The following is a 57,549-nucleotide window of genomic DNA, read 5'->3' as shown; positions in this document are numbered from 1 at the left end:
CGGTGGCGTCCATAAGGATCGGTCGGAAGGCCCTGAACGCAAGTGCATCGCCACGGGCGAGGTTCAGCCCAAATATGGCTTGATCCGCTTTGTAACGGGGCCCGACGGTCAGGTCTTTCCCGATGTCGCGGCGAAATTGCCGGGGCGTGGGGTTTACGTGGCGGCGGATCGTGCGGCGCTGAACAAGGCGGTGAACAAGAAACTGTTCTCGCGCGGGTTTAAGGCGCAGGTGAGTGCCGCCAAGGACCTGACCGATGAGGTCGAGAAACAGGTGGCGCGTCGTGTGATCGAGCTGATCAGTCTGGCGCGCAAGTCCGGTGACGCGGTCGCCGGGTATGAAAAGGTCAAGTCGTGGCTGGACCGGGAAGAGGCCCAGGTGCTGATTCAGGCCTCAGACGGATCGGGGCGCGGCAAGTCGAAACTCAGCACGCCGCACTTCGGGAAATACATCGGCTGGCTGACCGCAGACGAGCTTGGGGCGGCATTTGGGCGCCAAACCGTGATTCATGCGGCCTTGGCCTCTGGCGGACTCGCCAAACGTGTTGTAGAGGAAGCGCAGCGCCTGCGTGGCTTGCGCGAAAAGGATGACGGCGGCAAGGGCCGCTCGGAAGGGTAAGAAGCTTTATGAGCGATAGTGACGGCAAAAAGACATTGGGTCTTCGTGGCGGGGCACGCCCCGGAAATGTGAAACAGAGTTTCAGCCACGGACGCACCAAGAATGTCGTGGTGGAGACCAAACGCAAACGCGTGGTCGTTCCCAAGCCGGGCGCGACCAAACCAAGTGGTGGTGCGACACCTTCGGGTGATCCTTCGCGTCGCCCAGCGGGTATTTCCGATGCGGAAATGGCGCGTCGTATGAAGGCGTTGCAAGCCGCCAAGGCACGTGAGGCTGAAGAGGCCGCTGCCCGTGAGGCGCAGGAAAAGGCGCGCGAAGAAGAACGCGCACGCCGCCGGGCCGAACAAGAGGCCAAGGAACGCGAGCAGCGTGAAGCTGAAGAGCGTGCCCGTGCCAAGGCCGAAGAGGAAGAACGCAAGCGTAAAGAGGCCGAGGAAGCAGCCCAGCGTGCTGCCGCAGCCCCGGCACCCGCCGAGCCCAAGGCAGCACGCAGCCCATCCAGCAAGCCTGCACCTGCTGCGGCACCGCGCAAGCAGGATCGCGAGCGTGAGCAGCGTGGCCGTGGCAAGGGCCGTGACGACAACCGCCGCTCGGGCAAGCTGACACTTGGTCAGGCCACTGGCGGCGAAGGCAATCGCCAACGCTCAATGGCCGCGATGAAGCGCAAGCAGGAGCGTGCGCGCCAGAAGGCCATGGGCGGCACGGTCGAGCGGGAAAAGGTGATCCGCGACGTTCAGCTGCCCGAGGCGATCATGGTCTCGGAACTGGCCAACCGTATGGCCGAGCGCGTCGCTGACGTTGTCAAATCGCTGATGCAGATGGGCATGATGGTCACGCAGAACCAGACCATCGACGCTGACACGGCTGAACTGATCATTGAAGAATTTGGCCACAAGGTCACGCGTGTATCCGATTCGGACGTTGAAGACGTCATCAAAGAGGTCGAAGACAGCGATGACGATCTGCAGCCGCGTCCGCCGGTCATCACCATCATGGGTCACGTTGACCACGGCAAAACCTCGTTGCTGGATGCGATCCGCGACGCGCGTGTTGTTGCCGGCGAAGCTGGTGGCATCACCCAGCATATCGGCGCCTATCAGGTGAAAACCGATGGTGGCACCACGCTGACCTTCCTGGATACACCGGGACACGCGGCCTTTACCTCAATGCGCTCGCGCGGGGCTCAGGTCACGGATATCGTGGTTCTTGTTGTTGCCGCCGACGACGCGGTGATGCCGCAGACGATCGAGGCGATCAACCACGCCAAAGCGGCCGAAGTGCCAATGATCGTGGCGATCAACAAGATCGACAAGCCCGACGCGAACCCCGACAAAGTCCGCACTGACTTGTTGCAGCACGAAGTGATCGTCGAGAAGATGTCGGGTGAGGTTCAGGACGTTGAGGTCTCGGCCATGACTGGTCAGGGTCTGGACGAATTGCTGGAAGCCATTGCGCTGCAGGCCGAGATTCTGGAACTGAAAGCCAACCCAGATCGCGCCGCCCAAGGTGCCGTGATTGAGGCGCAGCTGGATGTGGGCCGTGGCCCCGTCGCTACCGTTCTGGTTCAGAACGGCACGCTGCGTCAGGGCGATATCTTTGTCGTGGGTGAGCAGTACGGTAAGGTGCGTGCGCTGATCAACGACAAGGGCGACCGCGTCAAAGAAGCTGGCCCCTCAGTTCCGGTTGAGGTTCTGGGGCTCAACGGCACGCCCGAAGCAGGTGACGTTCTGAACGTGACCGAGACCGAAGCGCAGGCCCGTGAGATCGCTGCTTATCGTGAGCAAGCCGCCAAGGACAAACGCGCCGCCGCCGGTGCCGCGACCACCCTTGAACAGCTGATGCAGAAGGCGAAGGAAGACGAAAACGTCACCGAGCTGCCTATTCTGATGAAAGCGGATGTGCAGGGCTCTGCCGAAGCCATCGTTCAGGCGATGGAGAAGATCGGCAACGACGAAGTGCGCGTACGCGTTCTGCACTCGGGTGTTGGTGCGATCACCGAGACGGATGTCGGCCTGGCCGAAGCCTCTGGTGCACCGATCTTTGGCTTCAACGTGCGTGCGAACGCATCGGCGCGGAACACTGCGAACCAGAAGGGCGTCGAGATCCGGTATTACTCGGTGATCTACGATCTGGTTGATGACGTGAAAGCAGCCGCATCGGGCCTGCTGAGCGCCGAGATTCGCGAAAAGTTCATCGGTTACGCCGAGATCAAAGAGGTCTTCAAGGTTACCGGTGTTGGCAAAGTTGCCGGCTGTCTGGTCACCGAAGGTGTTGCCCGCCGCTCGGCTGGCGTACGCCTGCTGCGCGACAACGTGGTGATCCACGAAGGTACGCTGAAGACCCTCAAGCGCTTCAAGGATGAAGTGGCCGAAGTTCAGTCGGGTCAGGAATGCGGTATGGCGTTCGAGAACTACGACGATATTCGCGCCGGCGACGTGATCGAGATTTTCGAACGCGAAGAGGTCACGCGTACGCTGGACTGATCCGGTTCAGAGAAGAAACTTGAAGCAGCGGCCCCACGAGGCCGCTGTTTTCTTTTGCCGGTTACTCGCCGCGCGACGACAGAAACGTGCCCGATGGCATGATGATGTCGAAGTGGTGTTTACCCTTCTGCAGATCAAAACTGACCGAATGCCCGGCCTTGCGCAGTAATTCCGCGTAGTCACGGCTTTGGCGGATGAACTCGGGCGTATCCCGCTCGGCGACGGTTACCCTGTAACGCGGTCCCGGTGCGGGCAGGTTGAGGCAGGGTGAGAGATCGTGAACCTCGACCTTGGTCAGTTGCAGCGGATCATTCACCGAGGTCAGGCTGATCGGAACAAGGTCATAGATCCCGCTAATCAGGATCACATTGCGCACCCGCAGGCCAGCCTGCGCAAATGCCTTTGAAGACGTCGCCATGACCATCGCGACCAGATGGGCGCCTGCACTATGGCCTGAAAGTGTGATGTTTGATGGATCAAAACCCAGTGTTTCGGCCTGTGACGCGAGCCACAACAAGGCTGTACGGCATTCTTCGACCATCTGCCCCAATCTGGCATCGGGGGCGAGCGTATAATTCAGTGTGGCAAAGGCTTGCCCGTTCTCATGCAATACCGGTGCCATAGGGGCCGACTCACGCTGGCTAAGCGCCTGCCAATAGCCACCATGAATAAAGACATGCAAAGGCGCGTTGGCGCCAGGTGCGGGGAAGAAATCCAGAACTTGCGTCGGGCTGTCGCCATAGGAACGGTTTTCCTGCATCCTAATTTCAGACCGTGCCTGTGCGCTGAGGGCAGAATAGCTGGCTAGATATGGCGTCAGATCACCGCCAATCATTGAGCTAGGGGAATACTCCTGCTCAAGCTCTTCTTGGGTGAATCCGCGATACAGCATGGCCTATTCCCCAGTATACATCAGTTCGGTTCGCACGTCGTAGAGGTCGTGGAAGAACCGCAACTCCAGCGCCTTGCGCAGGAAGGCCACGCCGCTAGATCCACCCGTTCCGGGCTGCATTCCGATCACGCGCTCAACCGCGGTTGCATGATCGAATCGCCACCTCTGGAACAGAGATTCCACATCCATCAGTTTTTCGGCCAGCGCGTAAAGATCCCAGTATTGTTCCGTGTTGCGGAACACTTCGACCCAGATTTTGACGATACGCGGATCGCCGGAATAGGGCTTTGCGTAATCCCGCTCGATCAGCTCATGCGGCACGTCAAACCCTTGCCGGGCCAGAATCCGCAGCACTTCGTCATAGAGCGAGGGTTTGGTAAGAGCCGCGTTCAGCATCTCCATCACTTCTGGGTCATGCGCATGCACTTTCAGGGTCGCGGGATCTTTGTTGCCCAGAATGAACTCGATTTGGCGATAGCCATAGCTTTGAAAGCCTGACGAACTACCTAATGCGTCCCGAAACGTCATGTAGTCCGCGGGAGTCATAGTCAGTAGCGTCTCCCACGCGGCGATCAACTGCCGTTGGATCGCTTTGATCCGGTCGAGGTTCTTCATCGCGGGACCGAAATCGTCCTGCTGCAGGAACCGGTGGACTTCGACAAGTTGATGGTGCATCAGTTTCAGCCACAGTTCGCTGACCTGATGAATGATGATGAACAACATCTCATCAGGTTGGGCCGGGTCCTGAAAGGTCTTTTGCAGGTTCAGCAGAGTCTTAAGTTGCAGAAAATCCCCATAGCTTTTGCGGTGAGTTTCTGTGAAATCGGTGACCAGAGACTCTTCGATTCCCCGTTCTGTATACCTGTCTTTGTCGCCCATGTGCTCCTCCAGACGCGCGGATTTATCCATGTTTAGGGACAAAACCCGCACGGTTCCAGAGCGTTAGGTCCAGTCCAGAACCACCTTGCCTGATTGCCCGGATTTCATGGCCTTGAATCCCTGAGTAAAGTCATCGACTGCGAACTGGTGGGTGATTACGCGGCTGACATCCAGCCCGTTCTGCAACATGGCGATCATCTTGTACCAGGTCTCGAACATCTCGCGCCCATAGACACCCTTGATGGTGATCGCCTTGAACACGATACGCGACCAGTCCACCGGAGATTTTCCGGGCGGAATCCCCAACAGTGCGATCTTGCCGCCCATCACCAGTGCTTCGACCATCTGGTCCAGCGCGGCTTGCGAGCCCGACATTTCAAGCCCGACATCAAAGCCCTGAGTCATGCCCAGTTCCGCGATGACATCCTGCAGATCCTCTTTGGACACATCAACTGTGCGTACCGTTGGTACCACGTGTTCGGCCAGTTTCAGGCGGTCGGGGTTGATATCGGTGATCACTACATGCCGGGCACCGGCATGACGGGCAACGGCGGCGGCCATGATGCCGATAGGGCCTGCGCCAGTAATCAATACGTCCTCGCCCAGCAGATCGAAGCTGAGTGCAGTGTGCACGGCATTGCCCAGCGGGTCGAGGATCGCCCCGATCTCATCCGGTACGTCGTCAGGCAGGGGCACCACGTTAAAGGCAGGCAGTTTCAGGTATTGCGCAAAGGCACCCTGTTCATTCACACCGATACCGCGCGTGCCGGGATCAAGGTGGAACTTGCCCGCACGGCTCTGGCGGCTGTCAGGGGTGATCAGATGCCCCTCGCCTGAACAGCGCTGGCCGACCGTCATCCCTGTCACGTTGCGACCCAATTCAACAATTTCACCCGCGAACTCGTGGCCGGTGATCATCGGGATCGGCACGGTGGCCGCAGCCCATTCATCCCAGTTCCAGATATGAATATCCGTGCCGCAAATCCCGGTCTTGTTGATGCGGATCAGAACCTCGTCGGGGCCGATCTCGGGTACTGGGGCCTGCACCATCCACAGACCTTCCTCGGGCTTGGATTTCTCAAGGGCTTTCATCGTGTTGGCCCGCATCAGATTATCCCCAATTCTTTGCCGACCCTGCCAAATGCCGCGAGCGCCCGGTCTAATTCGTCGCGTGTTAGAGCCGCATTCATCTGCGTTCTGATTCGGGCCTGACCACGCGGCACGACAGGGAAGAAAAAGCCCGAAACATAGACGCCTTCGTCAAACAATCGCGATGCCATATCCTGCGCCAGGGTCGCTTCACCCAGCATGACCGGGATGATCGGGTGTTCGCCCGGAAGTAGGTCGAAGCCCAGATTCTCTAACCCGGCGCGCCAGTACTTGGCGTTGCCGAACAATTGGGCGCGCAGCATGTCACCTTCTTCAACCAGACGGATTGCCTCAAGCCCTGCGGCAACGATGGACGGCGGCAGCGAGTTTGAGAACAGATAGGGCCGCGCCCGCTGCCGCAGCAGGTCGATCACTGGCTGCGGCCCGGCGATATAACCGCCGATTGCCCCCCCAAGTGCCTTGCCCAAAGTTCCCGTCAGAATATCCACGTCGACGCCGAAGTGGTCCGGCGTGCCCGCTCCGTTTGGCCCCATAAAGCCGGTGGCGTGGCAGTCATCGACCATCACGATGGCGTCGTATTTGTTGGCCAGCTCGCGAATCTTCGGCAGATTGGCCAGATAGCCATCCATTGAGAACACGCCATCGGTTGCGATCATGATATGCCGCGCCCCGTCCTCGCGCGCTTGTTTCAGCCACGCTTCGAGGTCATTCATGTCGTTGTTCATGTAGCGATAGCGTTTTGCCTTACACAGCCGTACCCCGTCGATGATCGAGGCATGATTTAGACTGTCAGAGATAATGGCGTCTTCGGGCCCTAACAAAGGCTCAAACAACCCGCCATTGGCGTCGAAGCAGGCAGCGAACAGAATTGAATCGTCCTTGTTCAGGAACTTTGCCAGCTTCTGCTCAAGTTCACGATGAATGTCCTGCGTACCGCAGATGAACCGGACCGAGGCCATGCCGAACCCCTTGGGCTCCATTGCGCCTTTGGCGGCGTTGATCAGCGCAGGGTGATCGGCCAAACCCAGATAGTTGTTGGCGCACAAGTTGATCACCTGCTTGTCGCCCACTGTAATCTCACCGCCCTGAGGCGAGGTGATCATTCGTTCGCGCTTGTACAGACCCTCTGCCTCAATCTGCGCGAGTGTATCCGAAATATGGGACAGGAATGCATCAGCCATGGCGACCTCCGTTAATCTGAGTCGCACGTCTAACATAGCGGATGAAATTCCCAAATAGGAGAATTACAGTATTTGGGAAAAATATCCGTGAAGGCGGAATCTTGCCCGTTCAGGCGTTTTTTACGATCAGGAAAACGCGGGCCGGGTTTTCAGCGCTTATCGAATGCGTAATATCGGCGGCATACCGGGCGGTATCCCCTTGTTTCAGATCGCTGGATGCCGTTCCCGAAGTGACACGGACGGCGCCTTCCAGCACAGTCAGTTGCTCTCGTGCGCCGCGCGCATGAGGCTGGCTGTTCAGGCTCCCATTGGCCTGAAACTGAATATCATAGACCTCGTGTCCTCCGGCCTCTTCGGGGGGAGAGAGGATGCGAATCCGGCATTTCTCGCCCATATTGTCGATACTGGGCACTTCTGCTTGACGCAGCACTTCGATCTGGTCGGTCGTTTTGGCGTCTTCCAACAGTCCGGCGAAATCCACCTGCAGAGCGCGCGTCAGGTTCCACAGAGTCGAAATTGTGGGGCTGCTTTCACCACGCTCGATCTGGCTGACCATGGAACGCGAGACGCCGCTGAGGTTGGCGACCGCCTCAAGCGACAGGCCTTTGGCGCGGCGCGCCTCTTTCAATCGGGCGGGCAGGCGCGTCAGAATATCGTCTGTGTTTTCCGTCATGACGGAATCCATGGGTGTTGCGCAACGTAATGTCAATTCCGGCGTGACAGTGAGTCTAATATGAAGATCATGCTGCAGGTGCATAATGGGCGCGAGACTTGGAGGAGAAAACATGACGGACATAGTAATACTGGACGGTGCGCGCACAGCCATCGGGACCTTTGGCGGTGCGTTGGCCTCGACCGCTCCGATCGATCTGGCGACCGTGGCGACCGAGGCGGCAATGGAGCGTTCGGGCGTTGAAGGCGCGCAGATTGATCATGTTGTCTTTGGTCATGTGATCAACACCGAACCGCGCGACATGTATCTGTCGCGAGTCGCCGCAATGCAGGCGGGTATTCCGAACGGGACTCCGGCGATGAACGTGAACCGGCTGTGCGGTTCGGGGGCGCAGGCAGTAGTGTCGGCGGTGCAGGCGCTGATGCTAGGCGATGCAGAGTTTGCCGTGGCGGGCGGTGCTGAAAGCATGTCGCGCAGCCCTTATGTCGTGCCGCAGGCCCGTTGGGGGGCGAAGATGGGCGATGTCAAATCGCTCGACATGATGCTGGGCGCGCTGAACTGCCCGTTCGGCACCGGGCATATGGGGGTGACCGCCGAGAATGTGGCGGATGAACACCAAATCAGCCGCGAACAGATGGACGCGTTTGCGCTGACCAGCCAGACCCGTGCGGCTGCGGCGATTGAGGCCGGGTATTTCGACAGCCAGATCGCGCCGGTGCAGGTCAAGGTCAAGCGCGACATGGTCGACTTCAAGGTCGATGAACATCCCAAGGCCACCACTGCCGAGGCGCTGGCCGGATTGCGCCCGGTATTCCAGAAAGATGGGCGGGTGACGGCGGGCAACGCCTCGGGCATCAATGACGGCGCGGCGGCGATGGTGTTGGCGACAGCGGATGCTGCAGAAAAGGCGGGCTTGAAACCCAAAGCGCGCGTGACTGGCTATGCCCATGCCGGCGTGCGACCCGAGGTGATGGGCATCGGCCCGGTTCCCGCAGTGCAGAACCTGTTCGCAAAGACGGGTTTGTCTGCGGATGATTTCGACGTGATCGAAAGCAACGAGGCGTTTGCGGCGCAAGCTTTGGCCGTCAATCAGGAATTGGGTCTGGACGCTGCAAAGGTGAATCCGAACGGTGGGGCTATTGCACTGGGCCATCCGGTGGGCGCCACAGGGGCGATTATCACGCTTAAGGCGTTGTATGAGTTGGAGCGTATTGGCGGATCGAAAGGTCTGATCACCATGTGCATCGGCGGAGGGCAGGGGATTGCCCTCGCCATCGAGCGGCTCTGAGTTGGGTCGGGGCAAGGGGGGCTGTCTGCCCCCCATCGCGCCGGGGCGCGATTCCCCCCGAAGGTATTTTTAGCCAGATGAAGCGGTAGGGTTGGTTTAGCTGAGTGCGAAGATCACCAGCGTCGCGGCTATGCCTGCGGCCGCGCCGATCGTTGCTGGCAGAAGGTTTGCGATCAAACCCGGGGTCTTTGGGTCGTCTTTTTGAGTCTGGGCAATAAGGGCATTTTCCACCAGACCGGGCAAGCGGGGGCCGAAACGGGCAAGCACCAGGGCGGTTTTGCCGAAATCGCGCAGGGCGGCGCGGGGGCCGATCGATTGTTTGATGTAATCCTCGACCACCGGTCGGGCGACCTCCCAGATGTTCATGTGATCATCAAGCGAGCGGGCGACGCCTTCGACCACCACCATGGTGCGTTGCAGCAGGATCAGCTCGGTGCGGGTTTCCATGCCAAAGCGTTCAGTGACTTCGAACAGGTAGCTCAGCAGCCGACCCATCGAGATATGGGTGGCGTCCATGCCGAAGATCGGCTCACCTACCGCGCGCAAGGCGCGGGCGAATTCGTCGACGTCCTGATTGGCAGGCACATAGCCTGCTTCGAAATGGACTTCAGCCACGCGTTTATAGTCGCGGCGGATGAAACCAAAGAGAATCTCGGCATATACCCGGCGAGTATATTCATCGATATGACCCATGATGCCGTAGTCATAGGCGATAATGTCCCCGTTCGCAGCGACCTTGAGGTTGCCTTGGTGCATGTCGGCGTGAAAATAGCCGTCGCGAAGCGCGTGCAACAGGAACAGGCGGAGCACGCGCTCAGCCAGATCGCGGCGATTATGTCCGGCAGCGTCCAGCGCGTTGTTGTCTCCCAAGGGAATGCCATCAGCCCAGCTGAGCGTCATGACGCGGCGGGCGGATAGCGACCAGACCACCGGGGGCAGCCAGAATCCGGCATCATCCTTGGTATTGGCAGCGTATTCCGAGGCGGCGGCACTTTCCAGACGCAGGTCCAACTCGCCGCGTACTACGCCGTCGAAATGCTCGATCACTTCCATCGGGCGTAGGCGGCGCGCTCCGGGGGCGCAAAGTTGCACCATACGCGCGGCGAAATAGAACGCGTCTACATCCTTGCGGAAGGCGCGCTCGATACCCGGTCTCAGGACTTTGACAGCAACGTCTTCGCCTGTGCTGGTCAGCTTGGCCTTGTGAACCTGAGCAATCGAGGCAGCGGCGATAGGTTCACTGAACTCGCTGAATATCTCTGACGTCGGTTGGCCTAACTCTTTCTCGACCTCTGCCTTTGCTTCAGCTTTGGAAAAGGGCGGCAGCTTGTCTTGCAGAACACGCAATTGCTCGGCCAGCTCATTTCCCACCACGTCGGGGCGGGTCGAAAGCACCTGCCCGAATTTGATGTAAGCCGGACCCAATGCGGTCAGGGCACGGGTGGCGGGCGGCATCTCGGGGTCGCCCTTGTAGCCCAGCCATTGGAACGGTTTGCCAAGGGTATGCGCCAGAATACGTACGGCACGCGGTGCCTCGAATGCATCCAGCACGACGTTCATGGCACCGGTACGTTCAAGCGTTGCGCCTGTGCGGATCAGGCGGATGATGTTGTGAGGGCCGCGCATCTAGATCTTCCAGCCAGAATGCAGTGCGGCAATGCCCATGCTCAGGTTGCGGTATTTGGCGTTTTCGAACCCGGCGGTGCAGACCATGTTCAGGAATGTCTCCTGGTCCGGGAACTTGCGGATTGATTCCACAAGGTACTGATAGCTGTCGTAGTCGTTGGCGATCAGCTTGCCCATACGCGGGATGACATTGAAACTGTAGAGGTCGTAAAGCTTCTGCAGCCCGTCATTGGGTAACTGGCTGAACTCAAGCACCATCAGACGACCACCGGGCTTCAGAACGCGATAGGCCTCGTTCAGCGCCTCTTGCGGGCGGGTGACGTTCCGGATGCCGAAGGAGATGGTGTAGACGTCGAAGGTGTTATCCTCGAAGGGCAGCGCCATCGCATCGCCCACCACCCAATTCAGGCTGTCGGACATCTGGTCGGCCTCGGCGCGCTGGCGGCCCTCGACCAGCATCGGCTCGGTCAGGTCCAGCACGGTAGCATGGCCGTGGCCTGCGCGCTTCAGAAAGCGGAACGAGATATCGCCGGTGCCGCCCGCCACATCCAGAAGCCGCTGACCGGCGCGCGGGGCAAGCCAGTCCATCATCGCGTCTTTCCAGACCCGGTGGATGCCCATCGACATCACGTCGTTCATCACGTCGTATTTCGAGGCGACCGAATTGAACACGCCCTGTACGCGACCGGCTTTTTCAGCCTCGCGCACTGTTTCGAACCCGAAATGGGTGGTCTTGTCGTTGGTGTCGGACATTTGCCTTGCCGTTTGTCGAATTTCGCCTCTGTTATAGGGCGATAAGAGGCGGGCACAATGCGGCCCTTTGGAATAGGAGCCCTGTAATGCCCGAATTGCCCGAGGTCGAGACAGTAAGACGCGGCCTGAGCCCCGCAATGGAGGGCGCAGTGATCGAAAGGGCGGATGTGAATCGCCCCGATTTGCGTTGGCCTTTCCCGGCTCGGATGGCCGAGCGGCTGACGGGGCAACGGGTGGATGGGCTGCGGCGACGGTCGAAGTACATTCTGGCGGATCTCAGCAGTGGCGAGACGTTGTTGATCCATCTGGGCATGTCGGGGCGGATGACGGTCTCTGGCGATCCGCTCGGACAGTATGCGCATGAGCATCCGATGGCGCAGAAACATGATCACGTGGTGTTTCATATGGCCAATGGCGCACGCATCACCTTCAACGATCCGCGCCGGTTCGGGGCGATGGACCTGCTGCCGACGGCAACGGCGGAGCAGCACAAGCTGCTATCGGTTCTGGGACCTGAACCATTGGGTAATGATTTTCACGAACAGCACCTGATAGACGCCTTCAAAGGCAAGAACAGCCCGGTCAAATCGGCGTTGTTGGATCAGGGAATCGTTGCCGGTTTGGGTAATATTTACGTCTGCGAAGCGCTTTATCGCGGCAAGGTGTCGCCACGTCGCAAAGCGGGACAGATTTCTGCGCCACGCGTTGCGGCCCTTGTGCCGATCATCAGAAAAGTGTTGCAGGACGCGATTGAAGCGGGCGGCTCATCGCTGCGTGATTTCCGCCAAGCCGATGGAGAACTTGGATATTTTCAACACAGCTTCGACGTCTACGGTCGCGAAGGAGAGCCTTGTCGAACCGAGGGTTGTGGCGCTGAAATCAAGAGAATCACCCAGTCCGGTCGCTCATCCTTCTATTGCGCGCAATGCCAAAGATAACTTGATCCAGCGAAATCGCGTGATAAGGAATCGTACCTGAACGGAACAACCGGAAGCTTACACCTCATGGCTTTTGAGACGATCATCGTCGAAATCGAAGACCACGTCGCCCTTATCAAGCTCAACCGCCCCGATGCGATGAACGCGCTGAACACCCAGTTGCTGGGTGAGCTGTGCGAGGCGCTGGAAGATGCGGATAGCAATGACAAGGTGCGCTGCATCGTCATCACCGGCTCGGACAAGGCCTTTGCCGCCGGTGCGGACATTAAGGAAATGTCCGAGATGAGTTTTGTCGATGTATTCGACGTCAATCTGTTTGCAGACGCTAACGATAGGGTTTCCGCGATCCGTAAACCTATCATCGCTGCCGTTGCCGGTTACGCGCTGGGCGGCGGGTGTGAACTGGCGATGCTGTGCGATTTCATCATCGCTGCCGACACCGCCAAGTTCGGCCAGCCCGAGATCAATCTGGGCGTCATCGCGGGGCTTGGTGGCAGTCAGCGTCTGACCCGCTTCGTTGGTAAGTCCAAATCGATGGACATGAACCTGACAGGCCGCTTCATGGACGCTGAAGAGGCCGAGCGCGCGGGATTGGTCAGTCGTGTCGTGCCCGCCAAAAAGCTGATCGAAGAGGCAACCGGTGCGGCGCAGAAGATTGCAGAGAAATCGCAGATCACGGCCATCGCGGCCAAAGAGGCTGTGAACCGCAGCTATGAGCTGCCGCTGAGCGAAGGCATGCTGTTTGAGCGTCGGGTGTTCCATTCGATGTTCGCGACAGAGGACCAGAAAGAAGGCATGGCCGCGTTTCTGGAAAAACGTGCGGCTCAGTTCCGCGACAAGTGATCATAATCGTCGCTTAGTGATATTAGGCGGGCAGACCCCGCCTTTTTCCCTCATCACATACTGGCAGAATCAGCTTGGCAAACCTGCCAAACTTGGTTAGAGACCGCCGTCATACATGCGCGTGCGGCCCGCTTGGCCCGACTCACACTCGTGATTTCTGATCCGGTGCGGATATGTCCGTGGCGCGCAACCCAAGATAACCGTACCGAACAAAAGGTCAGAGATACATGGCAAATTCGCCCCAGGCAAAGAAACGCGCCCGTCAGAACGAAAAGCGCTTCGCCGTCAACAAAGCGCGTCGTTCGCGCATCCGTACCCACCTGCGCAAAGTTGAAGAAGCGATCGCATCCGGCGACAAGGACGCAGCTACCGCAGCCCTGCGCGCCGCTCAACCCGAGTTGATGCGTGGCGTCACCAAAGGCGTCTTCCACAAGAACACCGCAGCCCGCAAAATGTCGCGCCTGTCGGCGCGCGTCAAAGCGCTGGGCTGATTCTTTGGGAAAACGCGTCAAGCGTTGATTTACGAAAAAGGCGTCGCTGATTGCGACGCCTTTTTCATTGTTGCCGGAAAGCCGCGTCTTCACGAAGCCGAGAGATTCTTTCGCCCAGAACCCCGAGTCAATATCAGAGTTTCGTTGCCCGGACCCTTGGGCTCTTGCTACGACTTAGACAGCGATTCACTCGCTTGGGGGGACAGGCTGTTCCAAGGATCTGACCGACGGGCATCGGGAAGATTTAGGAACGAATGTTCGAAAGCTGGCTTCGGTCAGTTGGACGATCTGCTCTGGGTCTCGGGTTAGCCGAAGATCCTGGCCCTGTCGATAAATTGGAATATCATGCGCATCCCGGATTCCGGGTGTGCCCCCATTTTGGGGCCGTGCTGTATTGGACTGCGATGATATTCGAGCGTACCCGCCAGACCATCAGGTTTGGCGAAACGTTCCCTTGTGTGTGAGCGCCATAAAGGCCCGTAATTCGGGACACATTAAAAAAGGCCTTAAGGCCAATAATGAATGGGATGCGTGAGGCGCCGAATGACACAAGAGAAATGGGGACAACTGCGTAGCAAATTGATGAAGGCGGTTGGGAAGAACAATTTTACCACCTGGATTGAACCCTTGGAGTTTCAGGAGTTGCAGGATGGTGTAGCGGTGTTCTCGGTGCCGACCAACTTCATGGGCAACTATGTCAGTCAGAATTTTGCGGACCTTATTCTCTATGAGCTGAATACCTCGGGCGAAAAGGTTCAGCGCTTGGCGTTTCGCACAGCGGCCAATTCGTCAGCCCGTCCCACATTGGTGGAAGAGTCCAAGCCATCTCCCGCGCCAGAAACCCGGCCCGCTGTTACAGATACAGCCAATGATGCACTTGAAGCACTACAGGCTGCGCCACTGGATGCACGGTTTACCTTTGATAGCTTTGTTGTTGGCAAACCCAACGAACTTGCACATGCCGCAGCTCGCCGCGTATCCGAGGGCGGCCCGGTAACTTTCAATCCGCTCGTGCTCTACGGCGGTGTTGGACTGGGTAAAACCCACCTTATGCACGCGATTGCGTGGGAGTTGAAAACCAAGCACCCCGAGTTGAATGTGCTTTATCTGTCAGCAGAACAGTTCATGTATCGCTTTGTGCAGGCTTTGCGTGAACGCCGCATGATGGATTTCAAGCACTTGTTCCGTTCGGTCGATGTGCTGATGGTCGATGACGTGCAGTTCATCGCTGGCAAGGATTCGACGCAGGAAGAGTTTTTCCACACGTTCAACGCGCTGGTGGATCAGAACAAGCAGATCATCATCTCGGCCGACCGCGCGCCGGGCGAGATCAAGGACCTTGAAGACCGCGTAAAGTCACGCCTGCAATGTGGCCTTGTCGTCGATCTTCATCCCACAGACTACGAATTGCGTCTGGGAATCCTGCAGAACAAAGTGCAGCAGTACAGCAGCACTTATCCCGATCTGACCATTGCTGATGGTGTATTGGAGTTCCTTGCACACCGCATCTCGACCAATGTGCGCGTGCTGGAAGGGGCGCTGACCCGCCTTTTTGCCTTTGCCTCGCTGGTCGGGCGCGAGATCGATATGGAGCTGACGCAGGATTGTCTGGCCGATGTACTGCGCGCCTCCGAGCGCAAGATCACCGTCGAAGAGATCCAGCGCAAGGTCTCGGATTATTACAACATCCGCCTCAGCGATATCATCGGCCCTAAACGCCTGCGGTCCTATGCGCGTCCGCGTCAGGTGGCGATGTATCTGTGCAAGCAACTGACCAGTCGGTCGCTGCCTGAGATTGGCCGTCGATTTGGCGGGCGCGACCACACCACGGTCATGCATGGCGTGAAGCGCATCGAAGAGCTGAAGTTGACCGATGGCCAGATTGCCGAAGATGTTGAGATGCTGCGCCGGGCCTTGGAAGCCTAAACCGCACTGAATCCTTGAAAAACACCCCGGACTATTGCGTTCGGGGTGTTTTCTTGTGCGCTATTGTCCACGGTTGAGAATGATCTGGAGTGTTTCACGCGCGCTGCTCTTGACCACCGAGGCAATCCGACCCAGAAATCCGTAAAAAATCCTTGTGCCTCAGGGCTGAGACGCTAACGTGCCAGTCCCGCCTATTTCGGCACGCAAGTCAAAGGAACAGAGGGTATGAAGATCAGCATCGAACGCGGCACCCTTCTCAAGGCCGTTTCGCAGGCCCAGTCAGTTGTCGAACGTCGCAACACGATTCCCATACTTGCCAACGTGCTGATCGAGGCCGAAGGCGATCAGGCGCTGTTTCGTGCCACCGATCTGGACATCGAAGTGGTCGACAAGGCCCCCGCGCAAGTCGAGAAAGCGGGCGCTACGACTGTTGCGGCCACAACGCTACATGAGATCGTACGCAAGCTGCCCGATGGGGCGCTGGTGACCCTGACCGCAGATAGTGCAGCTGGGCGGTTGACCGTGGAAGCGGGGCGCTCGAATTTTTCTCTGGCGACGCTGCCGAAAGAAGATTTCCCGGTTATGGCGTCTTCAGAATACCAATCGAACTTTACGGCGTCGGCGGCATTGTTGCGCCGGCTGTTCGATAAATCGAAGTTTGCCATTTCCACGGAAGAGACGAGATATTATTTGAACGGCGTTTACATGCACGTTGCGGATGGTTCCGAGGGCGGCAAGGTATTGCGTTGCGTGGCGACTGATGGTCACCGCTTGGCACGGATCGATGCGGATCTGCCGGATGGTGCAGCGGATATGCCGGGCGTGATCGTGCCCCGCAAAACCGTGGGCGAACTGCGCAAGCTGCTGGATGATGACGAGATGGACATCGCCGTCTCGGTCAGCGAAACCAAGGTGCGGTTTGCAACACCTGACATCACGCTCACCTCGAAAGTGATCGACGGAACGTTCCCGGATTACACACGCGTCATCCCGCAAGGCAACACGCGCAAGTTAGAAGTGGACGCGGCTGAATTCGCGCAGGCCGTGGATCGTGTGGCGACAGTTTCGTCCGAACGGTCGCGGGCCGTCAAATTGCAGTTGGATGCGGATAAGCTGGTTCTGTCAGTGAATGCACCCGACAGTGGTGCGGCTGAGGAAGAGCTGGCAGTTGCTTATGGGGATGAGCGCCTGGAGATCGGGTTCAACGCCAAATACCTGCTCGAAATCGCGTCTCAGGTGGATCGTGAAAATGCGGTGTTTATGTTCAACTCGGCGGGTGATCCGACACTGATGCGCGAAGGCAACGACCAAAGCGCAGTATACGTCGTAATGCCGATGCGCGTCTGATTGCCTCGACTGGGTGATCTCTAACGAAAGAGAGGGGTCATGGGATTGGCCCTGACCGAGCTTACGGTCTCGCATTTTCGGTCTCATAAGCTGGCGCGCCTGTCGTTGGACGGGCGGCCAGTGGCGATCCATGGGCCAAACGGGGCCGGTAAGACCAACATCCTGGAAGCGGTTTCTCTGTTTTCACCCGGGCGCGGGATGCGGCGGGCAAGCGCCGCTGAGATGACACGGCGCCCCGAGGCGCTGGGGTGGAAGCTGATTGGGCTATTGAATGCGCAAGGACAGAATTTCGAGATTGAAACCTGGTCCGAAGGTGGTGCGGCGCGGCAAGTGCGGATTGATGAGAAAACCTCAAGCCAGATTGAATTGGGAAAGCTGGCGCGGGTAGTTTGGTTAATCCCATCGATGGACCGTCTCTGGATCGAAGGGGCCGAAGGGCGACGGCGGTTCCTCGACAGAATCGCGCTGAGTTTTGATCCTGCACATGCCGAGGCATCTCTGACCTATGAAAAAGCGATGCGCGAGCGGAACCGGTTGCTGAAAGAACAAGTTCGCGATGCTTATTGGTACGCGGCGCTGGAAGGGCAGATGGCCGAGATGGGGCATCGCATCCACGCCGCGCGGTTGAGTGCGTTGGAGCATCTGCGCTCAGCACAGGATAAAGCTGAGACGGCCTTTCCTTCAGCGGATCTCGAATTGGTTCAAACCGAAGGCGCAATGCCTGAGATGGCGGAAGACTTGCGAGAAGCTTTGGATGAAAGCCGGTTTCGCGATCTGGCCGCCGGGCGGACTTTGGTCGGCCCGCATCGATCAGACCTGTATGGTGTATATTCCGCCAAGGGCGTTCCTGCCAAAGATTGCTCGACCGGTGAGCAGAAAGCACTGCTGGTATCGCTGATCCTATCAAACGCGCGAGCGTTGGCGGAGATGGTTGGAGCACCTCCTATTGTATTGCTGGATGAGGTGGCCGCGCATCTGGATGCGGGTCGGCGCGCTGCGTTGTATGATGAGATTTGTGCGCTGGGTGCACAGGCCTGGATGACGGGCACCGGGCCTGAGCTATTTGCAGAATTGGGGGATCGAGCCCAAACGTTGGTCGTTACCGAAGGCGACGAGGGCTCGGTCGTCAGCGTTTAGGCAGGCTCGCCGACTTTGCGTTCCCAAAGGAAGCCGCGCATCACTTCGTCGACCGGGGTTTTGGCCATGTGGTTGACGTAGTTCGACATGGTTTTTTGTGCCAGACCCAGTACGACATCCAGGACCGCACGGTGGGAATAGCCAGCGTCAAAGAAGGCCTGCAGCTGTTCCTCAGTCGGGTTTCCACGGGTTTCCATCACTTGCAGGGTAAAGGTGCGTAGCGCTTCCAGCTTGGCCGTGGGCAGCGGAGTTTCGTTGCGCAGCGCCTCAGCGATCTCGTCAGAGACTTTCATCATCTTTGCGATGCCGGTATGCGCAGGCACACAGTAATGGCATTCGTTTTCGACATTGATGGTTTGCCAGACAACGGTTTTTTCGTCGTTGTTGAAATCGGTCTGCAGAAACAGGCCGTGCAGAACCTGATAGCCTTCCAGATGCTGGGGGCTTTCGGCCATTACTTTATGAAGACCGGGCAGGCGGCCGAATGCAGCCTGAGATTTCTCAAGCAGCGGCTTGGACCCTTCCGGGGCGGTTTCTAGGTCGTGAGACGGGAAATTGGCCATGTCAAAACTCCTGTTTCTGGCGCGATGAGTCGTATTTAGGGTTTCTTGAGCGATCACTCAAGTATATATTTGAGCGAACGTTCAAGAATTGGTGAAACGATGCCCCGCAAACCCTCATATGACCGAGACGCGCTTATCGCGCAGGCGCGAGATATTTTCTGGCGTCACGGCTGGGCGGGGACGTCGCTTAAGGATCTCGAGCGAGAGCTGAAGCTGAAACCGGGCAGCTTCTACGCGGCGTTCGGGTCGAAAGATGCGCTCTACGCCCTGGCGTTAGAGCGGTATACTCAGGAAGGGGTTGCCAATATGAAGGCTTTGGCGCAGGAATTGGGCCCGCTTGGTGCTCTTAAGGTGCAACCTCGTCGTGTGATCGAGGCGTCGGAACTGCCAACTAAAGCCTGCATGTTGGCGAAGACTTATGCGGAATTGCAAGCCAAAGACCATGATTTGGCTGATCAGGCGCAGACCCATATGGCTGACATGAAAGCTTGTTTTGCGCACCTCTTTCGCCGCGCGCAGAAGGCCGGAGAAATCGCGCCAAGCCATGACCCGGATCGCTTGGCGGCGCGCTATCAATCCGACCTTCTGGGGTTGCGATTGTCAGCCGAACGGGACGATGTGAACGCGGCAGAAATTGCCGAGGATATTGCAGCAGACCTTGATCGGCTTTGATCCGCAAATTAAGCGGATCAGAACCACAAAATATGGGGGGAGCACGTGACAATCCCCACCAGAAAACGTATAAGTTACCAAAATAATATAGGTACTAACGGCATGTCCGAAGACGCACAGGCACCCCAAGAATACGGCGCTGATTCTATCAAAGTTCTCAAAGGCTTAGAGGCAGTTCGCAAACGTCCCGGTATGTATATCGGGGATACGGATGATGGTTCGGGTCTGCACCATATGGTGTACGAGGTTGTCGACAACGGAATTGACGAGGCACTGGCCGGTCATGCCGACCATGTGACTGTAAAAATTCACGCGGATTCCAGCGTTTCGGTCAGCGACAATGGACGTGGAATCCCGGTGGATATCCACCCCGAGGAAGGCGTTTCAGCGGCTGAAGTCATCATGACCCAACTGCACGCTGGCGGTAAGTTTGACAGCAACTCGTACAAGGTGTCAGGTGGTCTGCATGGTGTGGGCGTCTCGGTGGTGAATGCGCTATCCGATTGGCTGGAACTGCGCATTTGGCGGGCCGGCAAGGAACATGTGGCACGTTTTGAGGGCGGTGAGACGGCGGAACATCTGAAAGTCGTCGGCGAGTGCGGCGATCGCACGGGAACCGAGGTACGATTTCTGGCCTCGACCAACACGTTCTCGAACCTCGAATACTCGTTTGAGACGCTGGAAAAGCGCTTGCGCGAGCTGGCCTTCCTGAACTCAGGCGTGCGGATCATCCTAATCGACGAACGCCCTGCTGAGCGGCTGGAAACCGAGCTGTTCTACGAGGGCGGCGTCAAAGAGTTTGTCAAATATCTCGACCGGTCCAAGACCCCGGCGATGCCCGAACCGATTTATATCAAGGGCGAGCGTGACGATATCGGCGTGGAAATCGCGATGTGGTGGAATGACAGTTATCATGAGACCGTGCTGCCCTTCACCAACAACATCCCGCAGCGCGATGGCGGCACCCATGTGGCTGGCTTCCGTGGTGCACTGACCCGGACGATCAACAACTATGCTCAGTCCAGCGGGATCGCGAAGAAGGAAAAGGTCAGCTTTACCGGTGACGATGCACGCGAAGGCCTGACCTGCGTGCTATCGGTGAAAGTGCCCGACCCGAAATTCTCGTCCCAGACCAAGGACAAGCTGGTCAGCTCTGAGGTGCGCCCGGCGGTCGAAGGTCTGATGAACGAGAAGCTGGCTGAATGGTTCGAAGAGAACCCGAGTGAGGCTAAGGGGATTGTCGGTAAGATCATCGAGGCAGCTTTAGCGCGCGAGGCCGCCCGTAAAGCTCGCGAACTGACCCGCCGCAAGACTGCGATGGATGTGAACTATCTGGCTGGTAAGCTGAAGGATTGCTCTGAAAAAGATCCGTCCAAGACTGAAGTTTTCCTGGTCGAGGGGGACTCGGCTGGTGGTTCTGCCCAGACCGGTCGGGATCGGCTGACTCAGGCTGTTCTGCCTTTGCGTGGCAAAATCTTGAACGTGGAACGGGCGCGATTTGATCGGATGTTGTCGAGCCAAGAGATCGGTAACCTCGTGATGGCGCTAGGCACCGGCATTGGCCGCGACGAATTCAACATCGAAAAACTGCGTTACCACAAAATCGTCATTATGACGGACGCAGATGTTGACGGCGCGCATATCCGCACCCTCTTGTTGACCTTCTTCTACCGACAAATGCCAGAGTTGATCGAGGGCGGGTATCTCTACATCGCTCAACCACCACTATACAAGGTTTCTAGAGGTAAATCAGAGGTTTACTTGAAGGACCAGGCCGCGCTGGATGATTATTTGATCAATCAGGGCGTCGAAGGCGCAGTACTTAAATTAGGCTCGGGCGAGGAAATCATCGGCCAGGACCTGACCCGCGTAGTGGATGAAGCGCGCCAGCTGAAGCGTGTGCTGGACGCCTTCCCAACGCATTATCCGCGCCATATTCTGGAGCAGGCTGCTGTAGCCGGTGCTTTCGTGCCCGGCGCTGTTGATGCCGATTTGCAGGGCGTGGCCGACAAGGTCGCGGCGCGCCTTGACTTGATTGCACTGGAATACGAACGCGGCTGGCAAGGCCGCATCACACAGGATCACGGCATCCGCCTCGCGCGCATCCTGCGCGGTGTGGAAGAAGTACGCACACTGGACGGCCCCATGTTGCGTTCGGGTGAGGCCCGCAAAACCGGCAGTTTCACCCAAAGCCTGCAAGAGGTCTACAACACCCCCGCAACGTTGGTGCGTCGCGATCGGGGTCAAGTCATACACGGCCCGCTCGACCTGCTGCGCGCGATTCTGGAAGAAGGCGAAAAGGGCTTGTCGCTGCAACGCTACAAAGGTTTGGGAGAGATGAACCCCGATCAACTCTGGGAAACAACGCTGGACCCGGACGCACGGACCCTTTTGCAAGTACGCGTGGATGATATGGTCGAGGCCGATGATCTGTTCACCAAACTCATGGGTGATGTGGTAGAGCCACGCCGTGAATTCATTCAAAAGAATGCTCTGAGTGTGGAGAATTTGGATTTTTGAGCGGGTGTAGGTTTGCGCATAGCACTTCGCACACCCCATAAGTTTGCGTAGTTCGCCCATAGTTTTGCGCTGCGCGAATGTCTGCCTTAGCGATGAATTCAATCAGTTTTTGGCTTAGTCGTTGCGGTTATGGCCCTTTGCGTTGCTCAGCCCCGCAAAGGGTCACCCCAAGGAACCTTGGATTCTCGCGAAGGTCTGCGACGCGCAGAAAGCTGACTCTGCAAACTTGGTGAACGGCCCAAAGCGATAGCCCAAGCGTATTTTGGATTTCGTTGTGCCGTCCATTGAAGGAGACATTCAACAATTGTACTTATCCTTCGATGAGTTGGCGAGACTGCGAAAGCAAACTTTCACGGCGGAAGACGAAGAGCTTCAAGAAAAGGCGCTGATCACTGCGATGGCTCTGCACCTTTATGAAGAACAACCAAAGGCAAAGACTAAGACCGCAAAGTCTCGGGAGAAGGCCGCCAAAGAGGAGCGAAGACAGGAAATCTTCGCCCAATCCAAGAGAGTCATGGATAAGCGCGGGCATTCAGAGCCCGCGTACAGGGCGGAAAAACCCGAGTTTGATTTGCCCAGCAATTTGCCAAGTTTTGTCTCCAAAGGAGGGTGTCCGTAATGACAGAGCGAGTGTTTGAAGTCCTCGACCGGACAATTGAACATCCAAGCTATGTAGTTGCCAAAGACAAATTGGTTGAAGCTGTCTCCATTTCTCGCAAGTTGAACGGCGCCGCAATTTTCTTGTCCGGGCCTACACGTTGCGGAAAGACGCAACTCTTGAATGACGTTCAAGTTGAACTCGGCAAGTCACCAGATCTCAGCACTGACCTGCTTGAGTATTCTGGCTTGGACGGAGCAAGCGATTTTGTCATCGGAAGTATTCCGACCAAACCAAACAGTAAGACACTGCTTACAGCGATGCTGGAAGCCGTTGGGGTCAAAGCAGGACCAACTCAAAGCGCGCACGATTTACAGGCCCGTTTGTGCTTCGCTGTGCGTGAAAAAGGTATTCGCACAATCGCGTTGGATGAATGCAGCCATTGCGCCGAACGAGGTGCTCATCTGTCAAAACGTGGTGCAACCGACCATTTCAAATGGCTAATCGATCAAACAGGGGTCACGCTGATCCTCGCCGGTTTGCCTAAGTTTCAGGGGCTCATTGATGAAAACGAGCAATTGAGGGACAGAACGCTGTCGACCATCGAGCTGTTTCCGTATGCTTGGTCGAATGGCGCCGATGCTACAAACTTTGCCGCAGCGTTCTCTGAAGCTCTATGCAACATGCAAGCCGCCGGTGGTCAGTTTGACTTTGATTTCGAGGAACTGGTGGTCAGATTATACGGCGTAACTGGAGGTCGCGTTGGAATGCTTGTGCGCATCCTCCAAGTCGCCGCGCTCAAGCTGAAGTCGAAGACGCTGACATCCAAGATTATCTCGGACAGCGCAATTCAGTTAACGCAAAAGGACCTAAACGCTGGTTACTTTTTTGGGGATGAAACACCGCAGAAAATCGACCTCGTTCGATCCTACATCCATGTCATGCAAGACGCTGGCTTGGATGTGACACCAGAGTCACTCATTGACCTTGAAGCGTTAGAGGCCGCATGAGATCGAAACGCTCCTACTTCCTGCGACCAGAAAATTCAGAAAGCCTGTTGGGCTATATTAGGCGTTTAGGGCGAGCAAAAGCACACTACTTTACGTCGGATTTCTTCGCAGAACTTGGTAATAAATACGGGCGTAGATTGGTTGATGATATCGTAGCCATTGAACAGAAGTTGGGGGTCCCACCCGGGACGCTTGAACGTCTCGCACCTGCCTCGCCACCGAAAGATTCTAGTCGAGATTGGCAATATGAACGTCTTCACTCTGACCCAGTTTGCCCCCAATGCCTCGCGGAAAAGAAACCATATCAAGCGCACTGGCGTCACTCTTTGGTAACTGCATGTCATGAACATCGATTGAGGCTGGTTGATGTTTGTCCAAACTGTTCGGAGAGATTGACACCAAAGGTAGGTGGCTATCGTTTGTGCAGTTGTGGGTTTTCCCTTGATAAACTGCCGCGCTATCAAGCTTTAGAACACGAATGCGATATAGCATCTGCAATCTCAGGCACCGGTCCATTGGTCCCAAATGCCGACACCGAAACCAGCCCCCCGAGCAACATCGGTAAGTTCGTTCATTTCCTAGCCTCTGGGTTTCAAGCTAGCCGTACCGGCAAGTCCGGAAAAACGAAGATTCCGAAGACCATTGAAGACGCGGTTCGACTAGTGGCGCCGGTCGAACTACTTTTGGCAAACTGGCCGCACGGTTTCGAAGGCTATGTGAAGAAGCTGCTGCATGAAGGTGATCCTGATGCCACTTCCGCTCCGGAGCGGCTTGGTAACTGGTATCATCGCTTAATGCGGTTTCGGGAAGCTAACGGGCTGGAAGGCTCAGGCTGTGACTCACTGGTGTAAGCTGGGCCTACTCGGATCTCGCTCAGTTCCACATGGCGCAGGCGAGTCTTTCTTGGTCAGACCACAGCAGCTTGCGATCTTTCAAAGCGAGTACATGCCCGTCGCTACACTGGCTAGGTCAAGAGGAACTACGTCCCGAAAGCTCCTGTCTGATTTTGAGAGCAAAGGGATTGAGACCCATGGTGCGCAAATGGAAGGTAAGACGACGCGAGGACACTTGGTAAAACTGAGTGATCTGGCTTCGCTGCTGTCTGAGGCTGCCTAGTGCTCGCCTGCACCATCCGAAAAGAACACCACTGAAATACGCTGTCCAATTGCGGGTTCGTGGTCGCGTGAAACCTGCTCAGCTTCCTCGATGACCCGGAACATCTTTTCATGGATCTCAGCGGACGCCTGATGATCGCTTTCGAGCTTTTCCAGGATAACCTGAAGCGCGATGTACCCCTTGGGAAGATCCTCATAGGCGAAACTGTCACGCACTTCGTGTTTTGCTTGTTCCCAGAAGGGATCAAGCTCACGGCTCCACGCCTCGCACACCATTTCCACGGCCGGCAGTGACAGATGGCCAAACCATTCTTGATCACTGAGATCGATGCCACCTTTGCGTCCCATGAACTCGGCGCAGGCTTTCATGAGGCTCTCAACGCGCGCCGGGCGCAAGTCCCACTCGGTCAGCTTGCCGATCTGCTCTGAAATCGTCTCTAGCGCTTCAGAGAGATCTTCCAGTGACATGTGGGCGTGCTCCATGCCAAGGCTTCTGGTCCGTTCGTATGCAGTCTCCAGAGATTGGACGCAGGCCAGCTGGTCGCGTTCCAGTATAAGGCCTGGCGCAGTATCCTTGAGAAGCAGCAGGCGAGGCGGAAAGAAGCTATTGCTCTTGCTAAGTCCTTTGAGATGTAGCGCCGTGAATTTCTCACGGGCCGACAAGAGCGCCAACTCGGCGCCCCAGGTGCCCTGGATCTTGGCCTTGTCGATGAGTTTGTAGCGGTCTTCGGGGATTGTTTGCTTGGTGCGTTCCAGAACGTCGTGAAAGTTGTTGTCGCGAAGGTGCCTTGGGGATCGCAGATACTCAACAACACTAGCGAGGATCACTTCTGCGTCTTCCGTACTTTCTTCCAGGACAGCATCGATAAACGCGTCCCCAGCCAAAGTCTTATAGTTCTCTATGCGCTGGGCGATTTTTTCATCGGACGCAAATTGCCCGACGGGTACGTCAACCAGGTGGTAGTTGACGATCCCAAACTCGCTGTCGATCCTGTCGATCCGACCCAGACCTTGGATGAGCTCTTTCAAGTTTGAGGTCAGGCCAAGCAACACCAACGTATCTGATGACTGTAGGTTGATGCCTTCTGCCATTTTATAGGTCAGAAAGACCGACGCCGGTCCATCTGGAGCGTTTTTTCCGCCGGGCCGGAAATAAGACTCTACAGACTTGCCTTGTGTGATGCGCTCAAAGGTGTCCGGTCCCTCACCAAAGATCGCCTTCACGGCGCGATCTTCACCCTTGGTTTGGTTCCCCACGACATAGTTGATATGGTGACCTTTGCGCGACAGTGCCTCTGCGAAAATCTCAAGCGTGTCTGTTCGCTCTGCGAGAAACACAACCCGGTCTTTTTCATTTTGAATTCTCAGGCAGGCCTCGTACCGTTTTTCGTCGAGTTCTTTTAAGACGCTCAGTCCAAGCTTTTGGATTAGCGCGTCACATTTCTTTGCGGGAGCGGGCTCGTCAATTCCCAGTGCGGCGAACATGTTTGATTGTTTGCCTTGGTGCACCTTTTTCTTCGATTTTACTCCGCGTTCGAAGTCGCGGAGGGAGTTGCCAATGGCTCCGTGCGACATCTCCCAATGGGCTTGGGCGGCATTCACACGCAGGATGTTCAATAGGTTGCGGATATAGAGTTGATCCTGCGTGCTTTGTTGCGTGCTCACATGCCCGAAGCGGCTTTTCTCGACTGCGGTCACCCGACCGCCAGGCGCAAGTTCTTTGCAGAGGGCCACAATCTCATCCAGGCGCGTTTGCTGAGGTTTTGTCGCCTTAAGTTTCTTCGGGCGGCCGTGGTTTTCAAGTGTCGGGTAGCTGTGCTTACTCGGATCTTTGTCTTCGCCAATGCATCGCCTTTGTCTGCGTGTCAAAAACGGCGCAACGAGCTGAGCGAGTTCGCTGCGAGCCTCTTGCGTCAGCGTCGTGTCAGGCTCCGACAGAACTGCCAGTTTGGCATCTTGGTTGAAGATATCCTTAGGCACTTGGGTTTCACGCTCGAACAACTCGCCCATGGCCTGAATGAAAGTCGGCGTCATGAAAATGGACGCGCGTTTCTCCTGCATATGGGTCAACCAATCGACATCGCGGTTCCCAAGTAGGGTTGCGGACAGGCAAACATTCCAGCTCGGCGGGGCAAGCTCAATAGCGGATGCCATTTGAGATGCCTGCTCAAAGCCCGGTGTAACAGTATGGCTCTCATCAATGATCAGAATGCCATATTGTTCGAGCCTGAGCCCGGGTGCCTTGTCATCCCCAGCGCCTCGCAGGTTCTGTTTTGCCAACTTGGTATTCGGCTTCGCGTCCAGAGATGGAGTTGAGTATTTTTCCCAACTTGGGATGACCTTAGGGGGTGCAATCACCACCGCATTATTGCGCGCGACACCATGCACCGGAGAGCTGGGCACGACCTTTGAGTAGGTCTTCGTCAAAGCTTCTCCCAAGTGACATCCGATCTCGGTTTTGCCCGAGCCGGTTGGCGCTTCTACGAAAGCGATACCATGGTCATAGACGATGGAACACGCCTCATAGGTCAGGTCCTGTTGATACCCAAACAGGGTATGGCCCGTGATCTCTTTTCGATCACCGGTGAGCCAGGGTTCAAACCCCTTTTGCTCCGAGATCGTACGCGCCATCGCGTCTTCGGCGGTCACCGGTTTGATAAGCTTTTCTAGTATCTCCAGCGCTTCGGTATTCCAATCGACAGATACATCCCAAGCCTGCTCAGCGGCTTCTGTGCGTTCGACCTGAAGTTCATGAGTGCCCGCATCCAGGTCATCGGCATACTCGATGTTTCTGTAGAGCCCTGAGTAGGAAAAGTTTGCGGATCCGGCGACGGCACCTTTTGGTGAGCTCACGATTTTTGAGTGTAGCCGCCGATCCCCAGATATCCCCAACTTGCGTTTTGCGAGTTCCGGATCGAAGACACGCAAATCTATTTTCCCGGTTTTGATGGCGTGTTTTGCTAGCACCGCGATAAGATCGTGGTCCTCTTCCACTTGAAGCCCGGAGCGCTCCAGCCAGTAGAGTTTCATTTCTTCGGTGATTGGTTTGGGGTTGGTCAGCCGTTTGGTATTCGCTGTGTCGATCCCGAACGATATCCGTATCCGGATATCGCTGCCGTTTTCTAGATCCCGCAGCTCGGGCAATTCTTTCATCAAAATCGACAGCGAAGACAAGAAATCCTGATACCCGGTGACAATCAGACAATCCCCGGAGGTGATATGGGGTCGATAAAGATTGATGACCGGCCGGTCGATATTGGTGCCGACCTTCACAACCGGTTCGGCATCAAGCTCGCTTGCGGGCTTTTTGTTTGCTTCGGTGAGCTGCTGTGGCTTGGATCGCAGCCAATCAGGGAGTGAAAACAATGAACAAGACTTGGTTTTAGGACGCTTAGTCTAATAGTGATACTGCGGGCATCGTCCTTCAAGACATCACAGGAAGAAACATTCGTTTTCCTGAAACTGTCGAAAACGCGCACCGGTTTTGTGGCAGAAAGCCGGGATTTCGAGATTTAACATAAGTCACGATTATAGAGCGTTTGCAGTTTCACGATCTGAAGCAGCAATTCGTTCAGAAAGCGACACATGTTCGGATTGAGGCCATTCCTACAGAGTGCTGCATCATAGCCTATAGGCAGCAATATCGTTGACTCTGCGCTCTTGGGTGCCTTATCGCTGACCTCATGGTGAAATCGTTCTTCGCATCGCAGGACTATTATCCTCAGCTTCGATAGCTGCGGACAATTTATCATTGGTTTTCCGCTGCCCCTGACAGCGGTCAACATGAAAACGACCTTGTGCCGGGCGGCAAATTCAAAGGTCGCAAAATGAACAACAACAGCAGAAGTCGAAATACGTCGCTAGGCATCGTGGGGTTTGGTGCGTTCGGACAACTTGCAGCACTCCATCTCGGACAGCACTTCGAGATATCGGCCTATGATCCGTCGCCGGACCTTGCCAAGATCGCAAAGAAACTCGGCGTGCGTCTGTCATCCCTGCACTCAGTATCGCAGGCCGATGTGATCCTCATTGCGGCACCAGTGTCCTCTTTCGAGCCGGTTGTCAGCGAGATCGCGGTTGCTTGTAAACCCGGCGCGCTGATTGTCGATGTCGGCTCAGTCAAAGTCGTTCCCGCGGAAATTATGCGGCGGCTGCTGCCGAACCATGTAGACATCGTCGCAACCCACCCCTTGTTCGGTCCTCAGAGTGCCACGACGGGTATTGAGGGTCTAAAGATCGCGGTTTGCCCCATTCAGGGAAACCGACATTCAAGGCTAGCTGCGTTTTTACGCAAAGCGCTCGGACTGACCGTCATCACGACGACACCAGAAGATCATGACCAAGAAGCAGCAGTTGTCCAGGGACTCACGCACCTCATTGCCAAAGTGCTACTGAGAATGGGACCGTTGCCAAGGCGCATGACAACGAAAAGCTTTGACTTGTTATCTGAAGCGATTTCCATGGTTCAGCACGATGCGCCAGAAGTATTCGAAGCGATTGAGAAGGCCAATCCTTACGCCGAGTCGGTGCGACGACAGTTTTTTGATTTGGCCGCAAGTTTGAGTGTTGAGCTGGAAACAGCATCGAGGACGCTACAGCTCAATGAAAACGGAAATTGAAGGAGCGGCATCCAAGGACAGGTTTGTCCGCCAAGCGGCTGTTCAAAATCAGTGAAAAGATGTCTGCTTTTGTGGGTCAGTGATCTCGACCACAAAGGTCATGGTCTGCAAGCGAAGCCAGGACGTAACAGTCTTCTGCCACACCCCGTCCGTCACATCCCTGTGCGATACGCTTCAATTCATATTCGAGAGCTTTGAGGCGTTTGATCTTTGCGCGTACTTCGGACAACTGACCTTCTGCGATTTCGGTGGCCGCTTCGCACGACCGATCCGGATGGTTCTGTAACTCAATCAAAGAAGAAATTGCTTCGATGGAGAAGCCGAGATCACGCGCGTGCCGTATAAAGCTCAGGCGCTCCAAACCCTCATTTGTGTAGCGCCGCTGGTTGCCTGCCGTCCGTTCCGGTGCGGCCAGTAGACCCATTTCTTCGTAATAGCGGATGGTGGGCACTTTGACCTTCGTCCGCTTCGAAAGCTCGCCAATCGAGAACATGTGAAAAACCTCTTGAACCTCTAGTCACTAGAGACACTACATTGGATCTGACGCGATTCTGAAGAGGTTTTGAGATGGCAGGGTGCTGCGGCAACGAGGTGAAATTCGACGGAATGTCGAACGAATACAAACGTCGGCTTTGGATCGTCATCGCGTTAAATGCGACGATGTTCGTGGTCGAGATGACCGCGGGACACTACGCGAAGTCTCAGGCACTTCAGGCCGACGCGCTCGACTTCCTTGGTGACGCACTGACCTACGGCATTTCCCTCGCTGTGATCGGCGCGTCTATCCGCGCTCGAACGAATGCCGCCTTAGCAAAGGGGATCAGCCTCTTTTTTATGGGTGCGTGGGTGTTTGGGTCTACCGTCTACCGTGTTTTTTACGTGGGCGTTCCAGAGGCCGAAATTATGGGCATCATCGGCGCGTTGGCTCTCGCAACAAACCTTGCGAGCGTATTCTTGCTTGTTAGCTACAAGGATGGAGACGCCAACGTGCGATCAGTCTGGCTATGCTCGCGGAACGACGCCATCGGTAACGTAGCTGTGATGATTGCCGCGTTGGGCGTCTGGGGCACGGCAACAGGTTGGCCTGACCTAATAGTTGCTGCGATCATGGCAAGCCTGTTCTTGTCATCTTCGTACCAGATCATTCGTCAGGCTCTTGAGGAACGGCACGAGGAAGCAGCACACGAGCATAGAACAGCTCGGACAAGCTGACATTCGCTGCGGAGGGCAAACTACACAGGTATGGGCTCCACGCGGTCATTCGCTCAGTCGCGATGCATGTCCGCTTTCCGGACATTCGCCGCGACTGAGCGAACGACGACACCGAGCCTAAACCGGACCTGGTTAAATTGCGTCCCAGATTTGATGAAACCAGTGGAAGACCATCATGGTCAGCTATTGAGAGTAACTTTTCTTTGGTGCAGTCGGCGTCACCACTCTACCAAGGCCTCATGTAAATCGTACTGATAGCTCGGTGTCCATCACGCCACCAAAACCAGCTGACCATTCTTCACCCGGAGACACTGGCCATGCGTCTGTCAAAGTACCGGTTGTAACCAGCTCGCCTGCCTGAAGCTGGTTGGCTTGTGATAGTAGAGACACAAGATGAGCCAGGACTTCAATTGGGCCTCCAAGCGCGTTTTCACCTTTGCCGGACTCGATGGCCTCGGCGCCCTTGAACAATGCTAGTGGCACTTCGGCTAAGCCGGTCAAGACATCATGCGTAGCCGCGATTTTGTCGCCAAGAACAAGGCAGCCGTGCAATCCTTGTGCTGCGATTGAGTCTTCGACCGAGAATTTCCAGTTGGGATAAATCGATTGAACAATTTCAAATCCCGGGGCCACCCATTCCACGCAACCTGCCAACTGCTCATTGTTCATTTCAGCTGTTGGTGCATGTTTAAGGCCCAGTACGATTTCTGGCTCGATTCTCGGTTCTGAATAACTTGCCAAGTTTACCGGCTGATCAGTCGAAAACAGCCCATCTGCGTGGACCTCTCCCCAAATGGGTTGATCCACACCGTAAACAGGCCAAATCGTGCGGTTCGTGAAGCCGACTTTTCGGCCGACTCTTTCTTTGCCCAGAATCTCGCGGACACGACTAGCAATCGAATATGCGTCATCCAGCGATAGCTGTTCTGCCTCTGAAGACAGTTTAGGTATCTGCTGGGCAGAGGTCAGGGCATCAGCAATTGTCTGAGCGTTAGATTCAATATCTCTTGTCATATTCGCATTATACGCGCCGACGGCTGGATTGCGATGCAAGCGAGGTTTTGAAGGGCCATCGTCGCACACTCAAAGGCTTGCACTGAAAGTGTCGGTATCTTCTGCTTCAAGTGGGCAAGTCCAAGGCGATCAAGCAACAAAAATCTCCACCCGTTTGTGCACCCTAAATAATTGTGCGCCCCAACTGCTACTAACAGTTCGATTGCAATTTAAAGCGAGGTGATCGCGTTGATCACTGCTTCTCGGCTCTGAACAGCGCCGGTTTGTAGATACTCCATAGCTTTGAGAGCAGCTTCATGGGCTTGGACAGATGACCCTCCAACGCAGTCCTCTACAACGCGGCAGAAGTAGTCTGATTGGTGGCCATCGACGAATGTGTAGTGCACACAAACATCCGTCAAACCGCCGCACAATAAAAGTGTGTCTACTTTTAAACCGCGCAGCAGGATTTCGAAATCGGTTCCAAAAAATGCAGAATACCGTCGCTTCGGTACGATGTAGTCACCTTTACGATATCCCATCTCATCTTTTGCAACTTCCGTTCTTGGATCACCTTCGAGACAATGTATGTCTTCGTCACCATCCAGTTCACGGCCGAAGTCTATCCTATCGGGACGATGGACTTCTTGGATGAAAATGACTGGCACATCGTAATCATGTGCGGCATCAACCAAATCACGCGCAGCGATCATGCGCTCTTTGTAGCCCGGCATGTTATCGATGGAGCGTACTTCGCTGTCATCAATAAACGTGCTCTTTTGAATGTCGATTACGATCAGGGCAGGTCTACCCTCGATCAGTTTCCTGGCTTGTTTGGTTTCAGTTGTCATGTTCGACCTCTAATTTGCCAGGTCGTCCTGAAAAAACGCCCTTGCTTGGCCGGGCCGTCCCAGCGGGCAGATCAATTTTGACTAAATGTGCAACTGAGTATGGTCAAGGCCGTGCTGCGTTGTTTTGGAATGAAAACTGTATACTCGCGCCCAGGGCAACATTGCCCGCAAATTGCCGTTAGGGGTTAAGTGTAGCGATGGTCTGTACCCAGCCCAGAATGGGAAGCTAAATACGGAATATAGCAATTCAGAAAAATTGTGACTTCCAACCAGCGGCTACTCAATTGCAGTGCGAAATGTTGAGGTAAGCCGTTTGTTCAAACCGTAATGAGGTTCGGCTGAAGAACCGTAGTGCAATTCCGCCAATGCAGCGATGTCATTGAAAATGACTACGGAGCCGCCTTCTTCATTCGCATAAACCAGTAGTTTTTGGCAAAAGGCATCCAAACCAATTGCCGGAAAGCCCGCCATTGCCACGCCACCAGGTGCGGGTCCGCCGAACAGCAAGAGAACCGTATCCGGCAGCGCCACCCCCAGTTGGGAAGCTTCGGTCGCAAAATCGATTTCCCCAAACCAGACAGTATCGTCCTGCCCCATCACGGCTGTCCTGAGACGTTCGACTGCCTCTGGTACGCTGAGCTGAGATCGCAGTTCGATGACCCCATAGTCGGCAAATAATCCGCTGGTTGGCGCTGGTGCTGCATCCAAGCCGTTCAGAACTTCGAGCAGCTTGCTCTCAAATGCATTTAACGCTTGGGTGTCATTCAGACCATGCCGCACTTTGAGAAACTGAGAGTCTGTATAGGCAATCTGGGGGCGATCATCCTGATCGAAGGACAGAACGCGAAGAGGAAGGTCCAAACCTGCTCGTACGTTCTCTTCCAGAATGGGCGTGTTTATCTTTGGATCAGAGAAAATGAGTACACGTGATGCTGGCATTTCTACGCCTTCAGCTTTGGCCAAGCGCGCGTGATCTATCGATGCGATTGGAGTAGCTCCCGCTTCGGCAACGGCAGTCTCAAGCGCTAAGAAGTTTTCGTCCACCGCGGTCTGGACAGATGAAGATTGTGCAAAAGCGGATGTCGAAACTGATAAAGTTGCAATCATCGAGAAAATAAAGCCAAACCTCACCATTTTACCACTTCCTTTTTTTTCGTACTTTTTTCAGGGAAACCGCCGCCAGAGCCGCAAAAGCTATCTCGGCCGCAAGGTAAAAGAGAAGTATCCCGTTCGGAACTCCATCGATAAGAATGCTTAGTATGCGTCCAACGGCCAGTCCCGACATAAACAAAAATAGAACCCACAGCGCGGGGCGTTGTAATTCTGGTTTCGAAGCGGCCGCCAACCAAAACAACGCGTTTGCCAGGTAAAGACCCATAATCGCTCGGAACACGTGGGTTTGGTTCGTCCCTTCCACCGGAAATCCCAGCAAAACTGGGATCGAACTGCCGGGCATCAGGCCATATGAAAACGCAATTGGCACGAGGCCGACGGCAGCAAGCAGAAGGACTAATCTAGCACTCATGGAGGACTCCTGCTCGTAGAGGTTTCGCTTTTTTGCGAAATTCCTAGTCGGTTTTTTGGGGCATCCGATGATTCGAGCCGGATGCCCAAACAGCACTCAGAAAGGCATATTGTATGCCTCATCAACCTTCTGAGAGATGACACCTTCGGTTGATGTCTATTCGTCAACTTAACCTTGGTTGGAAACCAGCTTCCCACTCGGAAGAATTCCTCTAAGGCTTCAAGATGTGCCTGGCGCTACTGCTGCTTTCGTTTGACCGAAATAATGCAGCCAGAGTGTTTTGGATGCCGAGCAGGTACATCCCGTGCCATTGCGTCCACGTTTCCGAGGTGCCGCAACGCTCCGTTGTTCAGCAACACGCCTCGCCCAGCATCATACCGGCGCTGTCCAAATCCGCTGGCTACGCATTCCCAGTCTTCCTTGGCTGCCGCGTCGCGGAATCTCGGTAGGTCGTGCGGGTCATGTCGTCCAGGTGTTGCTGCGACGTGATCGTGTTTCTTCGCATTACTTTGGTGGGTTACATGGTGGGTCACTTGTGTTGTGTCAGGTTGCTGGACAGTACCGGTTGTCGGCCTCGGCTTGGGGCGCATGATTGTCACGACGCCTTGAGGTTTCGGATGTCCTGGGACGGCCACGTGAGTTGCCGTCGGTTTTGGTGTCAACTGTGGAACCTGGCCAGGAACCGCCGTGGGAACCTGATTGGGGGTTGCGGTTGGGACAAGCGGTGGTGTCGCCGTAGTACCGCTGGGTTGCGGAACACGGCCGGGCACTGCGACCGGAATCTGGTTTGGTGTTGCAGTCGGGACGAGCGGTGGCACAGCAGTTTGTCCAGTGGGTTGAGGTGGGACCTGACCAGGAACTGCGACTGGTATTTGGTTTGGTGTTGCGGTGGGCACAAGTGGCGGCACCGCTGTTGGGCCGGTGGGTTGAGGCGGAACCTGGCCAGGGGTAGCGACCGGAACTTGATTGGGAGTTGCAGTCGGAACTTGCGGGGGCACCGCGGTGGGACCAGTAGCCAATGGCGGAACCTGATTTGGAACAGCTGTCGGAACCCGGTTTGGTGTCGCGTTTGGTGCCAGAGGCGGAGTTAGGGTCGGCGCCACTACCGGCGTGGGAACCTGACCAGGAACCGCTATTGGTGTCGCAATAGGAACCTGACCGGGAACTGCGTTCGGGACCGCGCCCGGCGCAAGGACTGGAACAGTAACGGACGTGGGCGTTTGCTGCGTTCCCTTAGGCGGCAACTGATTTGCCACCGGCTGAGTTGGGCCAGTAACTTGATTACCTGCCCCTTGCCCACCAGCCTGCCCGCATCCTTGGCTCGACTGGTGTGGGTTCCCTACGCCTCGGCACCACCCGTAGTGATTTCCGCGGGCAAAGACCTGAGTAGCGGCCAGTTCTGCAATTAGACAAGTTGCGGTAAGTACAGCAATTCGGTTCAGTTTCATAACATCCTCACCAACTTGTTGTCAGAGCAAGATACGCGCCAGGATCGCCAGAGTCGGTCAAAGGGCCGTCTCTCAAAGGGACACCGACATATCCGGACAGGAATAGATTTTGCTTAAACTCAATGTCCAACCCGAGACCTGTCGATGCCAGTGTAGCATTGTCAACTTCAAAACTCGCAGGGTCATTGTTCGAGATGTAACCCACGTCGAAAAAGGCAAAGGGTGTTAAGCGATGTATGCTCTGGGAACTGGGGAAGTAGGAATGAGACACTTCGAAAATCGCGGAAATCCCGGAATCACCATCCACTTCGTCAAAACGATATCCGCGCAAAGCATAGCGATCACCAAGGAAGTACTCCTCTACAGAGGGCAGCCGGTCTGTTGTGTACTGTCCCCAAATCTCGGTGCGCCAAGCTGTGTTGGGCGACAAGCCCGTTAGAGGGCTTTCGTATCCGACGCCGCCTCGTAGATGCCAGAACGAGGAGTCTCCGTCGTCAAAACTCGCGTCTGTCGTTTCATTGTCATTATCGCCGAAAGATAAGGTTAATCCCGCTTCCAGAGCTTGTCCTTTTGAATAGTTTTGCCCGTAAAGATATGTAAGGCCAACGACACTTGCGTCACTGGATAAAGGAACGCCGCCACTGACGGAATCCGCTTTTGAAAGGCGATAATCCAGCAGAAAGTATCCATATCGGGCTACATCTCGTATCACGGGGTAACCCATCGCAACGGTGAAGTTCTCGCCGTCAATTTCTGTTCTCGCAAAATTCCCTGAGAGGTCACGTTTTGCGTTTATGTTCCCGTAGAAGACCTCACCGTACAGACCATTGCTGTTCAGCGGCGTGCGATAGGTAACAGCTCCCCACAAAGAATGCTCATCGTCTTTGTCCCAATTGTAGTTGCCTGAACCCTCAAATCGCAGCAAATCCCCAACGGTCAGCGTTGAGTAAAACTCTTGTACGACATAGAAACTGAGCGCTTCCCCAAGCTCACGCGGAGGGTTGTCTAGTGTCGCACTACCGGCTTGTTTGCGCAGAGGTTCTCCCAATACTCTCAGCCGAGCACCAGCCTGATCCGGGTAATCAAGTTCGGTCGACACGTCCAAATCGGGTATGTCCTCGGCTAGCATAACCGCCCGCTCAAATCGTTTGAGAGTTATTGGATATGCTGTGGTGAGGGGCTGAAAAATCTTCTCTAGTGTTTGAAACGTGCGAGTATCTACGCCTTCAATTTCGATGGTTTGAATGCGCCCTTCATCAACAATTATGCTTTGCCCATCGGGACCGGGCCAGGCCTCAGCCAAGAAGTAACCATCTTCTCGGTAGATCTGAGTGATCGTTGATGCGACCTCCACCGCTGTAATGCGCCCTGACCGATTGAAGGCCAATTGACCGGCAAAAGTTAACAGCTCATCCGCATCATACACCGTTACGCCGCTGACCGAGTGCTGGGACGCGATGTCCCAGGTTTGGGCAATGCTACTTCTTGGAACTGATGCAGTGGCCACAAGAGTGCAAATGATCGCAAAAACAACTGAGCTGAATACGCGCATTTTTGACAACCTTAAAGTGACTGAGCCTGTTGAAGTCCAATGTTATTATGTGGTTCGCATGTGTGAACCTGACGCTACTCGAATGTATTGATGGGTGATGTTTTTAAGAAACACAGTGAACAGAACGCAGATTTTCTAAATACGCGGCACATACGACGGCGCTCAATTACACAACCCGGCTTTTCAACAAGTTAGAGTAGAGAACTAGTAGGACAGTCCTCACAATTCCGGTTGCTCAAAAACATAAAGCCGCGATTTCTTGGCATCGTCTGTCAGGATATAGAGAAGCCCTCTGGTCTCATCGAGCGCGATCCCTTCGGGATGTTTAACTTCTTTTTGTTTTCCATCTTCTGTGAACGTCAAACTGATAGACTTTACGGACTTGGACTCTGGATTGTAGACGAAGATCTGACGGCTTTTGTCACTCACAATCCAAAGAGAACGCGAGGACCGGGACCATGCCAGGCCACTCAAATCCAGTTCATCATCATCTACACGCTCGGAGATAAAACCTGCATCGCGGGCTAAAGGAATGATCTCAAAAATTTCGTCTAGCTCTGGCGATAACACCATTAACAACCTTGGTTGTCCCTCAATGCCAACGAAGACCCGCCCGGATTCCGGGTCAACGGCGATGCCTTCGGGTCCCTTGTTCAATGGGTTGCCGACGAGTAATGCAGCGGCGGTCGGGTAACCTTTAAGAGATGCGAGAGGTATTGTCGTCAGTTGAATGGGGTCAGTTGGGTGAACGACTAGGATTGATCGGTCAGTTTCTTGAAGCACCAAAACAGACCCATCCTTTCGAGGTGCAACACCCTCCAAATCTGATCCTGCCAATGCTGGCAACTTGAAAGAGTTTCCTAATACCCCGTCGACTCCGAGTAGGTGCAGTTTAGGTTCGGCATCACTTACAGACCACAAGAAGCCTTCAGCGTTAGACATTGCCAAACCGGAAGGCTCTGAAAATCCCTCTGATTTGTCTGCCACCTTGAATTTATCGACCAGAACCAAACCAGCACTTTCGGCGTAGGCAAAATCGGTCCAAGGCAAGAAGGCTGCCGCAACCAAGCTGGCCGTAAAAGCGAGTCGTCTAAGTTTGCAGAAACACCGTGAAATTTCAGCTTTTGACGAAAACACTCTGTTTTCTGTCATTGGATTCTCTCGCGCTTGGACCACATCCCTGTATCAGCGTTCGTATCACAGTCCGGATACGATGTCCGAAGAATGCACTGTAATCTCTTTACCTGATCCCGCCTGTTGCGATTGAATTGAATAGGGCACGATGTGCCTTTGGTTAAGCGTAAGCCTTTGGCGTGAGCAGGAAGGAAGACAAGTTGAATACGACCCTCACATTTGTGACCGTGTTGTTGATGCTGCTGTTGCCAGGTGCTGCGGTGTCACAAGTCGACCCTGCGACGATGCTGGCCGGGGCTTCGGGGTCGGAAATCGTTATCGAACGCCGGTGGACGCAGTTTCGTGGCAAACAAGAACTGTATTTCTTTACTCTCGATGTGATCGTCACGATCATTCTGGCTGGCTTGATCGTCTATCATCCGGTGAGACGTAAAGCTCGTAGAAGCGTCGGCGACATAATTATGCCAAGGCTTTTCTTCCTTTATGCGCTTATCGGCATGGCGGTTGGGTTCCTGGTAGTCCAGCACGGGTCAATGATTGGTTTTGTTATCTTTGGTATCGGCGCGTTGCTCAGGTTCCGCTCCAATCTGGATGATCCTGTCGATACAGTCGAAATGATAATCGTAACGGTTCTTGGTCTTGCAGTCGGTTTGGGCTTGCCGTTGATGGCCACTTTGGTGGCGATTGTGTGTTGGTGCTTCATTTGGCTGGGAGGGCGAAACAAGGGCGTGGAAGTTTCGCTCAAAGCTTCAGATGAAGAGCACTCATTGAAAGTCAGCGGTGCCATTGAAGCCATGGCCGCAGACGCCGGCTGGAAGCTGGTCAGAAAACACCACGTTCCCGGAAAATCTCGCGTTTCATTGCTTTTCATCACCTCGGGTGGACTGACGGAAGCCCGGATCGAAGAGATGATAAATGATCTGGTCCCTGAAAAAGTCGAACTGAAACTCAACCTCTAGTCATTTCACAAGGTCTAAGCGTTTCAACACCGCATTCGGGGATCTGATCTCTTTCGGGAGCGACTTGAAGTTTACCGACCTTTCGAAGTCAGGGCCTCGATATACGGCTATCCCAAACTCTCCGTTCGGCTGGAACGTAACATGAGTGAAGCTGTGAGGTGATCTGGCGCTATCGCCAATAAGCCGCCGCGGACCACCTCCCAAACAAGCTTGAGAGACATAAGCCACACCGTCTTTCCAACCGGGGTAGAAGGCATGATGGTGGCCTGACAGATGCAGAACAACACCGCTTTCCAGATAGATTTTTTCAAGTGTTGGGTCACCGATGATTTCGCGTTCGCGCTGGATCGCGAACGGCCAAAGTGGGAGGTGACTGAAAGTGACAATCGGGTCTCCGTCTGCACCCAATTCCTGTAACCGGTCCTGCTGGTCACCGGATAGGGGTCCTAGGGTCGTTGCATCCAAAGACGCAAACGTAATGCCCTGCATCTCAAATGCGTAGAAGAACGGGTAGTCATCTGAAACCAGGAAGTCGACGCCTGGTTTTCTCGGCGTCCATTCCTCTGCGTATATTTTCCTTTCACGCTCGAACCCTCGGTAGGCGGAGGCATCATGGTTTCCAGGTGTGACCGCAAATGGAATGCCGGCAGCCTCTAATGGATCTGATACGGCCTCGTGAAACGCATTCCACATCTCCCTGACCTGTTTGTCGGACAAGTTGGGAATGCGCTGTCCCGCAACCATATCTCCGGTCGAAATAACCAGATCTGGATCAATCTCGATTATGCGCTCAATCGCCTTGTCGACGCGGGCATCGTATCTTACCGAACCATAGCTTCCATTCAGATCCGATATGACGATGACATCCAATGCCGCCGCTTTGCAGGCGAGCAGAGCGGTCCAAATGAACACCGCAATAAGAGCAGAACACCTACGGTACATAACAGTCCACAGCCTCTAACTCGGTGCCGTTTCTCAAAAAGAATGCGACAAGATCCAAGTCGAACATCAAATCGCCATTTGAACAATTGCTCTGAAGAATGGACGTTGCCAGCGCAGTATTTTTGACAACTTGTGCAATCTGACTGTCTGACAACCCAAAGCTTTGCGATAGCCAGTCATAGACTGGGCCTTGGGATTGAAGGTCACTATTCAATGCAACCAAGCGCCGATACGTGCTTGGAGAGAAGTGGCGAATTTTCTCCAGCATTTGAGTAGATTTCGCGAAGTTGGCGTATTCGACACGCCCACCAGCATCGTTGTCGTTTAGATTGCTGCGACGGATCAATAATGCGTCGTCGGGAACGTCTCCATCGTTTGGCTCATGGTGCTTGGCTTTCTTATGCTTCAGCTTTCCGTCTTCGACCCAATACCAATAGGGTGTGAAGTCTATGTTTCCTACGCGGTCCTGCTGGCTAAAGATGAAATCGAGGAGTACAATCTCGGTAAGTTCTTGCATCCAAAATGCCATCTGTTGGTCGCTGACATCGGGACCGAGATCCTTGTTGATCATCCGGTCTCTTCGACCTTCTCCGACGCCCTCTACAATGGCCTCTGGCAAGGGTTTTGAAGAACGCAAAGCCAAGAAAGCAGGAGTTTCCTGAAAATCGCGGTTCTGACCTTTCCCCCAACCAGATTTACGGGTGCCGTTGATTTCCGAGCCGTATCGATGCCCAGGGCTATCAAGCAGCACACCGTATATTTGCGTTCGATCTGCGGTGAACAGATCGTCGGTTGGCTGGTATGAGTTCGGGTCAGCATCCGCAGCTGCGAAGACCCGCCAGCCTTCGTGGTTCATGCGCCCGCCATGAGAGCCACCAGAAATCGCAAGGCCGGGCTCGGCGACCTCGGAAAAATGCGCCTGGGCGTCCATGCTACGCCAAACTGCGACTGGAACTTTTACAGTCGCGTCGAAATATCTGGAGAAATGATAGTAAAGCAGCGACGAGGTTGAAAACGTTCCACTGGTGCCTTTTTGGTTCATGGTGGACTTGAATTTAGCCACCCTGTCCTTAGCCAGATCTTTTGCCGCCTTCCCCTCTTTGCAAGCGTTTCTCTCGAATTCAGAACGGTTCCCCGTGTAGGGTCCTTCCGAAATATCGTAGACAGCCATTCCTGGGCTGGTGCTCCAGGTTTTTGGACAAATAGCAATTTCGGAGGCATAGAAATCGATCTCGCAATAGGCCGTTTCTTCCTCAAGATCGCTTTTCTTATACGCGCCCGTTGGAACTTTGTTGATCCGAATACAGCGTTCAGTAACGCCGTTGGGACTATCAAATGTCGTGGCTTCACCTAGAACATCGTCGTTCGCCCACAAGACGGTGGGTGCAATGAAAGCAAGTGACCCCAGAAGATTGAACTTCATTTGGATAGTCCTCCCAATATCATTTGGGGCAAATCGCTGCCTGTTGTTCGGTGGAGATCTTCAACTTTGGGTCGACGCTGAAGTTGGAGAATTTTGAGTCAATCCACTGGTTGCATCCGCCTGAACAAGGCGCCCCGTTTCGGGCATCATTCCAATATTCCTTGGCCTTTTCTTCCGACCAACCACAAAACTGAACGAGCGCCATCGCCGACAATGCACCTGAGGAATGAACGCCCCACATGCAGTGCACCAAGACAGGGCCTTTTCCAGGGTTTTCAATCACCTCGTGTATGGACGCCATGACAGCACCGGGTCGGGAGGATCTGGCGCTTTGATAGACAAAGGATCCGTCTCCGCAACTGGTGCGACCGTATTCAGTGTTTTTGCCGAAGTCGGCATAAAACCCGGTTGAAAACCCTTCACTGCACAGAGTTTCGCGTTGACCGTCACTTAGGCCTGTTCGATCCTTGTCGCCGCCCTTGAAACCGGATCGATACAACACTCCGCTTAAGACTGGACGAAAGAAAGCGACACCATCAACGCCTCCATCACCACCCTTTGAGAGCATTTGACTGTTACTTGGACCGCCATTTCGACTGGTCACGTCAGAATTCGCAGCGGTTGCGAGAACACCAATGAATATGAGGGACGCCAAAAACCGCATGCCAACTCCTTTCTATTCTTAAACCTTTGATGCTCAAACTATTGCGACCTAATAGTCTCTCGGAAAGGCTAGTTCACGACAACCATATCAAGTGGGCAGTTAGCTTTCCGCTGTGAAACTTTAGATGGGCCACACCAGATTGATGATAACGACGACTACGAAGTAGGCTAGAACAACTTTCCAGTTCCATTGGTGCTTGTTGTCTTCGTTGATCACGCCAGCCGATTTTAATGCCAGGTTTGTGATTACTAGAGCGGCAATGATGACCGCTGCATGTGCCAGGTCGAATTGCAAGTTAGAGCTCCTTCTTTCAGATTTGGGATTGATGGAGTTTTGTCAGCAGTCACTTGATGGCAGCATAGCTACATCTGAGTACCTTCCCTCGGATGTCGTGATCCGAGCACATGCACCAGTATCCTTGTTAAACCAGTACGAGGTCAGACCTTCGCTTCGGATGAGTTCAAATCCGAGACTTTGGATGCCCATTTCAGCTTGGCCCGCTCTTGCCCCTTCAAATGACGAAAGATCGCTAGCGCTGCCTACAGTTGGTGCACTTGCATCCACCGATCCGTCACTCTCGTCGCATGCTGCAAGCGCAGCAGTACACGCCGTGCCGATCACAAATAGGAACTTGGGTTTCATCTGTTTTTCCTAGATTCTTTGGGAATACATTTCCGGGTTTCTGGTTGATCACCTATTCAATTCCGAAAATTACGTTGTAGTCGACGGAAGAGTTGCTGCGATTGATAACCTCCACAACATGATCACCAGATTGCCAAAGCTGCCCTCGATACTCCTTGTCCGCCGACATCAATCCCAACAGTTCAGAACCATCGGGGTTGCGAATAACGTAGTCCAAGGAGCCATTTCGCGGAGCAACGCGGACGTAAAGAAACTGTTCGTTTTTCGCACCAAGAACATATTGCTGCGACGCTCCGGGCGCGAGTTCACCAACGAGTTCTGCGCCAGTGGAACCAGGATCAAATTTGACACGCTGGCTACCAGTAGAACCTGCGGAACCTGCCATGGCTCCACCGCCATCATCCATCGCCTCGACAACCGACATCTCTCCAATGCTTCCATCCTTGTACGCAATGCATCGCCAAAGTGTTCCACCTGCATCACGCAGCATGACGAGCGTACCAGCTTCCGAGAACTGAGAGCTTTCAATCGTTCCGGATTGACCGTCTGGTCCACCAACCTGCCGCAAATGGTCGATACAAGCGTCGTCGGCTTCTGACATTGCAAAAGCAGCTGTGCTCGCGATTGCGAACATGGGTGTGAGGAGCTTGAGTAAAACGAGTTTCATCAGATGGTTCCCTGTTGGCTTGTCCTTACTGTTTTGTTCCGTACAAAGCGGAACCTCATTTAGCTTCTCGTAACTTTGACAGAAACTCATCGCATGCCTGTGCGCTGCCGACGATCTCGCCTGTCGTTTCAATTCCTTGCAGAGATGCCATCTCGGAATTTACGCGATTGAGGATCTGATCCGCTTGCTCGGCGGTGATAAGGTTCTCGGCTTGTGCTCCTTTCAATGTGGTGCAGACACCGGCGGACAAGCCTGTCGCAACACCGACACCCACCGCGGCCCCGCCACCCAAGGTCATAGCCCCAACCACGCCAAGGATGAGCCCGATCACAATTCCCAAGATCACTTTTCCCATGTTTTCCTCCCTTTTGGTGAGACAGAGGTCCGCCTTCATTTCTGGTGTAAACTGCGAGCCCACCTGCAAATGAAAACCAGCGCCAAAATGTTGAGCACCGGTGCAATCGCCGCGAACCATGGCTTGGCGGACTCCGAAACTAAGTCCGCTATAAGTATCCAAGGTAGTCCCAACGGCAGTAGGAACGCTCCGGACAAAGGGTCTCGTTCCTGTCCCAACCAGCCAAATGTGCCCGTCAAGAATGCAACCAACGCCAACAGGTACAGGACCGAGAATACGATGATGGTGGTTCTACAAACCAAGTCGAGCCTCAGAAGACCAAGTCAGTGCTGCGCAGCCGATTTCAGCTACGCAGCAGACAGGTCACAATGCGCCTTCGTCGCCCAGGAACTCGATTCCAGCTGTTGCGCCATCACTGTAAGCAATGCAATTCCAAGGAGCACGATCCTCGCCTACGCCTACAGTAACCTGTGTTCCCGCCTCGCTAAACGCGGATGAGAGCACCACGACTTGCGAATTGTTCGTCGTGTTGGCTACATCTCGCAAACACGCCTGCTGAGCCGGCGTGAGTTCGGCGGACGCGTTTGATGTACTCGTATCGTCGCAGGCAGCAAGCAGTGCGAAACATGTCGCGCCCGCAATCATCACCATCTTGTTGGTCATCTTCTTCTCCCTCTGGTTCCCTTGAAATTAGTGAAATTGGATGCGCTTGTTTGAAGCTCTCGCGTCTGTGCAGCCAATTGAACATACCTTGATCCCGTGACTACCTTTCCCAAAACTTGCCGCGGTGGGCTTGGTCGGCGGGACGATATTTCGTTGACTATCGGCGCCGACATTAACGTGTGAAGGCCGAATGAAGTCGCTAGCAAATGCTAGAGCAAACTCTGGAAAGAGAGCGAGTACCTTAAGTCTGAGCATCGCGTCCTCCCAGCGCTCAATCATTGTAAAATGCCTTCCGACCGCTAGCACTCACTCCAGCAGTCGAAAGGGCTCGGCACAGCGAGCAGCAACGACAACAACGGAGGTAAAATAAAGTTGTGTCGAATTCGCATGTTTGAATCTAATTTTTAATAAATCAATATTTTTTCCGCGCGTAAATTTCTCTACGCTCTCGTACGATATGCCTCTGCGTTCAAACAAAAAAGTAAGTGGGAGCTACGAGTGTGTTCCCCTGAGCGGCGAAGCGATTTGAGGCCGCACAAAAACAATGAAGGGATTGAAAGATGGGATTTGGTGAAGCCGTTAAGACGTGTTTCTCGAAATACTTCCAGTTCTCCGGTCGGGCTATTCGCTCAGAATACTGGTGGTTCTTCTTGTTTGTGGTTCTCGTGAGTGCTGGTTTAGCTGTGCTGGATACGATCATATTCGGGACCAACCCTGAAACGGGGCAGGGATCTCGGGTTCTGTCCTCTGTTTTCCAACTGGCCGTTCTCATACCTATGCTGGCCGCCGGTTGGCGGAGGCTGCATGATACTGGACGACCTGGCTGGTATTTGCTGCTGCCGATGGCGCTCAGCATTACAACGCTTTTTGTTATGCTGGGTGGGGTAGCGTTCTTTTCAGTATTGGAGCAAGGGACCGAAAATCCCGATGCATTGCGAGGACCTGCGGCCGTCCTGGGTGTGACCGGTATCGTTGTTGTCTCAATCCTTCAATTGGTTCTGTCCATTCTGATGATCTGGTGGCTGACACGACCTTCCCAAGAAGGCGCAAACGAATACGGCGAACCTGTTTCCTGATCTGGCTGTCCGGGCAATTGGCTGGAACTTCTGCTGAACGACAGTGCGAACCGTAACTCAATGGAGAGAAAAAATGAGCTGCAAAACCATTTCCATTGGAATGCTACTGATGGCAGTGGCGACCACAGCATCAGCGGAGTGGTCGTTCAGCTCCGGGCCCAACCCCAATGCGTTTATTCAGACAGGAAACATGACGCTGGAACTTCAGTGTGACCGTATTCGCTTTGCTCCGGCTGGATTCGAGGACAGCCAGGACATTGCGGACAAGCAGGGGCTTTCCATTCGTTTCTTGAAGAACGGCACCACCGAAGTTGGAGTATTTCAAGTTGGTGCCGAAAACGCTGACGTGCAGATCGTCGACAATTATCCTGTCGAGGTTAGTTTCAATAGCCAGCAGGATTATGGTTTCGTACTGGACCAGCTTGCGGCCAATGCATCCGTTAATCTGTCTATGATTGATCAAGATGTCAGCTACGGAATCTTTGACTTGAAAGGTTCCAGCGCAGCAATTCGGTCCCTTCGTTCTGCGTGCGATTCAGAAGTTAGCCAAGAGACCTCCTACGAAGCGCCCGAAGGCATCGTCTATTGTGGTGGCGGAGCGAAAAAACGCGTGATCGAACCCGTAATTTTGGACAATCCAGAGGGGGAGTGGGACGCGCGAGTAGCGGTTAACGGCGAGTCGATCAGAGCCATGACAGCCTACAGCTACTTCGGAAACTCTGAGCCACCGGCCGGATTTGTCGTCGCCCTTCTTGGTGAAGACAGGTCTGAATTTCTGATTTTTAACGAAGGCTCGGCAAACTGGCTGGAATACGGGGACTACAGGTATGAACAATGCAATTGAAGCCACCTTCCAACCGGCTTCCCAATTGGCAAGCTACTTGAAACGTTTGGTATCTGCGATCCTGCTTGGTTCGGGCCTGGTTTGGACCTCACCAGTTGTCGCGGCTGACGTTTCGCAACTTCCAACCGGTTTGCGAGCAAAGGTTGATCTGGCGGCGCAGGCATGCGCGGAGTTCAACAACGGTCAGTTTGACTTAGATTGGGGCGCGGTTGAAAGGGTCGATCTCGACGGAGATCTACAACGCGACTGGGTTTTGAATGAGTCTGGTTTTGCGTGTTCGAGCGCCGCATCTCTTTACTGCGGAACTGGCGGATGCATGTCGCACTTCTTGATTGAAGAGGAGGTTCAATCCTTGCTCAACCAGGGCTGGACGGTTGTTGATTTTGGGCGTCAACGCGTTGTTGTTGCGGATATTCATGGATCCAATTGCGACGGAATAAACCCAACGCCTTGCGTCACCGCCAGTGTTTGGGATGCGGACGCTAAGACGTGGCGCTCGTCTGCTGGCGATTGGGAATAAGTTGCATTTGAGAATTGCAGATAAGCCATAGGAGCTGGTTTGTTCGATGGGTTCTCTGTGGCACGCAAACTTATGGGCAAATCGTGCAAAGTTATGCGCAAATACCGCGCAGAGTTATGGGCAATCTTCCAAGATTTTCTTCAATGAAATCAATGTTGGGAATGCAGCGTTATGAGCGCACCTACAGCGGGTTTAGGGGCGCCCAAAGTTTTGCATTTCGCCTAAAGATTTGCATCTTTGGCCCAAAGCCTTGGGCGCAATAGCCACCCACTGATTTTCGAATTCAAAGCTAATTTCGCACAGTGCAAATTTTGGTTGGCCCAATGCTATGGTCGTGGCCCCCGTCAAGCTTGAGGACTGCTGCTTCCAGCCCAAACCGGACATTCGAAACTAGACTTTACAAGTCCAGAGAAACGCGACTAAGCGCCTATTCAATCCGCTCAATCCAATGGCAGCTTACAAGCTAAATTGCCTGATCTTGGAGCCCGGTGTTCATCTTCGTTAGAGGCTCTTGCAAAGAAGACCGCCCGGCGTTTGTGCACGTTTGTAGTAAAGATCCTATATCGAACTGCAAGAAAGGAGTTTCGGGACAAGTTCCTCTGCAAGGGAGGCGACTGCGTCCACTCGTGCGATGCGCCGCGAGCCAGGACGGAACGTCAGATAAACTGAATATGGGCGCGAGACGTGATTGGGCAAGCAGCGGACAAGCCGTCCTTCTCGCAAGGCCTCACCCAACATGAACTCAGGCAGAAACGCATATCCCTGCCCCGCCATGGCAAGATCAAGTAAGACAGAAAAACTCCGTGTGGCAAAGGGTCCGCTTACCTTGATGGTTGAGACATCGTCTGGGGAAAAGAAGGTCCAGGTAGTGTTGGCAACATCACCTCTGAAGGTGAGACAGGGTTGGTCCTTCAGGTCGTCTAGTGTGTTGATCGCTGTCTGGGCTGCAAGCTCGGGTGACGCGACGAGCCAGCAACGAAAGCTGCCAAGCTGCTTCGCGACCAGTCTGTCATCTTCGAAAGTTCCGATCCGGAATGCCAAATCCGTATTGGGATCCTGCATATCCTCGAAATCATAAGCCGGACGCATGACCAACGAGAGATCTGGAAAGCGCTCTTGGACGGCCGGAAGAATTACTGAAGCAATCACCGAGCCGAATTCCGCTGTTGCGGCGAAGTTTACCTGACCCGAGACGTCCCCCCGTTCTTCACGGGCGATGTCACCAAGCAAATCAATGTCAGCCAAAATGGACTGGATACGCTGGCTCAGTCGGACGCCTGTCGGGGTGAGCTTGACGGACCTTCCGCTCCGCTCGACCAACTTCACACCAAAATGGTCTTCCAACCGCGATATGTGCCGGGACACACCCGATTTCGCCATGTTGAGTTGATCGGCTGCAACGCTGATCCCACCGAGCCGCGCGACGGTGTGGAAGCTGACCAAGGCAGGTATGCCAATCGTTCTAATATCCGCAACCATCAGTTCAATTTGATACCTCTGTTGCTTTGAATTGGCAATCTTTAACTTCGAACCATCACGGGCCCCGTTGAAGGGCCACATGCAGGAGAAAAGACATGAACATACTCGTTACAGGTGCCAGCAGCGGATTTGGAAATCTGATGGTGGCGGATTTGGTCAAGGCCGGGCATCGCGTTGCCGGCTCTGTGCGCGATCCTGGAGGACGCAACAAAGAGGCCGCGCAGACCTTGCGCAATCTCGGCGTTGAGGTTGTCGATATCGATGTGACAGACGATGCTTCTGTTGAAGCGGGCGTGGCCGCGGCAGAGGGTGCTCTCGGTCAGATCGATGTATTGGTCAACAACGCCGGGGCTGGTGCACACGGTCTGCAAGAGAATTTTTCTGGCGACGATTTTCAGCGCGTCTTTGACGTCAATGTCTTTGGTGTTCAGAGGATGATCCGCGCCGTCCTACCCAAAATGCGGGCACGGCAATCTGGGCTGATCTTGAACGTCACTAGCCTTCTTGGCCGCGTGACAGTGCCCTTCCTTGGCCCTTACAACGCGGCGAAATGGGCCGTGGAGGCACTCAGCGAAAACTACCGCTGGGAGTTGAGCCAGTTTGGTGTCGATGTCGCTGTCATCGAGCCCGGCGGCTTCCCCACGAACTTCTTCACCAACCTCATTCAGCCGTCTTCGCGCGACCGGGATGCAAGCTATGGCGAATTTGCCGGAGCGCCCGAGGCCATGCTGCAACGCATGGGGGAATCCCTAGCCAACAACCCGCTACAGGTTCCGCAGATCGTGTCGGACGCGGTGCTCGAGGTGATCCATACTGCGCCTGGGCAGCGGCAGTTTCGCAATGAAGTGGACAAGAGCGGTATGGCAGACCCTGTCATTCCGATGAACGTGCAAGCGGAAAAGGCAACCGAGGTGCTCTTCACCGCCTACGGTATGGAAGGTATGATGAAGCTTAAAACTAATGTTGCCAACGCGGCCTAAAAGCAACGGCAGGTCTGGGGTTTTCCGGGCCTGTCGATCCAACACGGGAATAGGAGGAGCCTAGCCGATGACACACCCCGCATTTACCTCAGACTCTGTGGCCGTGATCACCGGGGGTGCTTCAGGCATTGGCCTCGCCGCCGCAGCGAAGTTCGCTCAGATGGGCATGCGCATTGTTATTGTTGATCAAGACACCGAGAAACTGGCTGCCGCGGCAAACATGGTATCCGCCGCCGGTGCGGCCGATGTGATGACGTCTGAGACAGATGTCAGTGATCGCGCGCAGTTAGAGGCGTTGGAACGGATGGTAGCAGACCGCTACGGCGGGGCAGACATCTTAATGAACAACGCTGGTGTCGGCGGCAAATCATCGACCATTGGGGACGCCACGGCTTGGGATAAGATGCTGGGCGTAAACCTTTGGGGTCCGATCCATGGCACTCAGGTATTCGCGCCAAATATGATCGCGCGAAACAGGCCAGGTGCAATAATCAATACAGGGTCCAAGCAAGGTATCACCACACCTCCGGGCAACCCGGCTTACAACGTCTCAAAGGCAGCTCTGAAAGCATTCACCGAGGCGCTATCACATGAGCTGAGAAACGGTCCCGGCCATCAGATCACAGCGCATCTCCTTGTGCCTGGCTTTGTTTATACTGGTATGATCTCCCTGCCTGAAAAACCTGCCTCCGCTTGGACCGCAGAGCAGACGGTCGACTTCTTTGTCGACAGCGTGAACCGCGGGGACTTTTACATCCTCTGCCCCGACAATGATGTCTCACGTGATGTCGATGAGAAACGCATTGCCTGGAGCGTGGGAGACGTCATCGAAAATCGCCCCCCACTAAGCCGATGGCATCCAGACTATAAGGAGGCTTTCGAGGCGTTTATGGCGAAGGCTGACTGATCATCGTAACAGCCCACCACTCAGGACGAGTTAATGATTGAAGACCGTCCGGCGGCCCTACGGGTTAGGCGGTGCCTTTCAATTCGCGTTTAGTCTATCGTGAACAGCTCCTGCCTTTCAGCAACACCGCGCAATCTGTATTGCCCCAGGGAAACAAGACTTGGAATGGAGTTCACCAAGTCGCCGGCCACCTTGTTGGAGACGATAATGTTCTGATCTAGTGCGCTGCACATGCCAAGAATGCGCGACGATGTGTTGACTGCCGGGCCGACCACTGTGAAGTCCAAGCGGGTTCTGCCGCCAATGTTTCCATAAAGAACATCGCCGGCGTGCAGCGCAAGAGTGAAGCCGGTCGTTGGTAAACCGTCCGCTTGCCGTCGTTGGTTGAGTTCGTCAAAGGTATCTCGCAACTCCGCTGCTGCGTGAATTGCAACGCGGCGCGCATCCGGAACTTGATTGATATCGAAGATGGCAAGCATTCCATCTCCCATGAACTTCAGAACATTGCCGCCATGACGTTCAACAACGTCAACAGCTTCCGCAAAGTAATCGTTTAGCAATTCTATTATTGAATGTCCCGGAAGCGCCTCTGACAATTTGGTAAATCCTTGTAGATCAAAGTACCAAATCACCGCTGAAATCGTTTCGGATGAACCTCGGGTGATGTCCCCGGAAAGAACCCGCCTGCTGGCGTCTTTTCCCAAGTACGCGGCGGTTATGTCTTCAGCCATCAGCCTGTTTGCCCCACATTTCAGCGTCAGGCAAAGTGGAGATATCAGTTGACGCAAACCGTCAAGTTGCTGGCTTGTGAAACCCCCGCTCGCGTCGGTTGCCAATGAAATAATGGCACCTTCCTTGGCCTGTATTGGATCGACAGGTGTAGCATTATTTGGAAGAAGGAAGAACCGTTTGACAGCGAAGTAGTCTGTGGCACCGCGCTCGCGAAGTTCGTCGAAGATCGGAAAGTTGAGCGCGGGTTCTTCGACTGTCAGATCTTGCCTGATCTCTTCAACGTTGTTTGCCAAAAGATAGTAAATCGGGCTTAGTACGTATTCCTCAGGCGCATCCGTTCTTCGGACAAAGTTCTCTCGCTCGTTGCCGCCATCCCTGTGCCAGCGAAAAGCGACGGTTCCAATCTCGGGATGATGAGCGCGAACAGTGATGTTTGCTCTTTGAAGTGGAATTCCTGCCGAAACAAGACGGTTGCAGAATGCTTCAAGCCAGAGCTCCACAGGCGCATTCTCCAAGCCCTGTTGAACCAGCCAATCGGCTATGTCCTTAACGGCGGCGGTCAGTTCCCAGTTTTGGACTAATGGAGCTGCCATGATGTCCTCTTAATGAGCTATCTGAACAGTTAGTTTTCAGTCTAATTCACTTCAGGCACACATCAAATTCAATTCTCCCACTGCGCTCGCAGCCCGAAGCGAACATTCCAAACTGAACTTTGCAAATCCCGACAAACGGACAAAGCTCCAATTCGCTACGTCAACGCCAAAGTCTGCTTTCGGGTTAATGCTCGTGATTGCAAAGCTGGTGATCAGCCAAGGAAGCTAGAACATAGCAATCTTCTGATACGCCATCGCCGTCTGTCTGACGTCAGCGCCCATGGGACAGTTTAGATCGATTTGATAAGAGAGGGTTTCTGGCTCATCGTAACCGCCAAGGAGTGGAGATGAGAAAGAAACCCGGAACCAAGCAGAGCCACGGTTAGAAGGTCATAAAGGACATTCGCCGTGCGACCCGCAAACAGTATTCCGCAGAAGAGAAGATTAGGATCGTGCTGGACGGCCTAAAAGGCGAGGACAGCATTGCAGAGCTGTGCCGTCGTGAGGGCATCGCGCAGAGCGTTCCCTACTTGGCAAGTAAAATTGACTGAATATGATTGATAACGATACGGAAAATCCATTTGTGTGTATTTTAGAAAGTGTGAAAGTTCATTTCGCATTGTGATGCTTAGATAGGCTTATGAATTTGTCATCTACCTCTCTTTGGGTTGGCAGAATCCAGGTTTCAGCAGATATCTCGTCCGAGAAAACAGCGGCGTAAGCAGGCCCGATGTCTATTGGCCTTATCTGCCGCGCAGAGTTGGTCCTTCGTATTTGCTGGTAGTCAGGTAACGTTAGTTTGGGAGTAAGATATGGAATTACCAACACTAACGTACGAAATGATAGCCGTGCTGAGTCTATTGTCTTTTACGGTCTTACTTTTTGTTACCGAAATCATACGGATCGATGTTGCAGCAATTCTTGTTATGGTTCTGCTTGGTGCACTGAGCTATCTCCCGGGGCTAGGTAATCTTGCAGATGTATCCAAGCTCTTTGAAGGGTTTTCCTCGAACGCTGTGATGTCTATCATCGCAGTTATGATAATCGGGGCGGGGCTTGATAAGACGGGGCTCATGTCAAAGGTTGCGGCCCTGATCCTCAAGTATGGAGGCACGACAGAGGCTCGGATAATCCCGATTATTTCAACTACGGTTGGTGTGATCAGCTCTTTCATGCAGAACGTGGGAGCTGCTGCGCTTTTTCTACCTGTTGTGAGCCGCATCTCAGCACGTACGGAAATCCCAATGAGTAGGTTGCTGATGCCCATGGGGTTTTGCGCGATACTGGGTGGTACCATCACACTAGTCGGGTCGTCCCCCCTCATCCTGTTGAATGACCTGATTGTTTCGGCAAACTCATCCCTTCCTTCTGACCAGCAAATGGAGACATTTGGGCTGTTTTCAGTCACGCCTATCGGTGTGATGCTAGTGCTGACTGGGGTGCTTTACTTTGTGCTCTTTGGTCGTTGGGTTCTCCCTGCACGGCGCGATCGTGGAGAAGACGCAAGCTCAGCCCGGTCCATGCAGACCTATGTCGAAAACACCTATGGGCTAAGGGCTGATATGTTCGAGATACGTGTTCCTGAAGGTTCGATCATCATCGGGCAAACGCTCGCAGATCTAATGGTCGCCCATAACATGTACATTCTTGGCACATCTTATCGCGGCCACAAGGTCATCGCGCCGATGGCAGATACCAAGATCGAAGCCCCGGCGCGGCTTGCAGTACTTGGCCTGCGTCGGGTGGTTGAGCAACAGTTCGCTGAGCCTTACGGCTTGGAGATCCTACCCCAACTAGATGTCTTTGCGGATGATTTTGCCGCGACGCAGTCTGGGGTGGCAGAAGTTGTTATTCCACCCGGTTCTTCAGTGATCGGCCAAACTCCGATTGATCTGCGCCTCCGTCAGACACATGGTTTGTCTCTGCTGGCCATTCAGCGCGGCGAAGAAACACTGAGCCATGTTGAAACCGAAGATCATTCAGCAACGCATATCGGGCAAGTCCCTTTGCAGGTCGGTGATACGTGTGTGGTTCACGTGCAGTGGGACCGTCTGACACGACTGAAGTCGGACAGGGATTTTGTTGTCGTAACTTCAGACTTTCCCCAAGAAGAGCTACGGCCACACAAGGTCGGCTGGGCGCTTGCTTTCTTCCTAATAGCGTTGAGCTTAATTCTGTTTTCCGATCTGCGCTTGTCATTATGCCTGTTGATCGGCGCTATTGGGATGGTGATGAGCCGGGTGCTCTCGATTGACGAAGCCTACGAGTCGATAAGTTGGAGTACTGTTTTTCTACTCGCTTCACTGATCCCGCTAGGTCAGGCCGTTCAGAACACCGGCACTGCGGATTGGATTGCAGCGCATGTGTTGACCCTTCTGAAGGGGTGGCCGATCTGGTCTTTGCAAGCAGGGATTGCCGTTTTGGCAACGGCGTTCACGCTGGTCATGTCCAATGTAGGCGCAACTGTCCTGCTGGTGCCACTAGCAGTTTCTATTGCCGTATCCGCGGGTGGCAATCCGGCTGTGTTTGCTCTCACGGTGGCAATATCAACGTCCAACTCATTTTTGATCCCAACACACCAAGTGAACGCGTTGATCATGGGCCCGGCAGGCTACCGGGTGGTCGATTTCGTTCGCTCAGGTGGAATCATGACTCTACTTTTCTTGGTTGTCTCAATGACCGGACTTGCGCTCTTCTTCTGATGCGCTTCTTGGCGATCCGCATTGATGAAATCTGGTTCAGCTCAGAAGAACTGGCAAGATGAGGTCTTTGAGACCAATCCTTTTGTTGGAGCGGCAAATCCGAGATCTATACAAATGGACCTTCGCTGCGAGCAAGAGAAGAAGGGCGGCGAACAAAAATGCAAACCTGACGTCGATATACGCTGGTACTGGACCGTTTCTGTTTTATCGATCACTGTTGCTTGGCCAATACCGTCGGCATATTGGAGAGTTCACAATGAAGTTCCTTCGAACACCTGACCATCGGTTTGACGGGTTGCCAGATTTCGCATTCGGCCCGAATTATCTTGATGTGGATGATGCCGAAGGCGGTCTTCTCCGACTGCATTATTTGGACGAGGGACCGGCCCATGCATCACCAGTATTGTTGATGCATGGAGAGCCAACCTGGTGCTTCCTTTACCGGCGCATGATTCAGTTATTCAAGGACGCGGGCCATCGAGTTCTGGCTCCTGATTTGATTGGGTTTGGACGGTCGGATAAACCAACAGAGCGATCCGATTACACCTACCAACGCCATGTAGACTGGATGTCCGAGTGGTTGCGGAAAGTTGACCTGACGGGCATCACGTTGGTTTGCCAGGACTGGGGTGGTCTAATAGGCTTGCGGTTGGTTGCAAGTATGCCCGAGCGGTTCTCGCGCGTAGTTGTGGCAAACACGGCCTTGCCCACCGGTGACGCACCCTTGAGTGAGGCATTTCTTTCTTGGCGGGAATACTCGCAGTCCGTGCCTGAATTTAATTCGGGACGCATTGTATTCGGCGGCACATCATCCAAGATTTCCGATGAAGAAGTCGCAGCATACAACGCACCGTTCCCAGATGCGCGCTATCTGGCAGGCGCTCGAGAGTTTCCAGTGTTGGTGCCCGACTCGCCCGACAATCCAGCTTCAGAAGCCAACCGAGCCGCATGGAAAACCTTCAAGACCCTCAACACTCCGTTTCTGACTGTTTTTGGAGAAGATGACAGGGTCATGGCTGGAGTAGACAAACTGTTCCAAAAGTCGATCCCTGGGGCAGTTGGTCAAAATCATACAGTTGTGCCAAAAGCCGGGCATTTCATTCAAGAAGATGCCGGCACAGAGCTAGCACATGCGACTTTGAAATTCATTGAGCAGACATAGCGGCTATCAGATTAGTGTCTTCCCCTGCGGCCTCAACTCACACCAAATTTGCGACGCAGATGCTCAGCTAAGGCTGTTATGCGACGTGGTTGGGCCCGGCTCGGTGGAAACATCATTTGCAAAGGTTTCGGCGGTGGGAGGAAGTCGCGCAAGACAGAAACAAGTCTGCCAGATCGAACATCGTCGCCCACATCCAGTTCGGACTTCAAGACGACCCCATGGCCTGCAATCGCCCAATCGCGGATGAGTGAACCATCATTGACAATTCGATTTCCCTTTACCGATACGCGCTGGGCATTTGGTCCTGATCCAAACTCCCAAACGTTGTCGATCATGTCGCCAAACCTCATCACCAAGCAGTTGTGGTTTAATAGATCTTCTGGTTTTTTAGGCGTTCCGAATGAGGCCAGGTAACTTGGGGACGCACAAACGAAACGTTGGTAGCTTCCCAGATTTCTCAACCTGAGTGAGCTGTCCGTAATGTTGCCGAAGCGAACGGCGAGGTCGAAACCCTGGCCTACGAGGTCGACATAACCGTCCGAGAGGGACAGTTCGATTGAGACGGCAGGGTTCTTTTCGGTGAATTCGGCAATAACCTCGGAAACAAAGCTCCGTCCCAAGTCAATGGGCGCGCTTATGCGAATTGGACCAGACAGAGTTTCGGCGCCGTGCCGAACAAGTGTGTCCAGGTCCGCAACCTCACTGAGAACGTTTCTTGCTCCATTAGCGAGTGTCCGGCCTTCTTCGGTCAAGCTGATAGAACGGGTGGTGCGGTTGAACAAAACCACGCCGTAATGTACCTCCAGAGCCGCGAGCCGTTCGGACACTGTCGTACTCGACAACCCTGTCTCACGCGCTGCGGCCACAAGACTGCCTTTCTCGGCTATGGTCAGAAACAAGCGAAGATTGTCTAAAAGCATTAAACGGAATTTCCGGATTATATGTTCGATCTTGCCCTGTTTATCCCGAAAGAACTGCGGCGTAAATCTTGCGCATCGCTCAAGAACACATGGGACCTATTCCAATGGCCAAGCTGACAATCGTCGCCAACATCAAAGCCAACCCTGACAAAATTGACCTCGTAAAGGCCGAGCTCATCAAGCTCATCGACATAACCCGAGCCGAAGAGGGTTGCATCAACTATGACCTGCACCAGGACAACGACAACCCGGCTCATTTCGTGTTCTACGAAAATTGGGAAAGCCGAGAGCTTTGGCAAACCCACATGGGTGCTCAGCACCTTGCGGCTTACCTGGAAGCAACAGAAGGCGCCGTTGCAGAATTCACGCTAAATGAGATGACAGTCATCGGTTGATAAAGAACCGGACAAAGGAGCACGTTATGAAAGCCGTGGGATACCTTAAGACAGGGTCGATTGATCGGGCGGACGCCTTAATCGACTTCGAGGCCGATAAACCGACGCCGAAAGGGCACGACTTGTTGGTGAAGGTGCAGGCCGTGTCAGTGAACCCAGTCGATACGAAAATTCGGCAAAAACGTGCTCCTGTAGGTCCAGCACCTGATATTCTGGGGTGGGACGCAGTAGGGATCGTCGAAGCAGTTGGCGAAACGGTTGAGACTTTCAATCCGGGAGATACTGTTTGGTACGCCGGGGCAATAAACCGGCCGGGAACCAATGCCGAGTTTCATCTGGTAGATGGACGTATTGTCGGAGCTGCGCCAAAATCGATACCTGCAAAGGCAGCTGCGGCGATGCCGCTAACGACGCTTACTGCCTTTGAGATGCTTTTCGACCGCTTGCGAGTGCAAGATGCCGTTTACGGCGGAACCAATACGTTGCTGGTTATTGGTGGCGCAGGTGGTGTCGGGTCAATCACGATTCAATTGGCGCGGGCTCTCACTGAATTGACAGTGATAGCGACGGCGTCCCGACCCGAGACACAAGACTGGGTTCGAGAGCTTGGGGCACACCATGTCATCAATCATGCGGAACCTTTTGGCTCACAACTCGAGGCGCTAGGTATCGAAAGCGTGGATTTCATCTATTCAACAAACCAGTCCCAGCTGTATGCTTCCCAAGCTGGAGAGGTGATGACACCTCAAGGTCGCTTTGGGTTGATCGATGATCCTGAAACCTTCGACATCGCGCCGTTCAAACCCAAATCGATCTCATTGCATTGGGAGTTCATGTACACTCGGTCGCTTTTTGGGACTGAAGATATGAACCGTCAAAGCGAAATCCTGAATCAGGTCGGCGGTTTGATAGACAATGGAAAGATCAGA

Annotated in this window: 51 protein-coding genes and 1 pseudogene (1 of these 52 only partly in view); 27 read left to right on the top strand and 25 right to left on the bottom strand. The window is 54.4% G+C overall.

Going from position 1 to position 57,549, the window contains the following annotated elements; all coding sequences use genetic code 11:
* On the top strand, nucleotides 1-616 hold the 3' portion of the coding sequence (locus tag ACR0AW_RS19960; protein WP_170734141.1) for an RNA-binding protein. 8 nt of this gene lie to the left of the window's left edge; only the last 616 of its 624 coding nucleotides appear in the window; its start codon lies off the left edge, out of view; its stop codon occupies nucleotides 614-616.
* Nucleotides 617-624: 8 nt separating this feature from the next.
* Complete coding sequence (gene infB, locus ACR0AW_RS19955; protein WP_170395359.1) at nucleotides 625-3,099, top strand: translation initiation factor IF-2; 2,475 nt, start codon at nucleotides 625-627, stop codon at nucleotides 3,097-3,099.
* Nucleotides 3,100-3,160: 61 nt separating this feature from the next.
* On the opposite strand, the gene ACR0AW_RS19950 is transcribed toward infB, so the two are convergent.
* The 5 genes from ACR0AW_RS19950 to ACR0AW_RS19930 form a co-directional block, all read right to left on the bottom strand.
* Nucleotides 3,161-3,991, bottom strand: coding sequence for an alpha/beta hydrolase (locus ACR0AW_RS19950; RefSeq protein WP_170734140.1), 831 nt, complete (start codon nucleotides 3,989-3,991; stop codon nucleotides 3,161-3,163).
* A 3-nt stretch (nucleotides 3,992-3,994) separates the two neighbouring features.
* Nucleotides 3,995-4,870: a tryptophan 2,3-dioxygenase gene (locus ACR0AW_RS19945; RefSeq protein ID WP_170734139.1), complete on the bottom strand. Its 876-nt coding sequence runs from the start codon at nucleotides 4,868-4,870 to the stop codon at nucleotides 3,995-3,997.
* Nucleotides 4,871-4,933: 63 nt separating this feature from the next.
* Nucleotides 4,934-5,962, bottom strand: a complete 1,029-nt coding sequence (gene tdh / locus ACR0AW_RS19940) for an L-threonine 3-dehydrogenase (RefSeq protein WP_170515826.1) — start codon at nucleotides 5,960-5,962, stop codon at nucleotides 4,934-4,936.
* Nucleotides 5,963-5,976: 14 nt separating this feature from the next.
* Nucleotides 5,977-7,161, bottom strand: coding sequence for a glycine C-acetyltransferase (locus ACR0AW_RS19935; protein WP_170515670.1), 1,185 nt, complete (start codon nucleotides 7,159-7,161; stop codon nucleotides 5,977-5,979).
* A 109-nt stretch (nucleotides 7,162-7,270) separates the two neighbouring features.
* Complete coding sequence (locus ACR0AW_RS19930; RefSeq protein ID WP_170395365.1) at nucleotides 7,271-7,834, bottom strand: helix-turn-helix domain-containing protein; 564 nt, start codon at nucleotides 7,832-7,834, stop codon at nucleotides 7,271-7,273.
* Nucleotides 7,835-7,946: 112 nt separating this feature from the next.
* On the opposite strand from ACR0AW_RS19930, the gene ACR0AW_RS19925 reads away from it, so the two are divergent.
* Nucleotides 7,947-9,122, top strand: coding sequence for an acetyl-CoA C-acyltransferase family protein (locus tag ACR0AW_RS19925; protein ID WP_170636528.1), 1,176 nt, complete (start codon nucleotides 7,947-7,949; stop codon nucleotides 9,120-9,122).
* A gap of 96 nt (nucleotides 9,123-9,218) precedes the next feature.
* On the opposite strand, the gene ubiB is transcribed toward ACR0AW_RS19925, so the two are convergent.
* Both ubiB and ubiE read right to left on the bottom strand, forming a co-directional pair.
* Nucleotides 9,219-10,748, bottom strand: a complete 1,530-nt coding sequence (ubiB, locus tag ACR0AW_RS19920) for a 2-polyprenylphenol 6-hydroxylase (RefSeq protein WP_170734138.1) — start codon at nucleotides 10,746-10,748, stop codon at nucleotides 9,219-9,221.
* Nucleotides 10,749-11,501 (bottom strand): bifunctional demethylmenaquinone methyltransferase/2-methoxy-6-polyprenyl-1,4-benzoquinol methylase UbiE, encoded by a 753-nt coding sequence (gene ubiE, locus ACR0AW_RS19915; protein WP_170734137.1) that lies wholly within the window; start codon nucleotides 11,499-11,501, stop codon nucleotides 10,749-10,751.
* Nucleotides 11,502-11,587: 86 nt separating this feature from the next.
* Between ubiE and mutM the strand changes: the two genes are divergently transcribed.
* From mutM to recF, 6 genes are all read left to right on the top strand, one after another.
* Nucleotides 11,588-12,439 carry a bifunctional DNA-formamidopyrimidine glycosylase/DNA-(apurinic or apyrimidinic site) lyase gene (gene mutM, locus ACR0AW_RS19910; protein WP_170734136.1) on the top strand — a complete coding sequence of 284 codons (852 nt, stop codon included), beginning with the start codon at nucleotides 11,588-11,590 and terminating at the stop codon, nucleotides 12,437-12,439.
* Between the two features lie 66 nt (nucleotides 12,440-12,505).
* On the top strand, nucleotides 12,506-13,282 hold the full coding sequence (locus ACR0AW_RS19905; protein WP_170395375.1) for an enoyl-CoA hydratase: 777 nt from the start codon (nucleotides 12,506-12,508) through the stop codon (nucleotides 13,280-13,282).
* 227 nt (nucleotides 13,283-13,509) lie between these two features.
* Nucleotides 13,510-13,773, top strand: a complete 264-nt coding sequence (gene rpsT, locus ACR0AW_RS19900) for a 30S ribosomal protein S20 (protein WP_010442545.1) — start codon at nucleotides 13,510-13,512, stop codon at nucleotides 13,771-13,773.
* Nucleotides 13,774-14,316: 543 nt separating this feature from the next.
* Complete coding sequence (gene dnaA, locus ACR0AW_RS19895; protein WP_170395377.1) at nucleotides 14,317-15,699, top strand: chromosomal replication initiator protein DnaA; 1,383 nt, start codon at nucleotides 14,317-14,319, stop codon at nucleotides 15,697-15,699.
* Nucleotides 15,700-15,924: 225 nt separating this feature from the next.
* On the top strand, nucleotides 15,925-17,046 hold the full coding sequence (gene dnaN / locus ACR0AW_RS19890) for a DNA polymerase III subunit beta (RefSeq protein WP_010442547.1): 1,122 nt from the start codon (nucleotides 15,925-15,927) through the stop codon (nucleotides 17,044-17,046).
* Between the two features lie 39 nt (nucleotides 17,047-17,085).
* A complete protein-coding gene (recF, locus tag ACR0AW_RS19885) occupies nucleotides 17,086-18,183 on the top strand; it encodes a DNA replication/repair protein RecF (RefSeq protein WP_170734135.1) in 1,098 nt (365 codons plus the stop codon).
* Here recF and ACR0AW_RS19880 read toward each other — a convergent pair.
* Entirely contained in the window at nucleotides 18,180-18,746 is a 567-nt protein-coding gene (locus ACR0AW_RS19880) for a carboxymuconolactone decarboxylase family protein (protein ID WP_170734134.1), read from the bottom strand. The two genes, recF and ACR0AW_RS19880, sit on opposite strands and share 4 nt — an antisense overlap.
* 99 nt (nucleotides 18,747-18,845) lie before the next feature.
* Here ACR0AW_RS19880 and ACR0AW_RS19875 point away from each other — a divergent pair, with 99 nt between their 5' ends.
* The 5 genes from ACR0AW_RS19875 (at nucleotide 18,846) to ACR0AW_RS19855 (ending at nucleotide 24,397) form a co-directional block, all read left to right on the top strand.
* Nucleotides 18,846-19,418, top strand: coding sequence for a TetR/AcrR family transcriptional regulator (locus ACR0AW_RS19875; RefSeq protein WP_170734133.1), 573 nt, complete (start codon nucleotides 18,846-18,848; stop codon nucleotides 19,416-19,418).
* Between the two features lie 102 nt (nucleotides 19,419-19,520).
* The gene (gene gyrB, locus ACR0AW_RS19870) at nucleotides 19,521-21,938 is read left to right on the top strand and encodes a DNA topoisomerase (ATP-hydrolyzing) subunit B (protein ID WP_170734132.1); all 2,418 of its coding nucleotides are present in this window, start codon (nucleotides 19,521-19,523) and stop codon (nucleotides 21,936-21,938) included.
* A 262-nt stretch (nucleotides 21,939-22,200) separates the two neighbouring features.
* Nucleotides 22,201-22,557, top strand: coding sequence for a hypothetical protein (locus tag ACR0AW_RS19865; protein WP_170734131.1), 357 nt, complete (start codon nucleotides 22,201-22,203; stop codon nucleotides 22,555-22,557).
* A complete protein-coding gene (locus tag ACR0AW_RS19860; protein ID WP_170734130.1) occupies nucleotides 22,557-23,546 on the top strand; it encodes an ATP-binding protein in 990 nt (329 codons plus the stop codon). Before ACR0AW_RS19865 ends, ACR0AW_RS19860 begins: the two co-directional genes overlap by 1 nt.
* Nucleotides 23,543-24,397, top strand: a complete 855-nt coding sequence (locus ACR0AW_RS19855; protein ID WP_170734129.1) for a TniQ family protein — start codon at nucleotides 23,543-23,545, stop codon at nucleotides 24,395-24,397. Before ACR0AW_RS19860 ends, ACR0AW_RS19855 begins: the two co-directional genes overlap by 4 nt.
* Nucleotides 24,398-24,658: 261 nt before the next feature.
* Here ACR0AW_RS19855 and ACR0AW_RS19850 read toward each other — a convergent pair whose 3' ends face one another.
* A complete protein-coding gene (locus tag ACR0AW_RS19850) occupies nucleotides 24,659-28,027 on the bottom strand; it encodes a hypothetical protein (protein WP_170734128.1) in 3,369 nt (1,122 codons plus the stop codon).
* A 431-nt stretch (nucleotides 28,028-28,458) separates the two neighbouring features.
* On the opposite strand from ACR0AW_RS19850, the gene ACR0AW_RS19845 reads away from it, so the two are divergent.
* Nucleotides 28,459-29,280, top strand: coding sequence for a prephenate dehydrogenase/arogenate dehydrogenase family protein (locus ACR0AW_RS19845; RefSeq protein WP_480439512.1), 822 nt, complete (start codon nucleotides 28,459-28,461; stop codon nucleotides 29,278-29,280).
* 76 nt (nucleotides 29,281-29,356) lie between these two features.
* Here ACR0AW_RS19845 and ACR0AW_RS19840 read toward each other — a convergent pair whose 3' ends face one another.
* Nucleotides 29,357-29,773 (bottom strand): MerR family transcriptional regulator, encoded by a 417-nt coding sequence (locus ACR0AW_RS19840; protein ID WP_170520077.1) that lies wholly within the window; start codon nucleotides 29,771-29,773, stop codon nucleotides 29,357-29,359.
* Nucleotides 29,774-29,847: 74 nt separating this feature from the next.
* Between ACR0AW_RS19840 and ACR0AW_RS19835 the strand changes: the two genes are divergently transcribed.
* Complete coding sequence (locus tag ACR0AW_RS19835; protein ID WP_170734126.1) at nucleotides 29,848-30,492, top strand: cation efflux transmembrane domain-containing protein; 645 nt, start codon at nucleotides 29,848-29,850, stop codon at nucleotides 30,490-30,492.
* Between the two features lie 237 nt (nucleotides 30,493-30,729).
* Here ACR0AW_RS19835 and ACR0AW_RS19830 read toward each other — a convergent pair whose 3' ends face one another.
* The 6 genes from ACR0AW_RS19830 to ACR0AW_RS19805 all read right to left on the bottom strand — a co-directional run bounded on the left by ACR0AW_RS19830 (nucleotide 30,730) and on the right by ACR0AW_RS19805 (nucleotide 38,013).
* A complete protein-coding gene (locus ACR0AW_RS19830; protein ID WP_170776371.1) occupies nucleotides 30,730-31,545 on the bottom strand; it encodes a fumarylacetoacetate hydrolase family protein in 816 nt (271 codons plus the stop codon).
* A 170-nt stretch (nucleotides 31,546-31,715) separates the two neighbouring features.
* Nucleotides 31,716-32,336, bottom strand: coding sequence for a cysteine hydrolase family protein (locus tag ACR0AW_RS19825; RefSeq protein WP_170734124.1), 621 nt, complete (start codon nucleotides 32,334-32,336; stop codon nucleotides 31,716-31,718).
* Nucleotides 32,337-32,612: 276 nt separating this feature from the next.
* A complete protein-coding gene (locus ACR0AW_RS19820) occupies nucleotides 32,613-33,470 on the bottom strand; it encodes a DUF302 domain-containing protein (RefSeq protein ID WP_170734123.1) in 858 nt (285 codons plus the stop codon).
* Between the two features lies 1 nt (nucleotide 33,471).
* A complete protein-coding gene (locus ACR0AW_RS19815) occupies nucleotides 33,472-33,861 on the bottom strand; it encodes a DUF4345 domain-containing protein (protein WP_170734122.1) in 390 nt (129 codons plus the stop codon).
* Nucleotides 33,862-35,316: 1,455 nt separating this feature from the next.
* Nucleotides 35,317-36,861, bottom strand: coding sequence for a ShlB/FhaC/HecB family hemolysin secretion/activation protein (locus ACR0AW_RS19810; protein WP_170734121.1), 1,545 nt, complete (start codon nucleotides 36,859-36,861; stop codon nucleotides 35,317-35,319).
* 219 nt (nucleotides 36,862-37,080) lie between these two features.
* Entirely contained in the window at nucleotides 37,081-38,013 is a 933-nt protein-coding gene (locus tag ACR0AW_RS19805) for an SdiA-regulated domain-containing protein (RefSeq protein ID WP_170734120.1), read from the bottom strand.
* Nucleotides 38,014-38,228: 215 nt separating this feature from the next.
* Here ACR0AW_RS19805 and ACR0AW_RS19800 point away from each other — a divergent pair, with 215 nt between their 5' ends.
* A complete protein-coding gene (locus ACR0AW_RS19800) occupies nucleotides 38,229-38,954 on the top strand; it encodes a DUF4956 domain-containing protein (RefSeq protein ID WP_170776372.1) in 726 nt (241 codons plus the stop codon).
* On the opposite strand, the gene ACR0AW_RS19795 is transcribed toward ACR0AW_RS19800, so the two are convergent.
* The 6 genes from ACR0AW_RS19795 to ACR0AW_RS19770 all read right to left on the bottom strand — a co-directional run bounded on the left by ACR0AW_RS19795 (nucleotide 38,955) and on the right by ACR0AW_RS19770 (nucleotide 44,310).
* Nucleotides 38,955-39,866, bottom strand: coding sequence for a metallophosphoesterase (locus ACR0AW_RS19795; protein WP_170734118.1), 912 nt, complete (start codon nucleotides 39,864-39,866; stop codon nucleotides 38,955-38,957).
* A gap of 19 nt (nucleotides 39,867-39,885) precedes the next feature.
* Complete coding sequence (locus ACR0AW_RS19790; protein ID WP_170734117.1) at nucleotides 39,886-41,319, bottom strand: hypothetical protein; 1,434 nt, start codon at nucleotides 41,317-41,319, stop codon at nucleotides 39,886-39,888.
* Between the two features lie 784 nt (nucleotides 41,320-42,103).
* Complete coding sequence (locus ACR0AW_RS19785) at nucleotides 42,104-42,277, bottom strand: hypothetical protein (protein WP_170389728.1); 174 nt, start codon at nucleotides 42,275-42,277, stop codon at nucleotides 42,104-42,106.
* A gap of 400 nt (nucleotides 42,278-42,677) precedes the next feature.
* Entirely contained in the window at nucleotides 42,678-43,292 is a 615-nt protein-coding gene (locus ACR0AW_RS19780) for a hypothetical protein (RefSeq protein WP_170734116.1), read from the bottom strand.
* A 55-nt stretch (nucleotides 43,293-43,347) separates the two neighbouring features.
* Nucleotides 43,348-43,767, bottom strand: coding sequence for a hypothetical protein (locus ACR0AW_RS19775; protein ID WP_170389732.1), 420 nt, complete (start codon nucleotides 43,765-43,767; stop codon nucleotides 43,348-43,350).
* A 243-nt stretch (nucleotides 43,768-44,010) separates the two neighbouring features.
* Nucleotides 44,011-44,310 carry a hypothetical protein gene (locus tag ACR0AW_RS19770; protein ID WP_170734115.1) on the bottom strand — a complete coding sequence of 100 codons (300 nt, stop codon included), beginning with the start codon at nucleotides 44,308-44,310 and terminating at the stop codon, nucleotides 44,011-44,013.
* 560 nt (nucleotides 44,311-44,870) lie between these two features.
* On the opposite strand from ACR0AW_RS19770, the gene ACR0AW_RS19765 reads away from it, so the two are divergent.
* From ACR0AW_RS19765 to ACR0AW_RS19755, 3 genes are all read left to right on the top strand, one after another.
* Complete coding sequence (locus ACR0AW_RS19765; RefSeq protein WP_170734114.1) at nucleotides 44,871-45,386, top strand: DUF805 domain-containing protein; 516 nt, start codon at nucleotides 44,871-44,873, stop codon at nucleotides 45,384-45,386.
* A gap of 73 nt (nucleotides 45,387-45,459) precedes the next feature.
* A complete protein-coding gene (locus ACR0AW_RS19760; protein WP_170734113.1) occupies nucleotides 45,460-46,230 on the top strand; it encodes a hypothetical protein in 771 nt (256 codons plus the stop codon).
* Nucleotides 46,214-46,750: a hypothetical protein gene (locus ACR0AW_RS19755; RefSeq protein ID WP_170734112.1), complete on the top strand. Its 537-nt coding sequence runs from the start codon at nucleotides 46,214-46,216 to the stop codon at nucleotides 46,748-46,750. The genes ACR0AW_RS19760 and ACR0AW_RS19755 overlap by 17 nt, the downstream gene beginning before the upstream one ends.
* A 558-nt stretch (nucleotides 46,751-47,308) precedes the next feature.
* Here ACR0AW_RS19755 and ACR0AW_RS19750 read toward each other — a convergent pair.
* A complete protein-coding gene (locus ACR0AW_RS19750; protein ID WP_170734111.1) occupies nucleotides 47,309-48,229 on the bottom strand; it encodes a LysR family transcriptional regulator in 921 nt (306 codons plus the stop codon).
* Between the two features lie 95 nt (nucleotides 48,230-48,324).
* Between ACR0AW_RS19750 and ACR0AW_RS19745 the strand changes: the two genes are divergently transcribed.
* Nucleotides 48,325-49,209, top strand: coding sequence for an SDR family oxidoreductase (locus tag ACR0AW_RS19745; RefSeq protein ID WP_170734110.1), 885 nt, complete (start codon nucleotides 48,325-48,327; stop codon nucleotides 49,207-49,209).
* Between the two features lie 67 nt (nucleotides 49,210-49,276).
* Nucleotides 49,277-50,116 carry an SDR family NAD(P)-dependent oxidoreductase gene (locus ACR0AW_RS19740; protein ID WP_170734109.1) on the top strand — a complete coding sequence of 280 codons (840 nt, stop codon included), beginning with the start codon at nucleotides 49,277-49,279 and terminating at the stop codon, nucleotides 50,114-50,116.
* Nucleotides 50,117-50,205: 89 nt separating this feature from the next.
* On the opposite strand, the gene ACR0AW_RS19735 is transcribed toward ACR0AW_RS19740, so the two are convergent.
* The gene (locus ACR0AW_RS19735) at nucleotides 50,206-51,441 is read right to left on the bottom strand and encodes an adenylate/guanylate cyclase domain-containing protein (protein ID WP_170734108.1); all 1,236 of its coding nucleotides are present in this window, start codon (nucleotides 51,439-51,441) and stop codon (nucleotides 50,206-50,208) included.
* Nucleotides 51,442-51,833: 392 nt separating this feature from the next.
* Here ACR0AW_RS19735 and ACR0AW_RS19730 point away from each other — a divergent pair.
* The 3 genes and pseudogenes from ACR0AW_RS19730 to ACR0AW_RS19720 all read left to right on the top strand — a co-directional run.
* Nucleotides 51,834-51,983, top strand: a pseudogene (locus tag ACR0AW_RS19730) (transposase); the annotation flags it as partial.
* 270 nt (nucleotides 51,984-52,253) lie between these two features.
* Nucleotides 52,254-54,143, top strand: a complete 1,890-nt coding sequence (locus ACR0AW_RS19725; protein ID WP_480439520.1) for an SLC13 family permease — start codon at nucleotides 52,254-52,256, stop codon at nucleotides 54,141-54,143.
* A gap of 85 nt (nucleotides 54,144-54,228) precedes the next feature.
* Entirely contained in the window at nucleotides 54,229-55,305 is a 1,077-nt protein-coding gene (locus ACR0AW_RS19720) for a haloalkane dehalogenase (protein ID WP_480439522.1), read from the top strand.
* A 32-nt stretch (nucleotides 55,306-55,337) separates the two neighbouring features.
* Here ACR0AW_RS19720 and ACR0AW_RS19715 read toward each other — a convergent pair whose 3' ends face one another.
* Nucleotides 55,338-56,225, bottom strand: a complete 888-nt coding sequence (locus ACR0AW_RS19715; protein WP_170734253.1) for a LysR family transcriptional regulator — start codon at nucleotides 56,223-56,225, stop codon at nucleotides 55,338-55,340.
* Between the two features lie 104 nt (nucleotides 56,226-56,329).
* On the opposite strand from ACR0AW_RS19715, the gene ACR0AW_RS19710 reads away from it, so the two are divergent.
* Both ACR0AW_RS19710 and ACR0AW_RS19705 read left to right on the top strand, forming a co-directional pair.
* Nucleotides 56,330-56,620, top strand: coding sequence for a putative quinol monooxygenase (locus tag ACR0AW_RS19710; RefSeq protein ID WP_170336714.1), 291 nt, complete (start codon nucleotides 56,330-56,332; stop codon nucleotides 56,618-56,620).
* Between the two features lie 26 nt (nucleotides 56,621-56,646).
* The coding region (locus ACR0AW_RS19705) for a zinc-binding alcohol dehydrogenase family protein (protein ID WP_480439524.1) at nucleotides 56,647-57,549 on the top strand (903 nt) is incomplete at its 3' end.

The organism is Ruegeria sp. C5, from assembly GCF_056537605.1.
The sequence above is the reverse complement of the archived record's forward strand: the minus strand, read 5'-3'. Positions and strand labels throughout refer to the sequence as shown.

Excerpts from the sequence above, each read along its gene's own strand:
- infB (WP_170395359.1), top strand. The coding sequence starts at position 625 with ATGAGCGATAGTGACGGCAAAAAGACATTGGGTCTTCGTGGCGGGGCA.
- ACR0AW_RS19950 (WP_170734140.1), bottom strand. The coding sequence starts at position 3,991 with ATGCTGTATCGCGGATTCACCCAAGAAGAGCTTGAGCAGGAGTATTCC.
- ACR0AW_RS19945 (WP_170734139.1), bottom strand. The coding sequence starts at position 4,870 with ATGGGCGACAAAGACAGGTATACAGAACGGGGAATCGAAGAGTCTCTG.
- tdh (WP_170515826.1), bottom strand. The coding sequence starts at position 5,962 with ATGAAAGCCCTTGAGAAATCCAAGCCCGAGGAAGGTCTGTGGATGGTG.
- ACR0AW_RS19935 (WP_170515670.1), bottom strand. The coding sequence starts at position 7,161 with ATGGCTGATGCATTCCTGTCCCATATTTCGGATACACTCGCGCAGATT.
- ACR0AW_RS19930 (WP_170395365.1), bottom strand. The coding sequence starts at position 7,834 with ATGACGGAAAACACAGACGATATTCTGACGCGCCTGCCCGCCCGATTG.
- ACR0AW_RS19925 (WP_170636528.1), top strand. The coding sequence starts at position 7,947 with ATGACGGACATAGTAATACTGGACGGTGCGCGCACAGCCATCGGGACC.
- ubiB (WP_170734138.1), bottom strand. The coding sequence starts at position 10,748 with ATGCGCGGCCCTCACAACATCATCCGCCTGATCCGCACAGGCGCAACG.
- ubiE (WP_170734137.1), bottom strand. The coding sequence starts at position 11,501 with ATGTCCGACACCAACGACAAGACCACCCATTTCGGGTTCGAAACAGTG.
- mutM (WP_170734136.1), top strand. The coding sequence starts at position 11,588 with ATGCCCGAATTGCCCGAGGTCGAGACAGTAAGACGCGGCCTGAGCCCC.
- ACR0AW_RS19905 (WP_170395375.1), top strand. The coding sequence starts at position 12,506 with ATGGCTTTTGAGACGATCATCGTCGAAATCGAAGACCACGTCGCCCTT.
- rpsT (WP_010442545.1), top strand. The coding sequence starts at position 13,510 with ATGGCAAATTCGCCCCAGGCAAAGAAACGCGCCCGTCAGAACGAAAAG.
- dnaA (WP_170395377.1), top strand. The coding sequence starts at position 14,317 with ATGACACAAGAGAAATGGGGACAACTGCGTAGCAAATTGATGAAGGCG.
- dnaN (WP_010442547.1), top strand. The coding sequence starts at position 15,925 with ATGAAGATCAGCATCGAACGCGGCACCCTTCTCAAGGCCGTTTCGCAG.
- recF (WP_170734135.1), top strand. The coding sequence starts at position 17,086 with ATGGGATTGGCCCTGACCGAGCTTACGGTCTCGCATTTTCGGTCTCAT.
- ACR0AW_RS19880 (WP_170734134.1), bottom strand. The coding sequence starts at position 18,746 with ATGGCCAATTTCCCGTCTCACGACCTAGAAACCGCCCCGGAAGGGTCC.
- ACR0AW_RS19875 (WP_170734133.1), top strand. The coding sequence starts at position 18,846 with ATGCCCCGCAAACCCTCATATGACCGAGACGCGCTTATCGCGCAGGCG.
- gyrB (WP_170734132.1), top strand. The coding sequence starts at position 19,521 with ATGTCCGAAGACGCACAGGCACCCCAAGAATACGGCGCTGATTCTATC.
- ACR0AW_RS19860 (WP_170734130.1), top strand. The coding sequence starts at position 22,557 with ATGACAGAGCGAGTGTTTGAAGTCCTCGACCGGACAATTGAACATCCA.
- ACR0AW_RS19855 (WP_170734129.1), top strand. The coding sequence starts at position 23,543 with ATGAGATCGAAACGCTCCTACTTCCTGCGACCAGAAAATTCAGAAAGC.
- ACR0AW_RS19840 (WP_170520077.1), bottom strand. The coding sequence starts at position 29,773 with ATGTTCTCGATTGGCGAGCTTTCGAAGCGGACGAAGGTCAAAGTGCCC.
- ACR0AW_RS19835 (WP_170734126.1), top strand. The coding sequence starts at position 29,848 with ATGGCAGGGTGCTGCGGCAACGAGGTGAAATTCGACGGAATGTCGAAC.
- ACR0AW_RS19825 (WP_170734124.1), bottom strand. The coding sequence starts at position 32,336 with ATGACAACTGAAACCAAACAAGCCAGGAAACTGATCGAGGGTAGACCT.
- ACR0AW_RS19820 (WP_170734123.1), bottom strand. The coding sequence starts at position 33,470 with ATGGTGAGGTTTGGCTTTATTTTCTCGATGATTGCAACTTTATCAGTT.
- ACR0AW_RS19815 (WP_170734122.1), bottom strand. The coding sequence starts at position 33,861 with ATGAGTGCTAGATTAGTCCTTCTGCTTGCTGCCGTCGGCCTCGTGCCA.
- ACR0AW_RS19810 (WP_170734121.1), bottom strand. The coding sequence starts at position 36,861 with ATGCGCGTATTCAGCTCAGTTGTTTTTGCGATCATTTGCACTCTTGTG.
- ACR0AW_RS19805 (WP_170734120.1), bottom strand. The coding sequence starts at position 38,013 with ATGACAGAAAACAGAGTGTTTTCGTCAAAAGCTGAAATTTCACGGTGT.
- ACR0AW_RS19790 (WP_170734117.1), bottom strand. The coding sequence starts at position 41,319 with ATGAAGTTCAATCTTCTGGGGTCACTTGCTTTCATTGCACCCACCGTC.
- ACR0AW_RS19780 (WP_170734116.1), bottom strand. The coding sequence starts at position 43,292 with ATGAAACTCGTTTTACTCAAGCTCCTCACACCCATGTTCGCAATCGCG.
- ACR0AW_RS19775 (WP_170389732.1), bottom strand. The coding sequence starts at position 43,767 with ATGGTTCGCGGCGATTGCACCGGTGCTCAACATTTTGGCGCTGGTTTT.
- ACR0AW_RS19770 (WP_170734115.1), bottom strand. The coding sequence starts at position 44,310 with ATGACCAACAAGATGGTGATGATTGCGGGCGCGACATGTTTCGCACTG.
- ACR0AW_RS19765 (WP_170734114.1), top strand. The coding sequence starts at position 44,871 with ATGGGATTTGGTGAAGCCGTTAAGACGTGTTTCTCGAAATACTTCCAG.
- ACR0AW_RS19760 (WP_170734113.1), top strand. The coding sequence starts at position 45,460 with ATGAGCTGCAAAACCATTTCCATTGGAATGCTACTGATGGCAGTGGCG.
- ACR0AW_RS19755 (WP_170734112.1), top strand. The coding sequence starts at position 46,214 with ATGAACAATGCAATTGAAGCCACCTTCCAACCGGCTTCCCAATTGGCA.
- ACR0AW_RS19750 (WP_170734111.1), bottom strand. The coding sequence starts at position 48,229 with ATGGTTGCGGATATTAGAACGATTGGCATACCTGCCTTGGTCAGCTTC.
- ACR0AW_RS19745 (WP_170734110.1), top strand. The coding sequence starts at position 48,325 with ATGAACATACTCGTTACAGGTGCCAGCAGCGGATTTGGAAATCTGATG.
- ACR0AW_RS19740 (WP_170734109.1), top strand. The coding sequence starts at position 49,277 with ATGACACACCCCGCATTTACCTCAGACTCTGTGGCCGTGATCACCGGG.
- ACR0AW_RS19735 (WP_170734108.1), bottom strand. The coding sequence starts at position 51,441 with ATGGCAGCTCCATTAGTCCAAAACTGGGAACTGACCGCCGCCGTTAAG.
- ACR0AW_RS19725 (WP_480439520.1), top strand. The coding sequence starts at position 52,254 with ATGGAATTACCAACACTAACGTACGAAATGATAGCCGTGCTGAGTCTA.
- ACR0AW_RS19715 (WP_170734253.1), bottom strand. The coding sequence starts at position 56,225 with ATGCTTTTAGACAATCTTCGCTTGTTTCTGACCATAGCCGAGAAAGGC.
- ACR0AW_RS19710 (WP_170336714.1), top strand. The coding sequence starts at position 56,330 with ATGGCCAAGCTGACAATCGTCGCCAACATCAAAGCCAACCCTGACAAA.